The following is a 56,622-nucleotide window of genomic DNA, read 5'->3' as shown; positions in this document are numbered from 1 at the left end:
GCGAGAAGACGCCCCAGACCTTCGCCTTGCGGCAGGCGTCGGCGAAGATCGCGGTCTCCTCGCCGGGGATGGTCGAGGCGGTGTCGTACATCTCGGCGGCGTCGTACATGATGCCGTGGGTCGAGTATTCGGGGAACACCACGAGGTCCATGCCGGGCAGGCCGGCCTTCATGCCGACCACCATCTCGGCGATCTTGTGGCAATTGGCGATGACCTCGGCCTTGGTGTGCAGGCGCGGCATCTTGTAGTTGACCACCGCGACGCCGACGCTGTCGTGGCTGCTGGAAATGTCGCCGTGATGCATGGCGTGTCTCCCTGTCGATGGGTGGGGGCGTGTCGTCTCACCACGCGCGAAGGGGCGGTGAGAGGCATCGGTCCCGAGATGACCGCCCTTCTCCCGGGCGCATGCAGCGTCAGCGGAATGCGACCCGGGATCCAGCACAGGACGCTGCCGCGAAGCGGCTCAGTGCATCGGCACCGTCGTTGAAGACGGACGCTTCGCGACTTGTCGTGCTGGTTCCCGGATCTCCTTCCACTTCGTTGCAGTCGTCCGGGAAAGGGGGATCGATTTGGATCTGGTCAGAATTGGCCAACCTCCTCTCCCCGCGAGCGGGGAGAGGAGACACGCCCCGTCAGTGGCTGATCATCCAGGGCCGCGCCGCCGGAAAACCCTTGGCGGCGGCGGGGGCCGTGGCCGTCTTCTTCGGCGCGCAGCAGCCGCAGCCGGCGCCGTGGCTGCGCCTGGGCGCGTGGCGGCTGCGCTCGTTGGTGGCGTGGGCCGCCTTCAACCCCGCATCCATGCCCGACAGGCGCGGCGCGGTGAGGAAGGCGCGCTCGCTACGCCCGCCGCAATCCGGGCAATCGTGCGGGTCGCGGAACTGCGCCATCGGGCGCAGCACCGTGAACGGGCCGCAGGTCTCGCAGGAATAGTCGTAGACCGGCATGCTACTTGTCCGGCGAGATCGGCATCTGGACCGAGCCGTCGAGGTACTGCGTCGGTCCGGCGGCGCTCGGGTTGATGTCGAAGTCGAAGATGCCGGTCGGCAGCCACAGGGTCGCGCAGGCGTTCGGCACGTCGACGACGCCCGAGATGTGGCCCTGCACCGGCGCGGTGCCGAGGATCGAGTAGGCCTGGGCGCCCGAATAGCCGAACTTCTTCAGGTACTCGATCGCGTTGAGGCAGGCCTGCCGGTACGCCACCGTCACGTCGAGGTAGTGCTGCCCCCCGCTCTCGTCGACCGAGATGCCCTCGAAGATGAGGTGGTCGTCGAAGCGCGGGACGATCGGCGACGGCTTGAAGATCGGGTTCTTGATCCCGTACTTCGCCATGCCGTCCTTGATGACCTCGACCTTGAGGTGGACCCAGCCGGCCATCTCGATCGCGCCGCAGAAGGTGATCTCGCCGTCGCCCTGGCTGAAATGCAGGTCGCCCATCGAGAGGCCGGCGCCGGGCACGTAGACCGGGAAGAAGATCTTCGAGCCGCGCGACAGGTCCTTGATGTCGCAATTGCCGCCGTGCTCGCGCGGCGGGACGGTGCGGGCGCCTTCCGCCGCCGCCTTGTCCTTCGCGTCGCCGGACAGCCGGCCCATGTGGGCGGTCGGGCCGAAGGGCGGGTTGGCCAGCCCCGGCACCCGGGTCGGGTTGGTGGCGATCAGCGCGGTCTCGCGCTCGTTCCAGGTCGCCAGCAGCTTCGGGTCGGGCAGGCAGCCGATCAGGCCGGGATGGATCAGGCCGGGGAAACGCACGCCCGGGACGTGGCGCGACTTGGTGAACATCCCCTCGAAGTCCCAGATCGACTTCTGGGCCAGCGGGAAGTGGTCGGTGAGGAAGCCGCCGCCGTTCTGCTTCGAGAAGAAGCCGTTGAAGCCCCACTGCGACTCGGGCTTGGCGCCGATGTCGAGGAGGTCGACCACCAGCAGGTCGCCCGGCTCGGCGCCCTCGACGCCGATCGGGCCGGAGAGGAAGTGCACGATCGACAGGTCGATGTCGCGCACGTCGTCGGCCGAGTCGTTGTTCTTGATGAACCCGCCGGTCCAGTCGTAGGTCTCGACGATGAAGTCCTGCCCGGGCTTCACGTAGGCGACCATCGGGATGTCCGGGTGCCAGCGGTTGTGCACCATGTCGTTCTCGTAGGCCGACTGCGTCAGGTCGACCTTGATCAACGTCTCGGGCATGCGTTTCCCTTTCCCCATGGAGCGGGTGTTGAGCCGGCGGCCGGGGCCGCCGGAGCCGGCGGGCTTTGACCCGCCGGATGCGGAGCGGGCGGCGTCAGCGCGCCAGCAATTCCTTGAGCGCGGCGTCGAGGACCGCGATGTCGTCCGGGCTGGTGCCGGGACCGCCGGCGAAGTGGCCCCACCACGTGTCGACGACCCGCAGTTCCGCCTTCGGCATCGCGGCGGCCTCGATGGCGTTGTCCTCGGGCGGGAAGTACAGGTCGGTCGAGGCCGGCATCAGGATCGCGTCGGCCTTGATCGCCCCGAGCGCCGCCTTGAAGTCGCCGTTGAAGATCTCGTTGGCGCTGATGTCGCCGTTCTGCCACGTCCACAGCATCGCCAGTAGGTTGTTGGCGTCGCGGGTGTAGAACAGCCCCTCCCAGAACCCGACCAGGAAGTCCTCCAGCGAGGCGTAGCCCATATGGGTCAGGTCGGCCTCGATGCGGTAGAAGGTCTGCGACAGGCCCCAGCCGGCATAGACCCGCCCGAAGGCGCGCAGGCCCCGGGTCGGCGGGCTGGTGTACCAGCCGTCCGCGAAGGCGGCGTCGGCCTGGAGCGCCGCCTTGGCTCCCTCCAGGAACACGAAGTTGTGGCGCGAGCACTTGGCCGAGCCCTGGAACGGCAGGATGCGCGGAACCATGTCCGGGTACATCGCCGCCCAGTGATAGGTCTGGAGCGCGCCCATCGACCAGCCGGTGACGAGGACGAGCGTCTCGATGCCGAACAGCTCTGTGACGAGCCGGTGCTGCGCCCGCACGTTGTCGTAGGCGGTCACGTTCGGGAAGCGCGGCCCGTTCCACGGCGCCGGGGTGTTGCTCGGCGACGACGACAGCCCGTTGCCGAACATGTTCGGGATGATGATGAAGTACTTGTCGGGATCGAGCGCCTTGCCGGGCCCGATCAGCCACTCGTTCTCGTAATGCTGCCCCGAGTACCAGGTCGGGTAGACGATTGCGTTGCTCTTGTCGGCGTTGAGCGTGCCGAAGGTCTTGTAGGCCAGCCTGGCGTTGCGCAACGTCTTCCGGCACTGGAGCACGAAGTCGCCGAGCTCGAAGATCTCGTAATCGGCCATGGGCATCTCCGTCAGACCGAGAGGTAGCGGGCGACCTTCGCCTCATCGACGTCGGCGCGGGCGTCCTCGTGGACGATCGAACCGTTCTCGATCACCAGCACCCGGTCGGCGATGTCGAGGGCGAAGCTGAGCACCTGCTCGGAGACGACGATCGACAGCCCGCGCTCGTCGCGGATCTTCTTCAGCGTCCGGCCCATCTCGCGGATGATCGAGGGCTGGATGCCCTCGGTCGGCTCGTCGAGGAGCAGCACCTTCGGCCGGCTGGCGAGCGCCCGGGCGATGGCGAGCTGCTGCTGCTGGCCGCCCGACAGGTTGCCGCCGCGCCGGCCCTTCATCTCCAGCAGCACCGGGAACATCGTGTAGAGGTCGCCCGGCACCTTCGATTCGCCGGTGACCGTCAGCCCGGTCTCGATGTTCTCCTGCACCGTCATGGTGGAGAAGATCATCCGCCCCTGCGGCACGTAGGCGAGGCCCTTGGCGACCCGCTGGTGGCTCTTGAGCGCGGTCACGTCCTGGCCGTCGACCCGGATGGTGCCGCCGCGGGCCGGCAGGATGCCCATCAGGGTCCGCATCAGGGTCGACTTGCCCATGCCGTTGCGGCCCATCACGGCGACGATCTCGCCGGGCGCGACGGTGAGATCGATGCCGTGCAGCACCTCGCTCTGGCCGTAGGCCGCGTGGAGGTCGGTGACCGACAGGATCGGGGCGGCGCCGGGCGCCGCGACGGGGGCGGCGGAGGGAACGGTCTGGAGCATGGGTTCCTCCCTCAATGCCCGAGATAGACTTCGACCACCTTCGGGTCGGTCTTGACGCGCTCCATCGAGCCTTCGGACAGCACCTTGCCCTGGTGCAGCACCGTGACCCGGTGGGCGATGTCCTCGACGAACTTCATGTCGTGCTCGATCACCAGCACCGAGCGGCCCTTGATGATCTGGTGCAGCAGCTCGGCGGTCTTCTTGCGCTCGGCGACGCTCATCCCGGCCACCGGCTCGTCGAGCATCAAGAGTTCCGGGTCCTGGATCAGCAGCATGCCGATCTCCAGCCATTGCTTCTGGCCGTGGCTGAGGAACTCCGCCCGTTTGTCGAGGTGATCCTTCAGGAAGATCATCTCGGCGATCTCGTGGATGCGGTCGCGCACCTCGGCGTCGCGCTTGAACATCAGGGCGCCGAGCACCGTCCGCCCGCGCGGGAACGAGATCTCGAGGTTCTCGAACACCGTCAGGTCGTCGTAGATCGACGGCGTCTGGAACTTGCGCCCGACCCCGGCCTGGACGATGGCGCTCTCCGAGAGTTTGGTCAGTTCGGTGCCCTTGTACTTGATCGAGCCCGAGGTGGCGCGGGTGCGGCCGCAGATCAGGTCGAGCACCGTGGTCTTGCCGGCGCCGTTGGGGCCGATGATGACCCGGATCTCGTCGGGGTCGACGTAGAACGACACGTCGTTGACCGCCTTGAAGCCGTCGAACGACACGGTCAGGGCCTCGACCGCGAGGAGGAAGGTCTTGTCGCCGGCGGTGGCGCCGGGGAGGATGGCGGCGTTCATGGACACGTTCCTCACTCGGCGGGGGCGCCCTGGGGCAGGGCGGCGGGGGCGGCGGCCTTCGGGCGGCGGGTCAGCAGCGGCTCGACGTGCTGGCGCCAGATGCCGGCGAGACCGTTGGGGAAAGCGAGCACCACCGCGATGAACAGCGCGCCGAGGCCGAACAGCCACAGTTCGGGGAACGACTCGGAGAAGGTGGTCTTGGCCCAGTTGACCAGCAGCGTGCCGTAGATCGCCCCGAACAGCGACAGCCGCCCGCCGACCGCGGCGTAGATCACCATTTCGATCGACGGCACGATGCCGACGAAGGACGGCGACATGAAGCCGACCTGGAGGGTGAACATCGCCCCGCCGACCGCCGCGAACGCCGCCGCGAGGCAGAAGGCGAAGATCTTGAAGCTCGCCACGCCGTAGCCGGAGAAGCGGACCCGGTCCTCCTTGTCACGCATCGCCACCAGGATGCGGCCGAGCTTGGAGCGCTTGACGTATTGCGCCACCAGCACGCAGGCGACGAGCAGCCCGCCGTTGACGAAGTAGAGGATGTATTTGGCCGAGTCGGTGCGGATGTCCCAGCCGTGGAGCGTGCGCAGGTCCGTGATGCCGTTGATGCCGCCGGTATAGCCCTGCTGGCCGACGATCAGGATGGTCAGGATCGCGGCGATCGCCTGGGTGATGATCGCGAAGTAGGTGCCGCCGACCCGGCGCTTGAACATCGCCGCGCCGATGATGAACGCGAACAGCGTCGGCACCAGCACCACCGCGATCAGTGTCAGCGGCAGGCTCTTGAACGGCGTCCAGAACCACGGCAGCGCCGTGATCTGGTTCCAGTCCATGAAGTCCGGGATGCCCGGCGTCGACTGGATCTTGGTGTTCTCGACCGACGAAGCCTCGAGCTTGAGGTACATCGCCATGCAGTAGCCGCCGAGCCCGAAGAACACGCCCTGGCCGAGCGACAGGATCCCGCAATAGCCCCAGCAGATGACGAGGCCGAGCGCGACGAAGGCGTAGGTGAGGTACTTGCCCACCAGGTTGAGCCGGAACCCATCGAGGGCCAGCGGCAGGACGAGGAAGATCACGGCGCAGAGGAGGGCGAGGCTCGCCCACTCCATCGGCTTCATGAACGGGTTGTCGTTGATGGTCGGGAGCTTCATCGGCCTAACTCCTCAGCGCCGGACCTTGAGGGTGAACAATCCCTGCGGCCGCAGCATCAGGATGCCGACCACGCCGAGCAGCGTGAGCACCTTGGCGGTCGAGCCGGAGAGGAAGAATTCGAGGGTCGACTGGGTCTGCGAGATCGAGAAGGCCGACGCGATGGTGCCGAGGAGGCTCGCGGCGCCGCCGAAGACCACGATCAGGAAGGTGTCGACGATGTAGAGCTGGCCGGAGGTCGGCCCGGTCGAGCCGATCATCGTGAAGGCCGAGCCGGCGACGCCCGCGATGCCGCAGCCGAGGCCGAAGGTGAGGCGGTCGACCTTCTCGGTGTCGATGCCGACGGCGCCGGCCATCACCCGGTTCTGCATCACCGCCCGGACCTGCTTGCCGTAGCGCGAAGCGAACAGCAGGGCGGCGACCACGAGGGTGATGAGCACGGTGATGGCCATCACGAACAGGCCGTTGATCTGGATCTCGATCGTGTCGGTGGCCTGGACCGAGCCCATCATCCACGACGGCAGCTCGACGCCGACCTCGCGGGCGCCGAAGATCGAGCGGTAGGCCTGCTGGAGGATCAGCGACAGGCCCCAGGTGGCCAGCAGCGTGTCGAGGGGCCGCTTGTAGAGGTGGCGGATCAGCCCCCATTCGACCAGCATGCCGAGCGCGCCCGCGGCCACGAAGGCCAGCGCCATCGCGACGAAGAAGTAGACCGGAAAGAGGCTCGGCAGATGGGCCTGGAAGAACGTCGAGCACAGGTAGGTCATGTAGGCGCCGAGGATCATGAACTCCCCGTGCGCCATGTTGATGACGCCCATCTGGCCGAAGATGATCGCGAGGCCCAAAGCCATCAGCACGTAGACCGAGAACAGGATGAGGCCGGCGAAGCCCTGCATGGCGAAGATCGCGCCGAGGTCGCCGAGCGAGTAGTCACCGAACATGGGCGGGAGCTCCGATAGGAGGTTCGATCGAGTGCTGTGCGCCAGCGATGCAGAGAGCCGACGCGAACCCTCCCCCCTCTGCGGGGGAGGGTGGCGAGCGGAGCGAGCCGGGAGAGGGGAACCCGGCTGCCGGAAGTGGCTCGGCTGACGTGCAAGGCGCCCCATCCGGCAGCGTCGCGATCCCCTCTCCCGCCCCGCATCCGCGGGGCACCCTCCCCCGCAGAGGGGGGAGGGTTCGAGCGCGTAGCGCCCTACTGGTAGCCCTTCGGGAAGGGGTTCGGCTCGATGAGGTCGGCACTCTCGTAGACGACCTCGAACTGGCCGTTCGGCAGCGCCTTGCCGACCCGGGTCTTCGACCACAGGTGATGGTTGGGGTGAATCTTCACGTAGCCTTCGGGCGCACCCTTGAACTCGACCCCGGCGGAGGCCGCCGCGACCTTGTCGACGTCGAACGAGCCGGCCTTCTCGACGGTGAGCTTCCACAGGTAGGGCCCGAGATAGGCGGCCTGGGTCACGTCGCCGATCACCGTCTTCTCGCCCCACATCTTCTTGAAGGCGGCGACGAACTTTTCGTTGTTCGGGTTCTTGAGCGACTGGAAGTACTTCATGCAGGCATAGGCGCCGGCGATGTTCTCGCCGCCGATGCCGTCGATCTCGTCCTCGGTGACCGAGATCGTCATCAGCACCTGCTTCGACAGGTCGATGCCGGCCGCCTTGAGCTGCTTGTAGAACGCCACGTTCGAGCCGCCGACCACGTCGGTGAAGATCACGTTCGGCTTCGTCAGCTTGATCTTGTTGATGACCGAGTTGAACTGGGTGTGGCCGAGCGGGAAGTATTCTTCGCCGACGACCTTGCCCTTGAGCACGTTCTCGACGTGCTTGCGGGCGATCTTGTTCGAGGTGCGCGGCCAGATGTAGTCCGAGCCGATGAAGAAGAAGCTCTTGGCGTCCTTCTCCTTGGCGACCCAGTCGAGGCTGGCGAGGATCTGCTGCGTCGCCTCCTGGCCGGTATAGATGACGTTCTTCGACTCCTCGAGGCCCTCGTAGAAGGTCGGGTAGTACAGCATGCCGTTGTACTGCTCGAACACCGGCAGCACCGCCTTGCGCGAGGCCGAGGTCCAGCAGCCCATCACGGCGGCGCACTTGTCGTTGACCAGCAGCTTCTTGGCCTTCTCGGCGAAGGTCGGCCAGTCGGAGGCGCCGTCCTCCTGGATCACCTTGATCTTGCGGCCGAGCACGCCGCCGGCGGCGTTGATCTCCTCGATCGCGAGCTTTTCCGCCTGCTGCGCCCCGGTCTCGGAGATCGCCATCGTGCCGGTGACCGAGTGCAGGATGCCGACCGTCACCTCAGTGTCGGTAACGGCGAGGCCGGTGGTGTTGACCGCCGAGGTCGGCGGGGCGGCGGCGTGGGCGAAGCGCGGCAGCATCGCGGCGGCCGGCACCGCGGCGAGCCCCATGAGCAGCCTGCGCCGCAGCGCGGAATCCAGGCTCCGGTCGTTGCCCTCTGCCATCGCTCGTCCTCTCCTGATCTGGACCCCGTGCGGTCCGGCCTCGCTCTGCGGCGGGCCTCCCTCGTCACGCGGTTCGCAGGCTAGGTGGCGTGGTGCGGCGCAGCATATACGCTGTTTTGCGTATACCGCCGGGGTGGCGCCTCCCGCAGGATCGGGCTTCGATCGCAGGGTAGGCGGCGGGCGACCGGCCGCGGCGGCAGGGTTCGTGCATGAGGATTCGTGCATGGACCCGGCCGGCGCCTTGCTGCGCCGCACAACGAGGAGCGGTCCCGTCGCCGATGCACGCACGCCAGCGCATCATCCCGGTCCGCCGCGACTACAACCGCTGGGTCGCGAACGAGACGCTGGAGGACTTCGCGCTGCGCTTCACCGCCAAGCGGGCGCGGCGCTGGTCGGCCGCGCGGGTGGCGCTCACCGCGCTCGGCTCGGTGGCGTTCCTGGCGCTCGAGGCGATCGGCGGCACGCTGATCCTGTCGAGCGGGTTCACCAACACCCTCCTGGCGGTGCTCACCGTCGGGCTCGTCATCTTCGCCACCGGGGTGCCGATCGCGGTCTACGCCGCCCGCCACGGCCTCGACGTCGACCTGCTCACCCGCGGCGCCGGCTTCGGCTACATCGGCTCGACCATCACGTCGCTGATCTATGCCGGCTTCACCTTCCTGTTCTTCGCCATCGAGGCGGCGATCATGGCGCTGGCGCTGGAGCTGTGCTTCGGCCTGCCGCTGGCGCTCGGCTACCTCGTCAGCGCGCTGGCGGTGATCCCGCTCGTCACCTTCGGCTTCGCCCTCATCAGCCGGTTCCAGGTCGTCACCCAGCCGGTCTGGCTGGCGCTGAACCTGCTGCCGCTGGCCTTCATCGCCGCCAAGGCCGACGCCCCGCTCGCCGACTGGATCTCGCATCACGGGCTCGCGGGGGAGCGCGGCGCCGGCTTCGACCCGCTGCTGTTCGGGACCGCCTGCGGGGTGCTGTTCGCGCTGATCGCCCAGATCGGCGAGCAGGTCGACATCCTGCGCTTCGTGCCGCCGGAGCGGGAGACCGGACCCGCGCGCTGGTGGGCGGCGGTGCTCGGCGCCGGCGCCGGCTGGATCGTGCCGGGCCTTCTCAAGATCCTGCTCGGCTCGTTCCTGGCGGTGCTGGCGCTCGGCCACGGCGTGCCGCCGGAGCGGGCGAGCGAGCCGACCCAAATGTACGCGGTCGCGTTCGGCCACGTCACGGCCCATCCCGGCGCGGTGGTGGTGCTCACCGGCCTGTTCGTGGTGCTGTCGCAGCTCAAGATCAACGTCACCAACGCCTATGCCGGCTCGATCGCGTGGTCGAACTTCTTCTCGCGGCTGACCCACAGCCATCCCGGCCGGGTGGTGTGGCTCTTGTTCAACGTCACCATCGCGCTGATGCTGATGGAGCTCGGCATCTACCGCACCCTGGAGCGGACGCTCGGCCTCTACGCGCTCGTCGCGGCGGCCTGGGTCGGGGCGCTGGTGGCCGATCTCGCGGTCAACAAGCCGCTCGGCCTGTCGCCGCCGGGCATCGAGTTCAAGCGGGCGCATCTCTACGACATCAACCCGGTCGGCATCGGCGCGATGGCGCTGGCCTCGCTGCTCGGCTGCCTCGCCCATGCCGGCCTGTTCGGGCCGCTGCCGCAGGCGTTCTCGGCCTTCGTGGCGCTCGGCACCGCCTTCGCGGCGGCTCCCCTGATCGCCTGGGCGACGGGGGGCCGCTACTATCTCGCCCGCCGGCCGCGGCGGCACTGGCAGGGCGGCGGCGAGATCGCCTGCCGGGTGTGCGAGCACGGCTTCGAGGCCGAGGACATGGCCTATTGCCCGGCCTACGCGGCACCGATCTGCTCGCTGTGCTGCTCCCTCGACGCCCGCTGCGGCGACCTGTGCAAGCCGCACGCCCGCTTCGGCGCCCAGTTGCGGCAGGCGGGGGAGCGGGTGCTGCCCCGCCGCGCCGCCGCCGCGATCGACTCGCGGCTCGGCCGCTACGCCGGGGTGATGCTGACCCTGTGCGGCGCCGCCGGCCTGATCCTCGGCCTCGTCTACGCCGAGGGCGCGCACCGGGCGCCCGAGCACGCCGCCGCCCTCGCCCACGCCCTGTGGGCGGTGTTCCTCGTCATGGCGCTGATCTTCGGGGTCGTGGCGTGGCTCTACGTGCTGGCCCAGGAGAGCCGCCGCGTCGCCCAGGAGGAGACCGCCCGCCAGACCGCCCTGCACCGGGCCGAGATCGCCGCCCACCGGGTCACCGATGCCAAGCTCCAGCGCGCCAAGGAGGCGGCGGAGGCGGCCAACCTCGCCAAGAGCCGCTACGTCGTCGGCATCAGCCACGAGCTGCGCACGCCGCTCAACGCCGTGCTCGGCTACGCCCAGCTCCTCGAGGCCGATCCCCTGGTGCCGCCGGCCCGGCAGTCGGGCATCCGGGTGATCCGCCGCAGCGCCGAGCACCTGTCGGGCCTCATCGACGGCCTGCTCGACATCTCGCGGATGGAGGCCGGCCGGCTCCAGCTCCACCGCAACGAGGTGCGGCTGCCCGACTTCCTCGACCAGATCGTCGACATGTGCCGGCCCCAGGCCGAGGCGGCGGGGCTCGCCTTCCGCTTCACCCGCCCGGCCTCGCTGCCGGCCCTGGTGGCGACCGACGAGAAGCGCCTGCGCCAGATCCTGCTCAACCTGATCTCCAACGGCATCAAGTTCACGGCCCGCGGCGAGGTCGCGCTGGCGCTCGGCTACCGCAGCCAGATCGCCGAGTTCACCGTCACGGACACCGGCTCGGGCATCCCGCAGGCCGATCTCGGCCGGATCTTCGAGCCGTTCGTGCGCGGCACCCTGCCGGCGGCCTCGGCGGTGCCGGGCACCGGGCTCGGGCTCACCATCGCGCATCTGCTGGCCCAGGTGATGGGCGGCGAGATCACCGTGACGAGCGAGGTCGGCCGCGGCAGCACCTTCCGCCTGCGGATCATGCTGGCCTCGATCGAGCGGCCCGACCGGGCGGCGCCGGCGCTGGCGCCGATCCACGGCTATGCCGGGCGCCGGCGCACGATCTTCGTCGTGGACGACGACCCGGCCCATCGCGAGCTGATGCGCGAGATCCTGGCGCCGCTCGGCTTCACCCTGATGACCGCCGCCGACGGCCCGTCCTGCCTCGCCCTCGCCGGCGACTGCCGGCCCGACCTGTTCCTCCTCGACATCGCGATGCCGGGCATGACCGGCTGGGAGCTGGCCCGTGCGCTCAGGGCCACCGGCCACGGCCCGGCCCGCATCGCGATGATGTCGGCCAACGTGCACGAGATCAGCCCGCAGCGCGGCGAGGACGCGCCCCACGACGCGATGATCCCGAAGCCCTTCGACCTGCGCGACCTGCTGTCGTGCATCCAGGGCCTGCTCGGGCTCGACTGGACCGGCCCGGAGGCGCCGCCGGCCCGCCCCGGCCCGGCGCGGGCGCGCCCCGAGCAGGTCGCCGAGCTGATCCGGCTCGGGCGGATCGGCCACGTCCGCGGCATCGAGGCCAAGCTCGCCGAGATCGAGGAGGAGTCGCCCGAGCCGTTCGTCGCCGAGCTGCGCGGGCTGGTGCGGGCCTACGACCTGCCGCGCTACATGGCGATGCTGGAGGGGATGCGGGCCGATGGCTGAGGCGGGACCCGGCCGCGACGTGGTGCTGGTCGTCGACGACTCGCCCGAGGCGCTGAGCTTCCTCACCGCGGCGATCGAGGCCACCGGCGCGACCGTGCTGGTGGCGGTGGCCGGCGAGGCGGCGCTCGCCCTCGTCGGGGAGATCACCCCCGACATCATCCTGCTCGACGCGGTGATGCCGGGCCTCGACGGGTTCGAGACCTGCCGGCGCCTCAAGGCGATGCCGGCCCTGGCCCACGTCCCGGTGATCTTCATGACCGGGCTCACCGAGACCGAGCACATCGTGCGCGGGCTGGAGGCCGGCGGGGTCGACTACGTCACCAAGCCGATCGCTCCGGGCGAGATCCTGGCGCGCATCCGCGTCCACCTCGCCAACGCCCGGGCGGCGCAGAGCGCGCGCCTCGCCCTCGACAGCGCCGGGCGCTACCTGTTCGCCGTCGACGCCACAGGCGCGGTGCGCTGGTGCACGCCGCAGGCGGCCAAGCTCCTGCGCGACCTCCTGCGCGACCTCGCGCCCCCGACCCCCGGCGAGCCGGCCCTGCCGCCGGCGGCCCTCGCCTGGCTGCGGACCGGCACCGCCGCCGTCACCCTGCCGGGACCGGACGGCCGCGGCGTGCAGCTCAGCCGGATCGGGCAGGTCGGCCGCGACGAGATCCTGCTGCGCCTCGCCCTCGACGGCGGCGGCGAGATCGAGCGCCTGCGCCGGGCGCTCGGCCTGACCGGGCGCGAGGCCGAGGTGCTGCTGTGGGTGTCGCGCGGCAAGGCGAGCCGCGACATCGCCGAGATCCTCTCGCTCAGCCCGCGCACCGTGACCAAGCACCTCGAGCAGATCTACGCCAAGCTCGGGGTCGAGAACCGCACCTCGGCCTCGGCCCTGGTGGTGCGCGCGCTCCAGGACGGCGACCGGGCAGGCTGAGCCGGCCCCGCCTCCTCGCGCGGCCCGGCGCAACCCTGCGACAACTTTAAATTGCACTTCGATGTTGTGGCTATTCGAGCGCCATTAACTGCCCATTATGGCGCCAACCGCATGCTGTGACCTAGATGTCAGAGCGAGCGGGTGGCAGTTCATGAAAAGCGGAATTCGGTCACGACTCTACGGCGGCTTCGCGGCTCTCGTGGTTCTGGCGGGCTGCATGGGCGGATTCTCGTACCGGCAGCTCACCATCCTGAACGAGACGTATCGGGTCCAGACGCAGATCGAGCAGGCGTCGCGCGAGCTCTACACCGTCAACGGCCTGACCGACCGCTTCATCGCCCAGAGCGCCGAGTACCGCGCCAACCTGGCGCCGGAGAACGCCGCCGGCATGAAGGCCGCCCTGGCCTCGATCGACGATCTGGCGCAGGGGCTCGCCGCCCGCGCGCTGAGCGACGAGCGGCGCACGCTCTACGTCGCGCTGCGCAATCAGGCCGCCGCCCTCGCGGCGGAGATCCCGAAGCTGATCGCGCTCGGCGACCGGATCCGCGAGAACCGGGCCGGCGTCTACACCACCGGCGACGAGGTGACCAAGGCCAGCGCCGACCTCGTCGCCCAGTTGCGGGCCGGCGGCAACGCGGCCGAGGCGGCGGCCGCCGCCGAGGTCGAGCGGACCGTGCTCCTCGTGCGGGTCGTCAACTGGCGCTTCCTCGCGACGAAGGATCCGAAGGGGCGCGCGCTGTCGGCGGCGAACTTCGCGAACGCCGAGGCCGCCCTCGACAAGCTGAAGCCCTTCGATCTCACCCCCGGGCAGAAGGCCGCCCTGACCGCGGTCGAGGGCGCCCTGCAGCGCCTCAGCCTGCACTTCAAGGCCGCCTCGGCGGCGATCGTCGAGAGCGAGGAGTTCAACGAGACGGTCCTCAAGACCGGGGCGCAGGCGATCGAGGCCAACGGGCAGGCCGTCCGGGCGAAGCTCGCGGCGACGCTGCAGGCGGTCACGGCGCAGAGCGAGGCCACCATGGCGACCGCCCGGACCGTCCAGATCGGACTGCTCGGGCTGATCCTGGCGGTCGGCGCCGCGCTGGCCGTCCTGATCGCCCGCAGCATCATCCGGCCGATCTCCGGCATGACCGGGGCGATGACCCGGCTGGCCGCCGGCGAGACCGCCCTGACGATCCCGTCCCGGGACGCCGTCGACGAGATGGGCCGGATGGCCGAGGCGGTGGAGGTGTTCCGGCGCAACGCCGTCGCCCGGGCCGAGCTCGAGGCGGCCCAGGCCGCCCAGGCCGCCGCCCGGCAGGAGCGGACCGAGCGGATCGAACGGCTGGTGCGGGACTTCCAGGGGGCGGTCACCGGCTCGCTCGAGATCGTCACCTCGGCCGCCACCGAGCTCGACGCCACCGCGCGCGCGATGACCGACGTCGCCGGGACCACCAACGGTCAGGCGGCCGCGTCGAGCGTCGCCGCCGAGCAGGCCTCGGCCAACGTCCAGACAGTCGCCGCCGCGGCCGAGGAGATGGTGTCGTCGCTCCAGGAGATCGAGCGGCAGGTCGTCCATTCCCGCGAGGTCGCGAGCCACGCGTCGCGGGAGGCCGACGCCACCAACGCCGCGATGGCGGAGCTCGGCGCCGCCGCGGGCCAGATCGGCGCGGCGGTGACCACGATCTCGGCGATCGCGAGCCAGACCAACCTGCTGGCGCTCAACGCCACGATCGAGGCGGCGCGGGCCGGCGAGGCGGGCCGCGGTTTCGCGGTCGTCGCCGCCGAGGTCAAGGAACTGGCGAGCCAGACCGCGAAGGCGACCGACGAGATCGGCGGGCAGATCGCGGCGATCCAGACCGCCACCGAGACCGCGACGGCGGCGATCCGCCAGATCGGCGGCACCATCGCCACGATGAGCGAGATCAGCAGCATCATCGCGTCCACCGTCGTCGAGCAGACCGCCGCCACGACGGAGATCTCCCGCAACGCCGGCGAGGCGGCGCGGGGCACCCGCGAGGTCTCGCTCAACGTCGCCCGGGTGCAGTCCTCCGCCGACGAGACCGGCGGCGCCGCCTCCCAGGTGCTGGCGGCGGCGGCCGAGCTGTCGACGCAGTCGCAGCGGGTCAAGACCGAGGTCGACGCCTTCCTGGGCGACATCCGGGCGGCGTGAGCCCCCGGGGGCGGGAACCGGCCCGCCCCTACCCGGCCCCCGGCTCGGCGAGGGCGGCGTCCGGGGTGTCGAGATAGTAGTGCTTGAGCAGGTAGAGCGAGGCGCCGCCGACCGGGCCGTGGTCGCTCGTCACGCCGGCCAGATCGGTGCGGGAGCGCTCGGAGAAGGCGCAGATCGCCCAGCGCGTCGCCGGGCCGCGCCCGGCGCGCTCCTGGGCGAAGTCGACGCGGACGCTGCGCGGTGCCGGGCCGGGGCCGGTCCGCAGCACCCGGATCGCGGCGCCCGGCGGCACCAGGGTCGGCAGGACGCGCCGGCAGGTGCGGGCCTGCTCGGCATCGGGCGAGCCCGAGCAGGCGCCGAGCAGGACGAGGAGCGCCGGGACGGCGATCCTCACTCGCGGCGCAGCCGCTCGGCGACCCGCGGGGCGAAGTAGGTGAACACCCCGTCGGCGCCGGCGCGCTTGAACGCCATGAGGCTCTCGACCATCGCCCGCTCGCCGTCGAGCCAGCCGTTCTGCGCCGCCGCCGCGATCATCGCGTACTCGCCCGAGACCTGGTAGGCGAAGGTCGGCACCGCGAAGCTGTCCTTCACCCGGCGGATCACGTCGAGATAGGGCATGCCGGGCTTGACCATCACCGAGTCGGCGCCCTCGTCGAGGTCGAGGGCGACCTCGCGCAGGGCCTCGTCGGTGTTGCCCGGGTCCATCTGGTAGGTGCGCTTGTCGCCGACCAGCGTGACGCTGGTGCCGATCGCGTCGCGGAACGGGCCGTAGAAGGCGCTGGCGTACTTCGCCGCGTAGGTCATGATCTGCACGTCGGCGAAGCCGGCGCGGTCGAGCCCGGTGCGGATCGCCCCGACCCGCCCGTCCATCATGTCGGACGGGGCGATGACGTCGGTGCCGGCCTCGGCCTGGATCAGGCTCTGCTCGACGAGGAGCGCCACGGTCTCGTCGTTGACGATCACGCCGTCGTCGAGGAGGCCGTCATGGCCGTGGCTGGTATAGGGGTCGAGGGCGACGTCGGTGATGACGCCGATCTGCGGGAACGCCGCCTTCACCGCCCGCACCGCCCGGCACACGAGGTTGTTGCGGTTGAGCGCCTCCGAGCCGGTCGCATCGCGCAGCGACGGGTCGACGTAGGGGAAGAACGAGATCGCCGGGATGCGCAGGGCGGCGGCGCGCTCGGCCTCGCGCACCGCCTCGTCGACGCTGAGGCGCTCGACGCCGGGCATCGAGGCGACCGGCTCGCGCCGGTTCTCGCCCTCGATCAGGAACATCGGCCAGATCAGGTCGTCGACCGTGAGGGTCGTCTCGCGCACGAGGCGGCGCGACCACTCGGCCTTGCGGTTGCGCCGCGGGCGCTGGGTCAGGGCCAGCGCCGGGCCGGTCTCCTGACGGGCGGCCTCGCGGGCGAGCGGCCGCGGCACGGCGTGGATCTGCGACGTCGGGCTCATGGTCGACCTCGAACCTCCCGGGCCCGCCGACAGGCGGGTTCTTTCACTGTTCCGACTTCGATCTAGCACAGGCCGTCCCGGCCCAGAACCCGCCCGGGACGGGGCGGGCATGCGCCCGGACGGGCATCCGCGTTGACGCGCCCCGCCCCGGATGGTTAACCGCCGTTCGGCACGGGAGGGCAGGATGGACGCGGCCGACGACGAGGTTCTGTGCGAGCGGCGCGGCGAGGCCGGGCTCATCACCCTGAACCGTCCCAAGGCGCTCAACGCCCTGACTCTCGGGATGGTGCGGCGGATGCGCGCCGCGCTCGACGCCTGGGCCGGCGACCCGGCCGTGACCCGGGTGGCGGTGCGCGGCGCCGGCGGCCGGGCCTTCTGCGCCGGCGGCGACATCCGGCGCATCCACGACGACGGCCGCGCCGGCCGCTGGGAGGGCGTCGACGCGTTCTGGCGCGAGGAATACGCCCTCGACGCGCTGATCCACCGCTACCCGAAGCCCTACGTCGCGCTCATCGACGGCATCGTGATGGGCGGCGGCGTCGGCGTCTCGCTGCACGGGCCCTACCGGGTCGCCGGCGAGCGCTACGCCTTCGCGATGCCGGAGGTTGGGATCGGCTTCTTCCCCGACGTCGGCGCCACCTACGCGCTGCCGCGCCTGCCCGGCCATGTCGGCACCTACCTCGCGCTGACCGGCGAGCGGGTCGGGCAGGGCGACGGCCTCGCCTTCGGGCTCGCCACCCACGCCGCCCCGGCCGAGCGCTTCGACGCCATCGTGGCGGATCTTGCGGCGGGCGAGCCGGTCGCGGCGGTCCTCGCCCGCCACGCCCCGGCCGAGGCGCCGGCCCCGGGCCCGGTCTTCGCCGAGCGCGACCTCATCGCCGCCTGCTTCTCCGGCGCCTCGGTCGCCGAGATCCTCGACCGCCTCGACGCCGCCGGCTCCGACTTCGCCCGCGCGGCGGCGGCGACGATCCGCACCCGCTCGCCGACGAGCCTCGCGGTCTCCCTCGAACAGATGCGCCGGGGCGCCGCCCTGTCCTTCCCGGAGGCGATGCTGACCGAGTACCGCATCGTCACCCGGATCATGCAGGGCCACGACTTCTTCGAGGGCGTGCGCGCGGTGCTGATCGACAAGGACGGCCGGCCGCGCTGGCGGCCCGACCGCATCGGGGCGGTGACGCCGGACGCCGTGCAGGCGCATTTCGCCCCCCTGCCCGACCCTGAGCCGGACTTCGCCTGAGCATGGCCGGGCTGGCGAAGGTGAGGGGCGGGACGGGGCGCCGCCCGGTCGCGGACGAGCGCGAGGACCGGATCGTCACCGGCGGCCAGGGCGTGCCGCGGACCCGCTGGGACGTGATCCTGGTCTGGTTCATGCGCGCGGTCGCGATCGCCTGGATGATCAAGGGGCTGAGCGCCTGGGCCGAGATCCTCGGCGCCCGGCCCGACGCCGCCCCGTTCGACTCCGCCCCGATCGGCCGGCAGGCGGTCATCATCTACTTCGGCGTCATCGATCTGCTGGCCGCGGTCGGATTGTGGCTCGCCTCGGCCTGGGGCGGCGTGGTCTGGCTGCTCGCCGCCACCTCGGCCTTCGTGCTGGCGATGCTGGCGCCGCTTCTGCTTCCGATGAGCGTGCCGAACCTCGCCTTCGACCTCAGCGTCATCATGGTCTACTTCGTGCTGTCTTGGTTCGCCGGCCGCGAAATACGCTGAGGCGGCACCGTACAGGCTGGCATTTGAGGCAATTTATCTTCAATTTACCGACACAGGTAAATCGACAATTCATCCTATCGCTTAAACCGGCATTCACAGGCTGTCCGTAGCGTGGATCCATAGACGAAGCGGAGTGACATCCCCTTCACCAAATGACCACGAGGCGAAGCCATGAAGACCCAGGCGAAGAAAGTGGCCGACAAGGCTGCCGCTCCTGAGACCGACAGCGCCGTCCGCCCGCAATACCTCGAAGCTCTCCACCTCGTCGAGCGCCTGCACCGCCGGCTGCTCGACGTCATCAAGGACGAGTTCGAGCGCCGCGGCCGCGAGGACGTCAACTCGGTCCAGGCTCTGCTGCTCTACAACATCGGCGACAACGAACTGACGGCGAGCGAGCTGCGCACCCGCGGCTACTATCTCGGCTCCAACGTGTCCTACAACGTCAAGAAGCTGGTCGAGGCGGGCTACCTGCACCACGCCCGTTCGAAGACCGACCGCCGCTCGGTGCGGATCAGCCTGACCGAGAAGGGCCGCGAGGTCCACGAGATCGTCCGCACGCTCTACGACAAGCACTCGCGCACGATCCAGCCGATCGGCGGCATCTCGGAGGACGATTTCGGCCGGCTCAACCAGTCGCTGACCCGGCTGGAGCGGTTCTGGACCGACCAGATCCGCTACCGCCTGTGATCCGAAGGGCGCCGGGGCCGCAGGGCTCCGGCGCCCTCCATCGCGTTACTTGTCCGTCTTGACCTTGCCGTCGGGGCCGATCTTGACCTCGACCGAGCGGTCGGCGAGCGCCACGTCGATCTCGTACTCGACCGCGTTGCCCTCGCGCTCGACCTCGGCCTCGTAGGCCTTCGCCCCCATGCCCGCATGCTGCTCGGCGACCGCGATCGCGTCCTTCAGCGACAGCGTGGCGTTCTGGAAGTCGCTGACCTTGAGGCGGGTGAAGTAGCGCTCGATCGGCTGGTTCTCGGTCTTGAACAGCGCGCCCGTGTCGGCGTTGATGCCGTATTCCACCAGCTTGCCGTCCGGATAGACGACCTTGATCGCCCAGTGGGTCGGGGTGTCGCCCTTCTGCTTCTCGAAGTCGGCGTCGATGGCGCGGCCCTTCTCGCCCTGGCTCTCGGCGGTGGCGATCGCCTGGGCGAGGGTCGACTTCACGGTCTTGGCGGCCTCGTACTCGGCCTTGTCGCCGTCGCTGCGGGTCGCCATCGGGGCGCCGGAGGGGGCGGTCGGAGCCGTCGGGGCCGTCGTCTGGGCGAGGCCGAGGCCGGTGCCGAGGAGAAGGATCGCGGCGGCGGGAGCAAGACGGGTGAGCATCGGGTGTCTCCAGGCGAGTCCGGGGTTGCTTTCCGAGGGCGGCTCGCCGTTGCCCTGCGCAACGTCTCCGGGGCGCCTGCGGTTTCCCCTGCGCCAGGAATGTTTCCCTCGGCGAGCCGGGAAGCGGCGGCGGTTTTGCGCTTGACGGATGCGGGAGCGCGGCGCAGTGACGGCGCGCCCGCGGCCGATCCGCCGCGCCGCAAGCCCCATCGGACCCATCCGTTTCATGCCGAGCGACAGTCGCCGTCGATCTCCGGTGCCGCCTCCGGCCGCCCTCGCCTGAGCGCCTCCCCGCGGGCGCCGCGGCCGGCCGGGGGCGGCCGGTCGACAGGAGGGTTTTTCGCGATGACCGACGCCCCGATCCTCGACACCCGCCCCGACGCCCCCGTGGAGCCCGCCGCCCTCGCGGCGCGGCTGGCCGAGGACAGCGCCCCCGACATCGTCGAGGCCCTCAACGGCGAGGCGCCCGAGGTCGCGGCCGCGATCCTCACTAGCCTGCCGTTCGAGCGCAGCGTCGAAGTGCTGGACCAGCCCGAGCTGCACTGCGCCGCCGACATCATCGAGATGATGCCCCGCGACCGGGTCGCCGCCTACCTGTCGGCGATGTCGGCCGACCGGGTGACCGACGTCTTCCGCGAGATCGAGGAGCCCGGCCGCTCGGACCTGCGCGCGCGCCTCGACGCCGAGACCCGCGGCGCCGTCGACACCCTCAGCGCCTATCCGGAGGAGAGCGTCGGCTCGATCATGACCACCGAGTTCGTCTCGGTGCCGGCGACCTGGACCGTGGGGCAGACCCTCGACCACATCCGGCAGGTCGAGCGCACCCGCGAGACGGTGTACTCGATCTTCGTGCTCGACCCGCGGACCGGGGCCCTGATCAAGGCGGTGCCGCTTCGCCGGCTCATCACCGGCGAGCCGGGGGACACCATCCTCAGCGTCGCCCCGGACCGCCGCCCGGTGGTGGTCTCGGCCGATGCCGGCCGCACCGAGGCGGCGCGGCTGATCTCGAAATACGACCTCCTGGCGATCCCGGTGGTGAACGAGGCCAACCACGTCGTCGGCATCGTCACGGTCGACGACGTCATCGACGCGATGATCCAGAAGCAGACCGAGGACGTGCAGCGCTTCGGCGGCATGGAGGCCCTCGACGAGCCCTACATGGCGATCGGCTTCTGGACGATGATCCGCAAGCGCGCCGGCTGGCTGTGCGTGCTGTTCCTGTCCGAGATGCTGACCGCGAGCGCGATGCAGGGCTTCGAGGGCGAGCTGGAGAAGGCGCTCGTCCTGACCCTGTTCATCCCGCTCATCATGAGCTCGGGCGGCAATTCCGGCTCGCAGGCGACCTCGCTGCTGATCCGGGCGCTGGCGCTGCATCAGGTCCGCCTGCGCGACTGGTGGCGGGTCGCCCTGCGGGAGATTCCGGCCGGGCTGACGCTCGGGGCGATCCTCGGCACGATCGGCGTCGCCCGCATCGTGCTGTGGCAGACGCTCGGCCTGTACGATTACGGCGAGCACTGGTTCCTGGTCGCGGTCACGGTCGGCACGGCGCTCGTCGGCATCGTGCTGTTCGGCTCGCTCGCCGGCTCGATGCTGCCCTTCGTGCTCCAGCGGGTCGGCTTCGACCCCGCCACCGCCTCGGCGCCGTTCGTCGCCACCCTGGTCGACGTCTCCGGTCTGGTGATCTACTTCACGGTCGCGCTGGTGATCCTCAAGGGCACGCTGCTGTAGGAGCCGCCATGACCGGAACCACGATCCGGGCGATGCGCGACGACGACGCCGAGGCTGTGGTCGCGCTTTGGCACGCCGCCGGGGTGGCCCGGCCGTGGAACGACCCCGCCCGCGACCTCGCCTTCGCCCGGCGCGATCCGCACTCGACGGTGCTGGTGGCCGAGCGCGACGGCCGCGTCGCCGCGACCGCGATGGTCGGGGAGGACGGCCATCGCGGCTGGGCCTACTACGTCGCGGTCGATCCGGCACACCGGGGCAGCGGCCTCGGCGGCGCCATCATGGCGGGGGCCGAGGACTGGCTGCGGGCTCGCGGGGTGTGGAAACTCCAGCTCCTCGTGCGCGAGGACAACACTGCGGTAAAAGGTTTCTACGAGCATCTCGGCTACCGCGACACCCGCACGACCTGCTTCCAGAAGGTGATCGAGCCGTGATGAGACCCGTCCTGACCTGTGCCGCCGCCGGGATCGTCCTGGCCGTGTCCGCCCTCCCATCGCGGGCCCAATCCGTGCCGCGCATCGACATCAAGGCGACCTGCAACGCCGTGGAGGCGGCGAGTTCGGGCCTCGCCGACCCCGAGGCGGTCGCCGGCTGCGTGCGCGACGAGACCGCGGCCCGCGAGCAGGCGCGCCGCCGCTGGAGCCGCTACCCGGCCGCGTCGCGCCGCGAATGCGCCGCCGAGGTCCGGATCGGCGGGGCGCCCTCCTACGTCGACCTCGTGACCTGCCTCGAACTGGCCGCCAACGCCCTGTCCTCGACACCCGGGACGGAGTGATACGATTCTCGGACGATCAGTTCCGACACTCGGATCACCAGCCCGCGCGGTGGAGCCTTCGGCTCCACACACCTGAGCGAAGCCGATTGTCGCATCGCGAAAGCGACTGCAACGCAGTCGCCACGATCCCGCAGGGATCGCCGAGCGATCGATCGAAAATCGTATGACTGCAGGCCCCGCCTCCGACGACTGGACGGTTTTCCGCGCGGCGTCCCGCGTGGTAAGCCCGCGCCCGAGCGAAACGGTCAAGCCTTGCCGGCGGACGGGATCCGGCGGCCGAGGGAGCAGGGGCGACAGGCATGAAGGACATCCTCGAACGTCTGGACCAGCGGCGCGCCCAGGCCCGCGTCGGCGGCGGCGAGAAGCGCGTCGCCGCCCAGCACCAGCGCGGCAAGCTGACCGCGCGCGAGCGCATCGAGCTCCTCCTCGACACCGGGTCGTTCGAGGAATTCGACATGTTCGTGCAGCACCGCTCGATCGACTTCGGGATGGAGGCGCAGAAGATCCCCGGCGACGGCGTCATCACCGGCTGGGGCACCATCAACGGCCGCACCGTCTTCGTCTTCTCCAAGGACTTCACGGTCTTCGGCGGCTCACTCTCCGAGGCGCACGCCCAGAAGATCATCAAGGTCCAGGACATGGCGCTGAAGATGCGCGCCCCGATCATCGGCCTGTTCGATGCCGGCGGCGCCCGCATCCAGGAGGGCGTCGCCGCGCTCGGCGGCTACGGCGAGGTGTTCAAGCGCAACGTCACCGCGTCGGGCGTGATCCCGCAGATCTCGGTCATCATGGGGCCGTGCGCCGGCGGCGACGTCTACTCGCCGGCGATGACCGACTTCATCTTCATGGTCCGCGACACGAGCTACATGTTCGTGACCGGCCCGGACGTGGTCAAGACCGTCACCAACGAGGTGGTGACGGCGGAGGAGCTCGGCGGCGCCAAGGTCCACACCACCAAGTCGTCGATCGCCGACGGCTCCTACGAGAACGACGTCGAGGCGCTGCTGCAGATCCGGCGCCTGATGGACTTCCTGCCGGCCAACAACCTCGACGGCGTGCCGGAACTCGAGAGCCTCGACGACCCGCTCCGCCTCGACAAGAGCCTCGACACCCTGATCCCCGACAACCCGAACAAGCCCTACGACATGGGCGAGCTGATCCGGCGGGTCGTCGACGAGGGTGATTTTTTCGAGATCCAGGCGGCGTATGCCCGCAACATCATCACGGGCTTCGGCCGGGTCGAGGGCCGCACGGTCGGCTTCGTCGCCAACCAGCCGATGGTGCTGGCCGGCGTGCTCGACGCCGACGCCTCGCGCAAGGCCGCCCGCTTCGTGCGCTTCTGCGACGCCTTCGGGATTCCGATCGTCACCTTCGTCGACGTGCCGGGCTTCCTGCCGGGCACCGCGCAGGAATACGGCGGGCTCATCAAGCACGGCGCCAAGCTGCTGTTCGCCTACAGCCAGGCGACGGTGCCGCTCGTCACCGTCATCACCCGCAAGGCGTTCGGGGGCGCCTACGACGTGATGGCGTCCAAGCACGTCGGCGGCGACGTGAACTACGCCTGGCCGACCGCCCAGATCGCCGTGATGGGCGCCAAGGGCGCGGTCGAGATCATCTTCCGCCAGGATCTCGGCGACCCGGACAAGATCGCGGCGCGCACCGGCGAGTACGAGGAGCGGTTCATGTCGCCGTTCGTGGCCGCCGAGCGCGGCTACATCGACGAGGTGATCATGCCGCACTCGACCCGGCGCCGGATCGCCCGGGCGCTCGCGATGCTGCGCACCAAGGAGAGCGAGCAGCCCTGGAAGAAGCACGACAACATCCCGCTGTGAGGCGGATCGGCCGGCGCCTCAGCTGTGGGCGCCGGTCTGGGACTGGGCCGTGCCGCCGCCGAGTTCGACCAGCACGATCTCGGGCGGCACGCCGAGGCGGACCGGGACCCGGCTGAGGCCGAGGCCGCCGGAGACGATCAGGTGGCGCCCGGCCTCGACGACGTGGCCGTAGAGGTAGCGCTGGCCGTAGCGCGAGTTCGACACCGGCGAGTAGCCGAACAGCCGGACCTGCCCGCCATGGGTATGGCCCGACAGGGTGAGCGCCACCCGGGCCGGGATCTTGGGGAAGATGTCGGGCTCGTGCGCCATCAGGATCACCGGCGCGTCGTCGGTGATCGTCGCCAGCGTCCCCGGCACGTCGTGCAGGCCCTTCCAGACGCGCACCGGAAAGAACGGGATCTGGTCGGCGAGGCCGGCGAGCCAGAAGGCGTGCCCGTCCTTGGTCAGGCGCAGGGCGTCGTTCTCCATCACCGGGATGCCGGCGGCCTCGAGGGCGCGGCGGGACGCGGTCGGGCCGCGCAGGCGGCGCAGGGCCTCCTCGTCCTCCCACCAGTCGTGGTTGCCGAGCACCGCGTGAACGCCGAGCGGCGCCCGCAGGCCCGCGACCGCGCGGGCGAACGCGGCCAGCGGCACGTTGCGGGTGACGAAGGGGCTGCCGCTCGGATAGTCGCCGAGCAGCAGCACGAGATCGGGCCGCAGCGCGTTGGTGACCGCGACGATCTCCTCGACCCGGCCGACCGGCATGTAGGGCTCGCCGACGTGGACGTCGGCCAGCACGGCGATGCGCAGCCGCAGCGGCGCCGGCCAGTTCGGCAGGGCCGGGGCGTAGGACGTGACGACGAGCCGCCACGCCGGCTCGATGCCGAAGGCGTAGGCCGCCGTCGAGACGCCGAGGGCGGCGGTCGTGGCCGCGCCGGCGAGGAACTGGCGGCGGCTCGGCAGGATCAGCATCGTCACGGCCTCGGGTCGGCGGCGTCCGGCCATCGGGCAGGGCCGACGGATCTCAGGCGGGAGCGTCCCGGTCCGGGACGACGAGGGGCGGCCGGAACCGGCCGTCCCCGCCTCACTCCATGACGCAATCTTCGTGCAAGCGGAATGAACCGCGACCGGGCCGTCGCTCCGGCGCGCCCCGGCCCGCCCGCAGGGCGGCCGCGAGCGCCGGCAGGGCGATCCGGCGGGCGCTGCGCTCCTGCGGCGCGGCGCGCTCTTGCGGCGCAGCGCGCACCGGTACGGCAGTCTCGGCTCCGGCGGCGTATCGCGGGCGATGGGCGCTCATGGTCGGTTCCTCTCCTGCGCGGCCGGATCCGGCCGCGGATCGGCGGCCCGGTTCGGCCGCGACACCGGAGAGAAGCGCCCCATCGTGACCGGGCCTGGGCCCGGCGATGGCCGGCCGGAGGCGAAATCCCGGCCGGCCCGCCCGATTGATGAAGACCCGTTCAGGCGGCCTGCAGCCCCTGCTCGCGGATCCAGGCCTGGGTGCGGTCGAGGGCGGTGCCGAGGCGGTCGAACAGGGTGTCGATCTCGTCCTCGCGGATCACCAGCGGCGGGCAGACCGCGACCCGGTCGCCGGCGAGGAAGCGCACGATCAGTCCCTCCTCCTGCGCGAAGGCGACGCAGCGGGCGGCGACGCCGGCCTTCGGCTCGTACTGGCGCTTGCTCGCCTTGTCGGCGACGATCTCGAGGCCGCCGATCAGGCCGAGGCCGCGGGCCTCGCCGACGATCGGGTGGTCGGCGAGGGCCTCCAGCCGGCGCAGGAAGTGGGGCGCCTTGGCGGCCGCGCCCTCGATGATGCGGTCGCGCTTGTAGATCTCGATCGTCTTGAGGGCGACCGCGCTCGCCACCGGGTGCGCCGAGTAGGTGGTGCCGTGGCCGAAGGTGCCGATCTTGCGGCTCTGGTCGAGCATCGCCTGATACAGCGGCTCGTCCACGGTCACGCCGCCGAGCGGCATGTAGGCCGAGGTGAGCGCCTTGGCGAAGGACAGGCTGTTGGCCTGGATGCCGAGGGTCTCGGAGCCGAACCACGAGCCCAGCCGGCCGAAGCCGCAGATCACCTCGTCGGCGATCAGCCGCACGTCGTGGCGGGCGAGCACCGGCTGGATCGCCGCGAAGTAGCCCTTGGGCGGGACGATCGCGCCGCCCGCGCCCATCACCGGCTCGGCGATGAAGGCCGCGACCGTGTCGGGCCCCTCGCGCTCGATCATCGCGTCGAGCTCGTCGGCGAGCCGGCGGGAATACTCCTCCTCGCTCTCGCCCGGATGCGCGCCGCGGTAGTGGTGCGGGCAGGCGGCGTGCAGGAAGCCCGGCAGCGGCAGGTCCCAGTCGGCGTGGTTGGCGGCGAGCCCGGTCATCGAGGCCGACGCCACCGTGACGCCGTGATAGCCCTTCACCCGGCCGATGATCTTCTTCTTCTTCGGCCGGCCGAGGGCGTTGTTGTAGTACCACGCCAGCTTGACCTGGGTGTCGTTGGCCTCCGAGCCCGACGAGGTGAAGAACACCTTCGAGGCCGGGACCGGCACCAGCTCCTTGATCGTCTCGGCGAGCTCGATCGCCGGGTCGTGGCTGCGGCCCGAGAAGATGTGGCTGAACGGCAGCCGCGCCATCTGCTCGCGGGCGGCCTCGACCAGCTCGTCGTTGGAATAGCCGAGCGCGGTGCACCACAGCCCGGCCATGCCCTCGAGGTAGGGCCGCCCGTCGGTGTCGTAGACCCAGACGCCGTGGCCGCGCTCCAGCACCAGCGGGCCCGCCTCGCGGAACGCCGCGAGGTTGGTGTAGGGGTGGATCAGGGTCTCGACGTCGCGGGTGGCGAGGTTCGACAGCATGTCTCGGCCTTCCGGGAGGCGGGCCGGAGGCCGGGCTGCCCGGGAGTGTCGCCCGTGCCGGCGCTCCGCCCGCGGAACTGGGACGGTACGCGCCGCCACACTAGCGGCGCGAACCGCCCTTACAAGCGGCGTGCCCGAAACCGCCCCACCGCACAACCCTGCATCGATCCGAGCGCATGACCGACCCCGCCCTCTTCGCCACGACCCCGGCGCCCGGCCGCGCCTGCGGCCCCTGCACCCTGTGCTGCAAGGTCTACGACGTGCCGGCGGTGGAGAGCGTGGCCGGCCAGTGGTGCCGCCACACCAAGGCCGGCCGCGGCTGCGCCATCCACGCCACCCGGCCCGACCATTGCCGCGCCTTCCACTGCCTCTGGATGACCGAGGGCTGGCTCGGCCCGGAATGGAAGCCCGACCGGGCCAAGATGGTGCTGAGCCTCGATCCCGCGACCCGGTTCATGCACGTCCAGGTCGATCCCGGGCAGGCGCAGGCGTGGCGGCGCGAGCCGTATTACGGCCAGCTCAAGCGTTGGGCCGCCGCCTCGCTGGCGCAGAAGCGCCACGTCCTGGTCTTCGTCAACAGGAGCGCCACGGTGGTGCTGCCCGACCGCGACGTGCCCCTCGGCGTGTTCGAGCCCGGCGACCGGCTGGTGGCGCGCGAGCGCCCGACCGCGGCCGGGATCGCGATCGAGGTCGAGAAGGTGCGGCCGGCGGCGTGATTCGGATTTCGGACGATTCCGTCCGAAATCCGAATCACCGGCCTGCGCGGCGCCTGAGCGAAGCCGGTTTCCGCATTGCGAATGCGATCCGCCAGGATCGCCTGAAGCAATCGATCGGAAACCGTATGACCCGCGCCGTGCCGTAACCTTCCGTCAAGCGCGCACCTCCTAGAGTTGAATCCATCGTCGAGGCGCCGGCGGGACCACCGGCCCGGCGACGATTCACGGCTCGCGGGGGGACACCATGACGATCAAGCGCTGGCTGACAGCGGTCATCCTGACGTTCAGCGTCATCGTCGTGGCGATGTGCGGACGCAATCTCTCCCTCGCGTACATCTCGGCGGCGGCGGCGGAGCGGGTCTCGGCCCTCGCCTCGGCCGACCGCGCGATGCTGAAGACCCTCGCGGAGATGCGCTTCGAGCGCGGCGCGATGCTCTCGGCGCTTCCCCTCGACACCCAGGCGGCCGCGGCCAACCTGAAGGACATCGCCGCCCGCCGGGCCGCGATGCAGGCGACGTGGTCGGCGTTCCAGGCACGCCTCGCCGGGGAGGACCAGCCCGCGATCGTCGAGGCCCGGGCGGGCCTGGAGCGGGCCTATGACGGCTGGGTCCGGGCGCGGGAGCGGTTCGACGCCGCCATGGCCCAGCCCCCCGCCGCGCGCGACAAGGGACTGACCGAGGCGATCAACGCCCAGGGCGAGACCCTGATCGCGGCCTTCGACCGGGCGATGGCCGCGGTCGAGGCCGGGATCCTCGCCGTCGATCCGACCCTGAACGGCCTGATCCTCGCGCGCGCGATGAGCTGGGCGTCCCGCACCTTCGCGGGCAACGCGCACATCATCATCAACGGGGTGCTGGGACAGAACCGGGCGGTCGCGCCGGGCGAGCAGCAGGACTTCATCGCCTTCAGCCGCCAGTCCGAGTTCGCCTTCGGGGTGGTGCGCAACCTCTTCGCCGGGACGGCGCCGCCGGCCCTCCAGACCGCGATCGAGAACGCCGACGCGCGCTACTTCGCCGGCCCCTTCGCCGAGCGGACGCGGGGGCTGTTCGCCGGCCTCGCCGACCCGACCCGGCCGCGCCCCACCGTCGCCGAGTCGCGCCGGGAATCCAGCCCGGCCCTGGCGGCGATCGCCGAGGTGCCGCTCGCCGCCGTGGCCGAACTCGACGCCGCCGCGGTCGCCCGGGCCGAGCAGGCCCGGCGCAGCCTGGTCCTGTATGCCGGCCTGCTCGTGGCGGCACTCGCGCTCGCCGGCGCCACCCTGGTCCTGGTGGTCGTGCGCCTCGCCCGCCCCCTCGCGGCGATGACCGCCGCGATGGTCCGGCTGGCCGAGGGCGACACGGCGGTCGCCGTGCCCGGCCGGGGGCGGCGCGACGAGGTCGGCGCCATGGCCGCCGCGGTCGCGGTGTTCAAGGAGTCGCTCGCCCGCAACCGGACCCTGCAGGAGGACGCCGCCCTCGCCCGGGCCGGCGTCGAGGCGCAGCGCCGCACCGCCATGCGCGCCCTCGCCGACGACATCGAGACCCGCATCGGCGGTTTCGTCGGGACGCTCGCCCAGGCCGCCGCCTCCCTCGAAGGGCGGGCCGCCGCCATGGCGGAGGCCGCCCGCGACACCGACGGCAGGGCGGTCAGCGTCGCGGCGACCGCCCAGCACACCTCCGGCAACGTCGGCAGCGTCGCCGCCGCGGCCGAGCAGATGATCGCGACCGCCCGGGAGATCGGCGCCCAGACCACCACCTCGGCCGACCTCGTCGTCACGGCGGTCGCCGATGCGAGGGCGACCGACACCACCGTGCAGGCGCTGGAGACCGGGACGCAGCGGATCGGGCAGGTGGTGGCGATGATCTCGGCCATCGCCGGGCAGACCAACCTGCTGGCTCTCAACGCCACGATCGAGGCGGCCCGGGCCGGCGAGGCCGGACGCGGCTTCGCGGTCGTCGCCGCCGAGGTCAAGGCGCTGGCCGAGCAGACCGCCAGGGCGACCGAGGAGATCACGACCCAGATCGGCCAGATCCGGCAGGCGGCCCAGGATTCGGCGGCGGCGATCGGCGGCATCGGCGCGACCCTCGACCGGGTCAACGCGACGACGGTGGCGGTGAGCGCGGCGATCGAGCAGCAGCAGGCGACGATGCAGGAGGTGGTGCGCCACGTCTCCGAGGCGGCGGCGGGCACCGGCGAGGTCAGCCACAGCATCGCCCTGGTCCAGGCCCAGGCCGGCGAGACCGGTCACGTCGCCGGCGAGGTCGCGCACGCCGCCCGCGACCTCTCGGCGGGCGCCGCCGACCTGCGCCGCGAACTCGACGGGTTCCTGGCCGGGATCCGGGCGGCCTGACCCGCCCGCTGGCCGGGATCCGGGCGGCGTGAGCAGCCCGCTGGCCGGGATCCGGGCGGCGTGGACCGGCCCGGCCCTCAAGCCGCGGCGTCGTCGCGGCCGAGGCTGAGGATCAGGTCGGAGAAGCGGTCGCCCTGGACGAGGACGTGGGCGCGCGCCCGCGCGGCGGTCTCGGCCTCGTCGCCGGACAGGATCGCCTCGACGATGCCGGCATGCTCCGCGAAGGACTGCCCGACCCGGTTGCGCGCGCGCAGCTGGATGCGCCGGAACGGCGCGAGGCGCCGGCTCAATGCCAGGGCCTGCTCGCACAGGAAGCCGTTGCGCGACGCCCGGTAGATCACGGCGTGGAACACGGTGTTCTCGGCGTAGTACTCCGCGAGGTCGCCGGCCTCTGCCGCCGCCCGGCACGCCTCCAGGGCCGCCGCCAGCGCCGCCTGGTGCTCCGGCGTCAGGCGCCGGGCCGCGAGCCGGCCGCAGGACGCCTCCAGCTCCGCCATCGTCTCGAACATCTCCAGCAGCCGGGTCGGGTCCGGCATGCTCACCACCGCGCCGCGCCGCGGCTTGACCTCGATCAGCCCGGTCACCGCCAGTTGCAGCAGCGCCTCGCGGATCGGCGTGCGCGAGACGCCGAACCGCTCGGCGAGCTGCGCCTCGTCGAGCCGCGCCCCGGGTCGCAGCACCCCGTTCACGATCTCGTCCTCGATCGTCAGCCGCAGCCGCTGGGCACGGTTCATGGGGGCATGAGTCATGGCCGGCCTCGTCCTTACCGGCGGTAATATGCGGTGCGGTTGACAAAATATACAAGACTGGGCTTTCTTGCATCCAACGAGCGCGCATCCGCACAAATCAATGCTGCGCCTGCACACAGAGCCGCCTTCGGGTCCGGCCAGGAGGAAACCGCCATGCTGTTGTCGCGCCGCTCCCTCGTGGCCGCCGGCCTCGCCGCGCCGGCTCTGATCGGCCTTCGCGGGCAGGCCCGGGCCGCCACGACCCTCAAGCTGTCGCACCAGTTCCCCGGCGGCACGATCGACGAGGGCGACTTTCGCGACCGGATGTGCCGCAAGTTCGCGCTCGCGGTGAAGGAGCGCTCGAAGGGCGCCCTCGAGGTGCAGGTCTATCCCGGCTCGTCGCTGATGAAGACCAACGCCCAGTTCAGCGCCATGCGCAAAGGGGCCCTCGACATGAGCCTCTACCCGCTGCCCTATGCCGGCGGCGAGGTGCCCGAGACCAATATCGGCCTGATGCCGGCGCTGGTGACCTCCTATCAGCAGGCGATGGCCTGGAAGACCGCGCCGGTCGGCCGCAAGCTCACCGAGATCCTCCAGGCCAAGGGCATCGTGCTGGTGTCGTGGGTCTGGCAGGCCGGGGGCGTCGCCAGCCGCGAGCGGCCGCTGCTGCGGCCCGAGGACGCCAGGGGCCTGAAGGTGCGGGGCGGCTCGCGCGAGATGGACCTGATGATGAAGGCCGCCGGCGCCGCGACCCTGAGCCTGCCCTCGAACGAATCCTACGCCGCGATGCAGACCGGCGCCTGCGACGCCGTCATCACCTCGTCGACCAGCCTGATCTCGTTCCGCCTGGAGGAACTGGCGAAGTCGCTCACCTCGGGCCGCGGCCGCTCGTACTGGTTCATGCTCGAACCGATCATGATGTCGAAGAGCATCTTCGACGGCCTGCCGAAGGACCAGCAGGACCTCGTCATGGCGGTCGGGGCCGAGCTGGAGGGCTTCGGCCAGGAGGGCGCCCGGGCCGACGACGAGCGGGTCGAGCAGGTCTTCACCCGCGCCGGCGCCAAGGTCGAGACCCTCGACGAGGCGACGCTGGGCAAGTGGCGCGACATCGCCCGCGACTCGGCCTGGAAGGACTACGCCGCCAAGTCGGCGAGCTGCGCCGAGATGCTGAAGCTCGCGGAGGCGGTCGCGTGAGCCACGCCTTCGACGCGGCCTCGGCCGCCGCCGCCGGCCCGGAGACCCGGGCCGCGCCCCGGGCGCCGGGGCTGCTGGGCGCCGTCGAGGCGGCCATGGCCGGGCTCAACCGGCTGATCCTGCTCCTCGGCGGCCTCGCCCTCGTCGCCGCCTGCCTCGTCCTCTCCTACAGCGTCGCGATCCGCTACTTCTTCAAGGTCCCGACCGAGTGGCAGGACGAGACGGCGGTGTTCCTCATCGTCGGCGCCACCTTCCTGTCGGCCGCCGCGGTCCAGGCCCGGCGCGGCCACGTCGCCATCGAGGCGCTGACCGGCCTGCTGCCGGCCCGGGTCAACGCCGTGCGGCTGTTCCTCGCCGACCTCGTCAGCCTGTTCTTCGTCGCCTTCTTCGCCTGGAAGAGCTGGACGCTGCTGCACGAGGCCTGGGTCGACGGCCAGATCTCGCAATCGACCTGGGGTCCGCCCCTGTGGATCCCCTACAGCCTGATGGCGGTCGGCATGACCCTGCTGTCGCTCCAGTTCGTGCTGCAGCTCGCTGAGGCCGCCGCCCGCGGGCCGCTCGCCGCCGGCCGGGCCGCTCCCAAGGTCGGGCTCGGCGCCGACCTCGACCGAAGGACCGCCCGATGAGCGTCGCGTTGATCGGAACCCTCTACGCCGGCGCCACCCTCGGGGCGATGCTGTCGGGCATCCCGATCGCCTTCGCGCTCGGGGCGGTGGCGCTCGCCTTCATGCTGGCCTTCATGCCCGCCGCCTCCCTCGATACGGTGGCGCAGAACGTCTACGAGGAGATGGCCTCGATCACCCTGCTGTCGATCCCGCTGTTCATCCTCAAGGGCGCGGCGATCGGGCGGTCGAAGGCGGGCCAGGACCTCTACTCGGCGATGCACGCCTGGATGCACCGCATCCCCGGTGGGCTCGGCATTGCCAACGTCTTCGCCTGCGCGCTGTTCGCCGCCATGGCGGGATCGAGTCCGGCGACCTGCTCGGCGATCGGCTCGGCCGGCATCCCGGAGATGCGCAAGCGCGGCTATTCCGGGGGCTTCGCCGCCGGCATCATCGCGGCCGGCGGCACCCTCGGCATCCTGCTGCCGCCCTCGATCACCATGATCCTGTACGCGGTCGCGGCCGAGCAGTCGCTGGGGCGGCTCTTCCTCGCCGGCATCGGCCCGGGCCTGCTCCTCGTCGGGCTGTTCGCCGCCTGGGCGGTCTTTCGCTTCCGGCACGAATACGCGACCGCCAAGGCGGCCCTCGCCGCCGGCGGTGCGACCTCGCCGATCCTGGCCGAGGACCGCTACAGCATGAGCGAGCGGTTCTCGACCCTGCCGCGGGTGCTGCCCTTCGTGGTGCTGCTCACCGGCGTCATGGTGGCGCTCTACGGCGGCTACGCCACCCCGTCCGAGACGGCCGGCCTCGGCGGCATCCTGGCGCTCGCCCTGATCGCGCTGATCTACGGCGTGTGGCGGCCGCGCGACGTCGACCCGATCCTGGCGGCGACGTTGCGGGAATCGACGATGCTGATGCTCATCATCGGCATGTCGCTGCTCTACGCCTACGTGATGAGCTACCTCCACATCTCGCAGGCCGCCGCCGCCGCGATCGTGGCGCTCGACCTGTCGCCGTGGCTGCTGCTCGCTACCATCCTGGCCCTGGTGATCGCCCTCGGCTTCTTCCTGCCGCCGGTCTCGATCATCCTGATGACCGCGCCGATCATCCTGCCGCCGCTCAAGGCCGCCGGCTTCGACCTCGTGTGGTTCGGCGTCGTCATGACGATCACCATGGAGATGGGCCTGATCCACCCGCCGGTCGGGCTCAACATCTTCGTCATCAAGAACATCGCGCCGGACATCCCGCTCTCCGAGATCATCTGGGGCACGCTTCCCTTCGTGATCCTGATGGCGGTGGCGGTGGTGATCCTGTGCCTGGTGCCCGGCATCGCCCTGTGGCTGCCGGACCTGCTGCTGCCGACACTGAAGTAGGGGGGCGGCATGACGGCGCGATCCGGCGACGGCCGGCAAGCTGTGCTAGACTCGGGACCGCGGGCGGAGGGAGCCGAGTCCGACAGGACCGCCTCCCCGCCCTGGTGGCGCGGGCGGACCGGACCAGAGCAGGGCGACATGGTGGCGATCTCGTTCCTCGGGGACCTCCTTCAGAGCATCACGGAGCGCGGCCGCGGCCTCATCGGCCTCGGGCGCGGCGACGTCGCCCGGCTCGGCGTGCCCGACCTCGTGCGGCTGTGCGAGGACCTGATCTCCCGGCGCGGCGAGGCCTCCGGCGTCGCCCTGGCGCGGATGATCCTCGACCGCTACGCCACCTACTCGGCCGAGGAGCGCCAGGACTTCCTCTCCCGCGTCGCCCGCGACTTCGGCGCCGACCACGGAGCCGTCGACGCGGCGATCGCGGCCTACCGCAAGGCGCCGTCCCGGGCCGCCCTCGGCCAGCTCCACGAGGCGGCCGAGCCGCGCTCGCAGGAGCTGATCCGCCGCCTCAACCTCGCCCGCGACGGCACCGTGGCGCTGGTGCGGATGCGCGAGGACCTGTTCGCCCTGCGCTCGGCCCTGTCGCGCCGCGAGGAGCCCGACCCGGCGCTCCTCGACGCCGTCGAGAGCCTCGACCGCGACTTCGAGCACCTGTTCGCGTCGTGGTTCAACCGCGGCTTCCTGATCCTGCGCCGGATCGACTGGACCACCCCGGCCCACATCCTCGAGAAGATCATCCGCTACGAGGCGGTCCACGCCATCTCCGGCTGGGACGACCTGCGCCGGCGGATCGAGCCGCCGGACCGGCGCTGCTTCGCGTTCTTCCATCCGGCGCTGGTCGACGAGCCGCTGATCTTCGTCGAGGTGGCGCTGACCGGCGCCATCGCCTCGGCGATCGCCCCGATCCTCGCCGACGAGCGCCGGCCGCTGGCCTCCCGCGAGGCGACGACGGCGATCTTCTACTCGATCTCGAACTGCCAGCGCGGGCTCGCCGGGGTCACCTTCGGCAACTTCCTCATCAAGCAGGTGGTCGAGGACCTGTGCCGCGAGATGCCGGCGCTGAAGACCTTCGTGACGCTGTCGCCGGTGCCGGGCTTCCGCTCCTGGCTCGACCGCGAGCGCCGGGCCGACGCGCCGCAGGGGCTGACCCGCGAGGACGCCGAGACCCTGCGGCTCCTCGACGAGCCGGACTGGCACGCCGACAAGGCCAAGGCCGAGGCGGTGAGGAAGGCGCTGCTGCCGGCCGCCGCCTACTACTTCCTGCGCGCCAAGACCGCCCGCGGCAAGCCGGTCGACCCGGTCGCCCGCTTCCATCTCGGCAACGGCGCCCGGCTGGAGCGGCTGAACCATCTCGGCGACGTCTCGCCCAAGGGCCTCGCCCAGGCCCACGGCCTGATGGTGAACTACCTCTACGACCTCGGCGCGATCGAGAAGAACCACGAGACCTACGCCAATCTCGGCACGGTCTCGGCCTCGATGGCGGTCAACCGCGAACTGCGCCAGAACCTGCCGCCCGCCCGCTCGGTGGTGCTGGCGGAGGCGTGAGAGCCCGCCCCTCCCCCCACGGAACTCGGGCCCGCCCGAGTTCCGCACCCACTGCCCAAGTCGGGCCTGCCCGACTTGGGATGGGGGGAGGGTGCCCCACGGAGTGGGGCGGGAGAGGGGAACGCGACGGTGCCGGAGATGGCGTCTGTCAGCCGGGGCGCGACCTTTCCGGAAGCGGCGTCCCCTCTCCCGGCTCGCTCCGCTCGCCACCCTCCCCCGCAGAGGGGGGAGGGTCACAGAGCCCGTCCTTCAGGCTGAACCCGCATGTCCAACCATCTCTTTGACCTCATCCGCGACCGCCTTCCGGCCGACCCGGCCGGCCACCTCTTCCTCGAAGTGCCCGGTGGCCTGCGCTGGAGCTACGCCGACCTGCTGGCGGAATCCGCCCGCTACGCCGCGGCGCTGGTCGGGCTCGGGGTGAAGCCCGGCGACCGGGTCGCGGTGCAGGTCGAGAAGAGCCCGGCGGTGATCGCGCTCTATCTCGGCTGCGTGCGCGCCGGGGCGGCGTTCCTGCCGCTCAACACCGGCTACACGGCGGCCGAGATCGGCTACTTCCTCGGCGACGCCGAGCCGGCCCTGTTCGTGTGCGATCCGGCCCGGCGCGACGCCCTCGCCCCGGTGGCCGAGGGCGCCGGCGTGGCGCAGGTCGGCACCCTCGACGCCGACGGCGCCGGCACGATGGCGGCGGAGGCGGCGGGCCAGACCGGCGGCTTCGCCGACGTCGCCCGCGGGCCCGACGACCTCGCGGCGATCCTCTACACCTCGGGCACCACCGGGCGCTCGAAGGGCGCGATGCTGAGCCACGACAACCTCGCGTCGAACGCCCTGACGCTGGTCGAGCACTGGCGCTTCACCGCCGACGACGTGCTGATCCACGCCCTGCCGGTGTTCCACACCCACGGCCTGTTCGTCGCCACCAACACGGTGCTGATGGCCGGCGCCGCGATGCTGTTCCTGCCGAGGCTCGATCCGGCGGCGATCCTCGCCCTGATGCCGCGGGCGACCGCGATGATGGGCGTGCCGACCTTCTACACCCGCCTGCTCAGGGAGCCGGGCCTGACGCCCGAGGCGACCAAGGGCATGCGCCTGTTCGTCTCCGGCTCGGCGCCGCTGCTCGCCGAGACCCATCGCGACTGGCAGGCGCGGACCGGCCACGCGATCCTCGAACGCTACGGCATGACCGAGACCAACATGAACACCTCGAACCCCTACGAGGGCGACCGGGTGGCGGGCACGGTCGGGTTCCCGCTGCCGGGCGTCGACCTGCGGGTGGTCGATCCCGAGACCGGGCGGGCGCTCGGCCCCGACGAGGTCGGGATGATCGAGGTCCGCGGCCCCAACGTGTTCAAGGGCTACTGGCGCATGCCGGAGAAGACCGCGGCCGAGTTCAAGGCCGACGGCTTCTTCATCACCGGCGACCTCGGCAAGGTCGACGGGCGCGGCTACGTCCACATCGTCGGGCGCGGCAAGGACCTCATCATCACGGGCGGCTACAACGTCTATCCGAAGGAGGTCGAGACCGAGATCGACGCGCTGCCCGGCGTGCTCGAATCGGCGGTGATCGGCCTCGCGCACAAGGATTTCGGCGAGGGCGTCACCGCAATCGTGGTGGCGCGCCCCGGCGCCGAGGCGCCGACCGAGGCCGGGATCCTGGCCGCGCTGGAGAGCCGGCTGGCCAAGTTCAAGCAGCCCAAGCGGATCCTGTTCGTCGACGAGCTGCCCCGCAACACCATGGGCAAGGTGCAGAAGAACCTGCTGCGCGACGCCCACAAGGACCTGTACGGGGGCTGATCCGCCCGACCCCGCGAATCCACGACAAAGGGCGGGGCCGCCACGCGGCCCCGCCCTTGGTTTTTTGTGCGGTACCCGGTTCAGGCGCGGGCCAGCGCGCCCGATGTCGCCTGCTCGCGCAGCCGGTCGTAATCCGGCTTGGGCACCGGCACCGCGTCGGGACGGCCGAGGTCGTTCATCTGGACGCGGTAGGTCTCGCGGGCGCTGAAGGCCGCCGCCGCCGCCACCGCGGTGATGCCGAAGGCGATCGCCCCGACGGTGAGCGGGATGTTGGTCGAGCCGGGCGGCGCGACGGTGGCGAACAGGGCCGGCAGCATCGCGGTGATCGCCGTGCCGATGTTCTGCGAGATCGCCATCGCGGAGACGCGGTAGCGGGTGGCGAACAACTCCGGGTAGTAGCTCGGATAGACCGCGTTGTAGCCCTGGTAGACCACGCCCCACATCAGCAGCGACATCGCGATGGCGAGCGGCACGCTGTGGATGCTGATCGCGTAGAGGTACCCGAAGGCGAGCAGGCCCGAGCCGAGCGCCCCGATGATGATCGGCGGGCGCCGGCCGATCCTGTCCGATAGGTTGCCGACGAACGGGATCACCGCGACGGCCACGATGTTGCCGATCACCGGGATCCACAGGTAGACGTCCTTCTCGAAGCCGATGCCGTAGGCGGCCTGGACCGCGTAGGCGGCGCCGAAGATCGTGGCGACGACCGGGATCACGTTCATCAGCGCCATGCAGATGACGCGCAGCATGTCGGGCCAGCTCGTCTGGATCGCCTCGACCACCGGGGACCTGGCGCCCGTCGCCTTGGCGATCTCGCCCTGGGCTTCCTCGTGGACGAAGGCCGGGGTCTCGTCGACCTCGCGCCGGATGATGAAGCCGACGACGATCACCACGACGCTGAGCAGGAACGGGATGCGCCAGCCCCAGGAATTGAACGCCTCGGCCGGCATGTAGTGGGCGAGCGGCAGGAACACCGCGGCGGCGAGCACCTGCCCGGCCTGCACGCCCTGGAGGGTGAAGCTGGCGAAGAAGCCCCGGCGGCCGAACGGCGCGTGCTCCATGATCATCGACGAGGCGCCCGAGATCTCGCCCGCCACCGCGAAGCCCTGGATCAGCCGCAGGATCACGAGCAGGATCGGCGCCAGGATGCCGACCTGGCTGTAGGTCGGCAGCAGCCCGACCGCGATGGTCGAGAAGCCCATCAGGAACATGCACAGCACCAGGACGTGCTTGCGGCCGTGGGTGTCGCCCCAGTGGCCGAGCACGAAGGCGCCGATCGGCCGGCTGACGTAGCCGACGCCGTAGGTCGCCAGCGAGGCGACGATCGCCACCGTCGGGTTGCCGGCCGGGAAGAAGATCTGCGGGAAGATCAGCGACGCCGCCGTCGCGTAGATGAAGAAGTCGTAGTATTCGAGCGCCGAGCCGATCCAGCCGCTCGCCGCGGCCTTCCTCGACTGGTGGCGCCCTCCGGGCTCGTGCGCGAGTGTCGTCGTCATCGTTGGCGTCCTCCCTCGAGGGCCCTGTCGGGCCGGATTCTTCATGGCCGGAGCCGCGAGCCCCGGTTCAGTCCTGGTCGCCGGGGCCGGGGGCCCCGGTCTGGTTTTTTGCTGGCCGGGGCCGGGGGCCCCGGTCTGGTTTTTTGCCGGCCGGGGCTGGGGGCCCCGCGGTCAGTGCGGCGCCTGCGCGGCGAGCGCCGCGTCGAAGCCCGCCGCCATCGCGGCCTCCGGCGGCTCCCGGCCGGTGAACAGCCGGAAGGCGTCGAGCGCCTGATGGATCGCGAGCTCGCGCCCGGTCATGACCGGGGCGCCGAGGCGCCCGGCCGCCCGCAGCAGCGGGGTGTGGAGCGGCGAGTACACCGCGTCGGCGACCCACAGGTCGGGCCGCAGCAGCGCCTCCGGGACCGGGCTGCCGCGGTCGGGCAGCATGCCGATCGGGGTGCCGTTGACGAGGCCGCCGGCCCCGTCGAGGGCCTCGGCGAGGCCGGCGCAGGCCCGGACCTCGGCGGTGCCGTCGAGGCTCGCGGCGAGGTGCCTGGCCTTGGCGGCGTCGGTGTCGAACAGGCGGATCTCGATGCCGCCGAGCCGCGCCAGCGCCACCGCCGCCGCCTTGCCGACGCCGCCGGCCCCGACCAGCGCGACGGGCCCGCGGGGCGCCGGCCCGAAGGTGCGCAGGAGCGCCCGGGCGAAGCCGCTGGCGTCGGTGTTGTGGCCGACGAGCCGGCCCTCGGCGACCACGATCGTGTTGACCGCCCCCACCGCCCGCGCGTCGTCGGACAGCGCGTCGAGGAACGGCATCACCGCCTCCTTGTACGGGTAGGTGACGTTCACCCCGGCGAAGCCGAGGTGGCGCAGGCCCGCGAGCAGCGTGCGCAGCAGGTCCGGCCCGGCGCCCGCCACCTCGACGAGCTGATAATGTGCCCGCATCCCGAGCGCCTCGGCCGCCGCCTCGTGCATGCGCGGCGAGGCCGAATGGGCGATCGGCGCGCCGATCAGCCCGAGCAGCACCCTCTGCCGTCGTGTCTCGACCATCGATCCGCGCCCCGGCTGCGTCCTCTGCGTCAGACCGGTGAGAAACCGGATCCGCAGCCGGGAAACTACTCCCGGGCCACCGCGACGAGAAATACAAATTTGGCCCGGGATCGTAACATCATGTTACGGTCCGGGGCGCCCGTCGCGGGTCATCTCCTGGCGCAGGAAGCGCACGAAGCCGTCGGCGAACAGGCTGAGCGTGGTTCCGGCCTTGGTGGCGATCCAGGTCTCGAAGCGCGGCCGCTCGGCGATCGGCAGCACGCGGATCCCCGGGAAGGCGCCGTCCGCGACGGTGAACTGGTCGATCACCGCGATGCCGAGGCCGGCCTTGACCAGGGAGCACACCGTCGAGCCGAACCGGGCCCGGATGGTGATCTCGTAGTCGAGCCGGCGCTCGCGGAAGATGTCGGACATGATCCGGCCGTAGGGATCGTTCGGGTCGATGCCGATGAGGGGATGGCGGACGATCTCGTCGGCCGCGATGACGCTGCGGGCGGCGAGCGGATGCGCCTCGGGGACGATGCACAGGAGGTCGCCGGCGGCGAGCGGCGCGAAGGTCAGGCCGGGATGGTCGAGGCGGTAGCTCATCGCCACCACCTCGCCCTTGCCGAGCAGCAGGTAGTCGATCGCCTCCTCGATCTTCAGGATGTTGATGTCGATGAGGAGCTGCGGGTACTGCGCCCGCACCCGCTCGATCGCCCGCGGCACCATCACGTGCGAGATCGACGGCACCGAGCCGATGCGGAGTTCCTGCGCCGCGCCGCTCCGGGTGCGGGCGACGACGTAGCGGAGGTCCTCGATCTTCTCGAACACCGCGTTGACCTGCTCGAACACCGCGCGGGCCTGGACCGAGGGGACGAGGCGGCCGCCGCGGCGGTCGAACAGGCGCAGGCCGAGGGAGCCCTCGGTGTACTTCATCAGCCGGCTGATGCCCGGGGCCGACACGTTGAGGAGGCGCGCCGCCCCCGCCACCGTGCCGGTGATCATCACCGCCCGCACGACCTCGATCTGGCGCAGCGTCAGCATCCCGGCGGTCCGCTCCTGCTCCCGGCGCGGACGCGGCGTCCGCGCCGTCGACTGAACGGTGCGGAGACGAATCGCGCAAGAGCATCGCCGGAAGCGCGGGGGCTCAGGCCGCCCTCACCACCGCAAGGTCAGCCCGAGGCGGCCGCGCACGCCGTCGCCCTGCCGGCCGTCGACCCGGACGTCGTAATCGGCCGAGGCGAACAGGCCGACCCGCTCGGTGATCCGCGCCGAGGCGCCGAGCCCGAGCTGCGCCCAGGTTCCGCCGAGCGCCGTGGTCAGGGCCACCGGGAAGGCGCCCTCCGGGTTGGCGAAGGTCGCGCGCGCGTCGGCGCCGAACGTGTGCCAGAGGTTGCCGCGGGCCCAGGTGGTCAGGACGCCGCCGCCGGGCAGGCCCCAGTCCCGGATCAGGCGCGCGCCGAGCCGGCCATGGACCTCGTCAAGGCCGATGTCGCGGACCCGCCCGATGCGATCCCGGCCGTCGTCGAAGGACAGCGTCTGGTAGACGACCTGCGCCTGCGGCTCGACCCGCCAGCCGGCGCCGAGGGCGACCGGATAGCCGGCTTCGAGCGAGGCGGCGAGGCCGCGCCCCCCGGTCCTCAGGCGCTCGGCCCCGACCGAAGTCGTCTCGGTCCGGTCGTAGAACACGGCCTGCAGGGCGGCGTCGAGAGACCAGCCGGAGGGGCCGACATGCGTCAGGTAGGCGCCGAGGGAATGGGCGTCGGTCGTCGCCCGCCCCGCCCGGCCGCCGTAGATCGCCCCGACCTCGGCCTCGATCCGGCCGGCCCCGATCGCCAGCCCCGCGACGGTGCCCTCGCTGCGCATGAGGTCGAGCCCGGCCTGGAAGCCGGCGAGGCCGACATCGTAGGCGGGACCGCCGGCGCGGAAGCCGCCGAGGCGCGCGGCGTCGCCGCCGCCGGAGGCGCGGCGGTCGCCGGTCTCGCCGAAGATCCGCGCCCAGGCACTGCCAGTTCCCAGAGCACCGCCAGTTCCCAGAGCACCGCCGGCTCCTGGAGTGCCGCCAGCCGAGGCTGCGCCGCCCGCGTCGCTTCGCCCGCCGTCGCGCTCGTGGAGGGTGCCGATCATCGCGAGGCCGAACCGGCTCGCCATGGCCGGCAGGGCGAGGGTCAGCGCCACCTCGGGCCGCAGGTTCGGGGAGCCGTCCGGCCGGGTCGAGCGCAGGAACCAGTCCTGCGCGGACCCGCCGCCGCCGCGGGCGAGCGCGTAGTCGTAGGCGCCCGCCGCGACCCGGGCGCCCGCGAGGGTGAAGGCCGCCGGGTCGGTCGTGCCGCCGTTGCGGGTCTCGACGAGCGTGATCCCGTCGCCGGCCGTGGCCGCGCCGCCGCCCTCCTGCCGGACCACGATCCGGGTCGATCCGGTCGCGCGTCCGCCGTCGACGACGAGCCGGTCGGCACCGGCGCCGCCCCGCCCGAGGCCGGCATTCACCACGAGGGTGCCGCCCTCGCCGCGATAGTCCCCGACGACGAGGCTCCGGTAATCGGAGGCGGGCGCGAACGCGACGGTGCTGTCGCGGTTGACGAGGCTCGCGAGGCGCGAGGTCGGGGCGCCGGCATCCGGCAGCGTCCAGGTGCTGCCGCGGTCGAGCGCGAGGGCGATGCCCGCGCCGGGCCCGCCCACGATCGCGCCCGAGAGCTGCGACCCGGTGGCGCGGACGGTCAGGTCGAGCCCGGAGGCGGCGATCGCGGTCCCGCTCGCCGCCGACAGCGTCGTGCCGGCCAGCGAGACGGTGGCGGAGGCGACGGCCGGCGCGGCGAGCGCGAACGCGCCGATCGCGGCGGCCTGCGCGCCCTCGGTCCGGATGCCGCCGCCGACCAGGGTCGCCGCGGCGCCGTCGCCGACGACGAGGCCGTGGGCCCCGGCCCCGAAGGTCGCGATCCGCGTGGCGGAGAGCTGCAGCGCGGCGCCGGCGCCCTGCGCGAGCGCGCCATGGCTGCCGGGCGCGAGCGTGACGACGGAGACGCCGTCGGTGCGCACGAGGGCCGGACCGTCGCGGCCAGTGGCGAGCAGGCCGATCCCGTCGCCGCGCAGGACGATGCTGCTGTCGCGCAGGTCGATCGTGCCGTTGCGGCTCGCCCAGGCGCCGTGCCCCGCCCCCAGGTCGATCGCCAGCCGCGTGCCGTCGACGACCGTTGCCGTGGTGCCGCCGGCATGCAGCGCCGTCAGCGCGGTGCCGTCGATCCGGACGGCGGCGAGGTCGGCCCGGGCACCGTCGCGCGCGTCGATGCCGGTTCCGCTGACCGCGTCGCCGCGCAGGGCGATCGCGACGTCGCGCAGGGACAGGGCCGCCGTCCCGCCGCCGCCGTCGAGGAAGGCGCCGTCGCCGCCGGGCGAGGCCGTGATGGTGCCGCCGCGATCGAGCGCGACCCGGCCGTCGCGCCCGACGGCGATCGCCGGGACGAAGTCCTGCATCGGCGCGAGGGTGACCGGGCCGTCGGCGGTGGCGACGCCGCCGCCCGCCGCGTAGACCGCGGCGCGGGCGCCGAACGGACCGCCGACGAGGCCGGTCCACACCGTGCCGGAGCCGACGACCGCCCGCGTGCCGTCCGCCGCGACCTGCCGCTGGCCGGCTGGCTCGGTCCAGCCGAGGACGGTCAGGAGCTCGCGGAACAGGTGCGCCGGCGCGTCGGAATCGTCGCCGTTGCTGGCGTTGAGGAGGATCGTGATCGTGCGGTCGGTCGCGCGGTCGTACATGACCAGCGCCTCGAAGCCGAGGCCGTTGCCGGTATGGCCGACCCAGCCGGAGATCTCGCCCCAGCCGAAGCCGTAGCTGTCGTATTCCGGGCTCCTCGGGTCGCTGCGGGTCGAGCCGAACGACTTCAGCCGGGCGACGAAGTCGGCCTTGCTCACGGCGGCCCCGGTGCCGAGCACCCGGCCCCAGCGCTCCAGGTCGCCGACGACGCCGGCGAGCGCCCCCGAGGCCCCGAGCCCGGTCCCGTTGAAGGCGGACAGCGACACCGGCCCGGTGCCGTCGTCGACGTAGCCCACCGCCGAGGGCGCCGGCAGGGCGCCGGCCCCCTGGTCGACGACCGAGGGCATGCCGAACGGCAGGGTGAGGCGGCGCCGGACCTCGTCGGACCAGGACCGGCCGGTGGCGGCGGCGACGATCTCGCCCAGCAGCAGCGTGTTGCTGTTGGAATATTCGTAGGAGGTTCCGGGCGCGAAGCGCAGCGGCGCCGCGAAGGCGAAGGCCAGAAGCTCCCGGGCCGTCCAGACGCGGCCGGGATCGGCGGGGAACGTCGACAGGAAGCCCGGGGATGCGGTGTAGTTGAGCAGGCCGGAGCGCATCTCGGCGAGCTGGCGGATCGTCATGACGTCGCCGCCGGGCACGCCGGCGACGTACCGGCCGACCGCGTCGTCGAGGCCGATCCGGCCCTCGCGGGCCAGTTGCAGGACGACCGTCGTGACCAGCGACTTCGTGATGCTTCGGTAGCCGAAGGTGGTCCCGTCGGTCGGCGGCGCGCCGGCCTCGACGTCGGCGAGGCCGGCATTCGTCGCCCAGCGCAGGTCGCCCTGGCGGATCGAGACCGCCGCCCCCGGGATCCGCTTGTCGGCGAGCGTCCGGTCCACGAGTTCCTGGAGCGCGCCGGCGCGGACCGGATCCGTCCACGGGACCGGCGTCTGGGCGCCGGCGGTCTGGACCGCTCCCGACAGGCCGGCGGCGGCGAGCACGGCGAGAAGCCGGGCGGAGGAATGGGCGTTCAAGGAGCGTCCCTACGCTGCACGGCGGGCGGGCCCGGCCGTGAGACCGGGGGCCAGGATAGGGAAGCTCCGGGGACCGGCAATCGTGGCCGCGTCTCAACCCTGGTCGGCGCGTCTCGGCGCAAGCTCGGTCCGCCCCTGGCCGGCCCGGCCGTGCTCGCGCCAGTCGCGCGGGGACAGGCCGAAGCGGGACTTGAACTGCTTGCCGAACGCGGAGGGGTCGTGGAAGCCGCAGGCGAAGGCGACCGTCGCGACGTAGCGGTCGGACGCGGCGGCACGGCTCAACCGGTCCCTGGCGCGGTCGAGCCGGAGGTCGCGCAGGGCCTGGGCGACCGTGACGCCGTGGGCGTGGAAGGCGCGGTAGAGCGTGGCACGCGAGCAGCCGAGTTCGCGGGCGATCGTCCCGGGATCGAGGTCGATGCGGTGGAGGTTGTGGTCGAGATGCCGCAGCGCGGCGGCGTAGAGCCCGGCCGCGGCGGCCTCGGCCTCGATCGCGCGGGCATCGCCCAGCCCCTCCAGCAGCAGCGTCGCCAGGGCGAGCGTGCCGTCGAGCACGGCCGTCAGCTCCCTGCGCGAGAGACGGGCGCCGTCCCGGTCGAGCAGGGTCATCTGGCTGCGCAGGAACGGCGCCAGCGGCGAGGCGTCGAGCGGCCGCGCGAGATCCGGCAGGCGGCCGCCGAGATGGCGCAGCGCGGGAGCCCGCGGCAGCAGCAGGTAGACGTGGCGGCTGCGGCTCCAGTGGTAGCGCATCGGCTGCGCCGCATCGAGGAGCGCGAACGAGCCCTCCGGCGCCACCTGCCTGCGCCCGTCGTCGGCCTCCAGGGCGACCTCGCCGGCGGCCATGAGGTTGAGGACCACGCACTCGCCGCGCCCGGCCTTGCGGGTCCGCCGGGTGAACTCGGTGCGATGGGGGCTGCCCTCGTGGCATCCGAAGGCGCCGCCGGCGCCGCGCACGAAGCGGAGCCGGCCGTCCAGCGGCGCGTCGTCGGGCGGCGGAAGGAGGTCGAGGGCGTAGTTGGCGACGGTCTTCCAGGCGTCGAAGCGGACCGACGGCTCGAAGGCGCGCGACGACAGATCGATGAAATCGTAGGGTGCGGGACCGTCCGCGTGGACGAAGGTCGACATCACAACAGCCCGGGACGATCCGCAGACCACGAGACCTCTATGGGCCGGGATTTTCCGGCGCAAGCCGCGCCCGCGATGCCCGCATGGGACGGACCGATGGGGCCGAGAGCGCCGGTCGCGGCTTCGGGAGCCGCGTTGCCGCCGGACCATCCAGGCGGCCAAGCAGATTTCGCAAAAGTGGCAGCCGGTTTTGCGGCAAGAATCTGCGGCAGGACAAACATCTCAGCGGACGAAGCGTTGGCCTGCCAACGCAAGTCTGCTTAGACTCGACGCGGCCGGGCGGGCCGCTCCCGGCGACGCGCCCGTCCCCGTCCGGATCCCCGCATGACCGATTTCGACCCGAATCCCGCCGCCGACTTCCTGCTGGAGGCCCGCCGCACCGGCGCGCGGCCGGCGGACCTGCCGGAGGCGTGCCGCCCGCGGACCGAGGCGCAGGCCCGCGCGGTGCAGGACGCGGTCGCCCGGCGGCTCGGGCCGGTGGTGGCGTGGAAGGTCGGGGCGCCGGGCCCGGCGGCGACGCCGAACCGGGCGCCGCTGCATGCCGGTACGGTCAGCGAGGCCGACACCCTGCCGGCCTCGCGGTTCGCCGTCATCGGGGCCGAGGCCGAGATCGCCTACCGGCTCGGCCGCGACCTCCCGCCGGAGGGCGGACCCTACGACCGCGAGACAGTGCTGGCGGCGGTCGCGGCCCTGCACCCGGTGATCGAGATCGCCGACACCCGCTTCTCGGCCTTCGGCGCCGCCGACCCGCTGAGCCAGCGCGCCGACCAGCAGAACCACGGCGCCCTGGTGATCGGCCCGGCCCTGGCCGAGTGGCGCGGCCTCGACCCGCAGACCCAGCCGGTGCGGCTGCGGATCGACGGCCGGGTCGTCCACGACGGCGTCGGCGGCAACGTGGCGGGCGATCCGGTGCGGCTCCTGGTCTGGCTCGCCAACGAGGGCGCGGCCTCCCTCGGCGGGCTGAAGGCAGGTCAGGTCGTCACCACCGGGTCGTGCATCGGCACGATCTTCGTCGATCCCGGCGCGAGGATCGAGGCCGAGATGCCGGGTCTCGGTGAGGTCGCCGTGACGGTGACGGCGTGACGGCCTGCCGCGCCGTCAGCCGAGCAGTTCGGTCAGCCGGGCGCGGGCGCGGTTGATGCGGCTCTTCACGGTGCCGACCCGGCACGCCATCGCGACCGCGATGTCCTCGTAGGACAGGTCGTGCACCGCCGAGAGCAGCAGCGCCTCGCGCTGGTCGGGCCCGAGCCGGTCGAGGGCGTCCTGCATCGCCAGCAGGTCGAGATTGGCCTCCTGGGCCGGCAGGGCGATCAGCCGGGCGGCGTGCACGCCGTCGGAATCCGCCACCTCGCGGGTCCGCTTCTGATACTCGGAATAGAAGCTGTTGCGCAGGATCGTGTAGAGCCACGCGTCGAGGTTGGTGCCGGGCTCGAACCGGGCCCGGTTCTGCCACGCCTTCAGCAGGGTCTCCTGCACGAGGTCGTCGGCGCGGCTCGGATCGTGCGCGAGGGTCAGGGCGCGCCGGCGCAGGCGCGGCGCCGCGTCGAGCAGGTCGCGCCCGAAGGCGTCGGCGTCGCCCTCCGCGAGGCCGGCCAGCGCCGCCGTCAGCCGCTCCAGCACCGCCCCGAGGCCCGACGACAGCGGCACCGCCTCGATCGCCCCGTAGGCTGCCCGCAAATGGGCGGCGAGGTGCATCTGGATCCCGCCGGGCAGGCCAGGCCGCGGATCCGGCAGGGGATCCTGCGGATCGGCCGATGGGGAGGCGGGGAGAGGGCGTGCCATGGCGAAGTCCGGTGGGGGGCGGGCTTTCGCACTTCGCGCCGGGCCGGACAATCGGCCGAACGCACTAATTCGGCTGGTGCGGGCGCACCAGATCGAGCCTTGCCGTTACGGCATCCCGGCTGGTCCCGTCCGGGTCCCGCCGGAGCGAGAGGGCGAGCGGAATCGCCGGCACGCACAGGGCCGCCATGACCCAGAACGCGCCCGGGCCGAGGGCGGCGTAGAGGGCGCCCGCGGCCAGCGTCAGCCCGGCGGCGGCCAGCCCGAGGCCGACGCTGCCGTAGAGGGTCAGGGCCGTGGCGGCGAGGTGGGGCGGGACGGTGTCGGCGATCCGGCGCAGGCAGGCGAGGTGCAGGAGCGCGAAGGTGGCGCCGTGCAGGGCCTGGGCGGCCGCGACCGCCGGCAGCGCGGCGGTCAGGGCCATGACCGACCAGCGCAGGATCCCGGCCGCCGCCGCGAGCGCCAGCGCCCGGCCGGGGCCGAGCCGGTCGAGCAGGGGCGGCCCGAGGACGAGGAACACCGCGACCTCGGCGGCGACCGCCTCGGCCCAGAGCAGGCCGATCCAGGCCGGGCTCACCCCGGCCTCGCGCCAGCGGATCACCGCGAAGGCGTCGTGGACCGCGTGGCTGCCGATCACCAGGGCGGCGGCGAGCACGAGGCGCAGGAACCCGCCCGAGCGCAGCAGGCGCACGGCGGCGGTGCCGACCTGCCCGGCCACGAGGCCGGCGGCGAGGCTCGCGGCGATGAAGGCGGCAGAACCGGCCCCGCGCAGGTGGCCGTAGGCGAAGCGGCCCGCGGCCGCCGCCGGCAGCGCCAGGGCGTCGGCGAGGGGCGCCAGCGGCGCCGAGGCCGCCGCGTAGAGGATCCCGACCGCGAGCAGGGCGGGAAAGCCGTGCCCGGCCAGGAACGCGAGGGTCGCGCCGGCGGTGAGCACCCCGCAGGCGGCGAGGACGCCCCGCCCCGCCCCGCGCCGGTCGGCGAGGCGCCCGGCAAGGGGCCCGGCGAGCAGCCGCACTCCTGTACCGGCGGCGAGCACGAGGCCGATCGCCCGGGGGTCGAGCCCGCGCTCGGCCAGGAAGGCGGGCAGGAACGGCGACACCATCCCGTAGCCGCCGTAGAGCCCGGCGAAGGCGAGGAGGAAGCGCGGCGGCATCGGCGGCTCCGGCGGCCGCCGGAGGCGCGGCGTCCCGCCGGAGGGGCGACCCGCCGGCGGGAGGAAGCCTACAGCAGCCCGGCCCCGGGCGGGTGCTCCCGCCCGGTTTCGGACGAGACGGCGGCGCCGAGGCCGAGCACGAGGGCGACGGACCCGGCGAGGGCGAGGGAGAGCGCGGCGATGAACATGACGCCACTCTCGCCACGGCGTGCTTAACGCGAGCTTGACGCGGGAGCCGCGGGATGTGGTGAATGGGGGAAGAACCCCGGCATCCACAGGCTTCGGCGCGCCGCCGCCGGAGGCCACGCCGGCGCCATTTTCGGAGGAACCGCCATGGAGTACCGCACGCTCGGCCGATCGGGCCTGAAGGTGTCGCCGCTATGCCTCGGCACGATGATGTTCGGCGGCCAGACCCCCGACGACGAGGCGGCGCGGATCGTCGCCGACGCGCGCGACCAGGGCCTCAACTTCATCGACACCGCGGACGTCTACAACGACGGCCGCTCGGAGGAGGTGGTCGGCCGCGCCATCGCGGCGGAGCGCGACGCCTGGGTCGTCGCCACCAAGGTGGCGAACGCGATGGGGCCGGGGCCGAACGACCGCGGCCTGTCGCGCGGCCACGTCCTGCGCGCCTGCGAGGCGAGCCTGAAGCGCCTCGGCACCGATCGGATCGACCTGTACTACCTGCACAAGGAGGACCACGCGACGCCGCTCGACGAGACGGTGCGGGCGCTGGAGCACCTGGTCCGGGCCGGCAAGGTCCTGCATGTCGGGGTCTCCAACCACCGGGCGTGGCGGGTGGCGGAGATCTGCCGGCTGTGCGACGAGGCCGGCATCGACCGGCCGGTGGCGAGCCAGCCGTACTACAACGCCCTCAACCGGATGCCGGAGGTCGAGCACCTGCCGGCCTGCGCCCATTTCGGCCTCGGGGTGGTGCCCTACTCGCCCCTCGCCCGCGGCGTGCTGACCGCCAAGTACCGGCCGGGCGAGGCGCCGCCGGAGGGCACCCGGGCCGGGCGCGGCGACACCCGGATGATGCAGACCGAGTGGCGGCCCGAGAGCCTCGCCATCGCGCAGGAGATCCGCGCCCATGCCGAGGCCCGCGGCGCCAGCCCGGGCGACTTCGCGGTGGCCTGGGTGCTCAACAACCGCGCGGTGACCTCGGTCATCGCCGGTCCGCGCACCTTCGCGCAGTGGCAGGCCTATGCCGGGGCGCTGGCCTACCGCTTCACCGCCGAGGACGAGGCCCTGGTCGACCGCCTCGTCCCGGCCGGGCATCCCTCGACGCCGGGCTTCAACGATCCGGCCTATCCCCTCGAGGGGCGGTCGACCTGGACGGGGGCGTGACCGCGCCCCTGCGACTGGCATGTGGACGGCGGTGCCTCGGGCGCGATTTTTCCCTTTGGAACGCCCTGGGCACGGCTTAGTTGTTGGTGCTACGCGTTCTGATGTGGCGGTCGCCCGTTTTCCGGGGCCGCGGACCAAGTGTCGGAGGAACCCCGATGGCGACGAAGACGACCAAGAAAGAGGCGCCGAAGGCCGACGAGACCGAAGGCAAGGCGAAGGCCAAGAAGGTCGCGGCGCCGAAGTCCGGCGACAAGCCGAACGCCCTTCAGAAGCCGCTGCAGCCGACCCCCGAGCTCGCCGCCATCGTCGGCTCCAGCCCGCTGCCGCGGGGCGAGGTCGTCAGCAAGGTCTGGGACTACATCCGCAAGCACAACCTGCAGAACCCCGAGAACAAGCGCGAGATCCTCGCCGACGATCACCTCAAGAAGGTGTTCGGCAAGGACAAGGCGACGATGTTCGAGATGAACAAGTACCTCGCCCAGCACCTGAAGTAGGCGCCGGCGACGCCGGACGCCGCCGTCACGGCCGCGTCCGCCGCCCGACCCGCAGCGTGCTCGCCAGCGCCCCGACCCCCGACAGGGCGGCGGCGAGCCACAGGGCGGTGATCGTGCCGGCGGTGTGGGCGAGGCCGAAGATCACCGCCACCACCGCCGCCCCGAGCGACTGGCCGAGCAGGCGCGCGGTCGATTGCATGCCGCTGGCGCCGCCGCTGCGCTCGCGCGGGGCGCTGGTGATGATGACCTTGTTGTTGGGCGCCTGGAACAGCCCGAAGCCGAGGCCGCAGACGGTCAGGCGCCAGGCGATGGCGGCGGTCGAGGGATCGGGCGGCAGTGTCGCCATCAGGGCCAGCCCCACCGCCAGCACCGCGAGCCCGATGCCGCCGAGCAGGCCCGGCGGGTAGCGGTCGGCGAGGCGCCCGGAGATCGGCGCGACGACCGCGATGGCGATCGGCCACGGCGTCATCAGGAAGCCGGTCTCGATGCTGGAGCGGTGCAGCACGTCCTGGAAGTAGAACGGCAGCGCGACGTAGGCCATCATCTGGGCCGAGAAGGCGCAGACCGACGACACCATCGACAGGGCGAAGACCCGGATCCGCAAGAGGTCGACCGGCAGCAGCGGCGCCGGCAGCCGGAGCTGGGTCCACACGAAGGCGGTCCCGACCCCGAGGGCGCCGGCGAGCGCCGCGACGGCGAGCCGCTGCCCGGCCGGGTCGCCGAGCCCGTCGACCCCGGTGATGAGCAGGCAGAAGAACACCGCGTTGAGCACGGCGCTGAGGCCGTCGAAGCGCGCGCCGCTCAGCGGCGTCGCCGGCAGGGTGCGGGCCGCCACCAGCAGGGCCGCGACGCCGAGGGGCCCGTTGACGAGGAACAGCCACGGCCAGGACGCCACGGCGAGAATCGCCGAGGCGACGGTCGGCCCGGCCGCCGAGGCGATCGCCACCATGAGCGCGACGGTGCCGACGCCCTGCCCGATCATCCGCGCCGGATAGATGAAGCGCACGAGCGCGATGTTGACGCTCATGATGCCGGCCGCCCCGAGCCCCTGGGCGATGCGCGCGGCGACCAGCACCTCGAGGGAGCCGGTGAGCGCGCAGGCGAGCGAGGCCACGGTGAACAGGGCCAGCCCGCCGATATAGACCCGCTTGTAGCCGACGATATCGCCGAGGGAGGCGAGCGGCAGCAGCGCCGCGGTGACGGCGAGCTGGTAGCCGTTGGTGACGAAGATCGCGGCGCCGGGCGACACCCCGAGGTCGCGGGCGATGACCGGCAGGGCGACGTTGACGATCGCCCCGTCGAGCACCGCCATGGTCATGGCGATGCCGATCGCCAGCATCGCCCACAGCCGCTCCGCCACCGGCAGCCCGTCGGCCACCTCCGGCCGCACCCCGGCTCCGCTCGTCATCCCGGCCGTCCTCCCGCGTCACGCGGGTGCGTATCGCATCGGGTCGGCGCGTGCACCGTCCCGCGGGAGCGGGGGCGCTCTGCGCCCGGGGCACGGTTGCGCCCTGGCGCGAGGCAGGGCCCCGAGCGACCGGCAGGATCCGCCGGCCCGGGCGCAGGAGGAGCGGGTCCGGACCACCTCCTCGCTCGCGGGGCGCCGTCACCGCTCACGACGGACGACGGCTTGCCCCGGGATCAGGCCGGACGAGCCTGCCCCGACACGGGATCGTCACGGCCCACGGTGCAACCCGGCCCCGCCCGGCTTCCGCCCCGCCCCGAGCCACCGCAGATCCGCCCGCGTCAGCCCCACATCCCGCAGCAGGCGGGCGTCGAGACCCTCCAGATGGTCCCGGTCGCGCCGGCAGCGCAGCCAGCGGCGCCAGAACGGCTCGCCGGGCGGGCCGGGGAGGGGAAGTGCGGGGGGTGTCGGCGGCGCCATGCGGGGCTCCTCGTCGTCCGGTCGGGACGGGAGCCTCGCCGAAGGAGCCGCCGCGACGGTTCGGGCGTGGCCGAAGCATCGGCGGTCCGGCTCGGGTAGAAGGGTGCGGCCCGCCCCGGGAGCGCCGCCATGACCACCACCGCCGCCTTCGCGCAGATCGCCGCCCTGATGGGCGACCCGGCCCGCGCCGGGATGCTGGACGCCCTGCTCGACGGCCGGGCGCTGACCGCGGCGGAACTCGCCCGCGCCGCCGGGGTCACGCCGCAGACGGCGAGCAGCCACCTCGCCCGGCTGTCGGAGGCCGGGCTGCTCGCGGTCGAGCGGCAGGGGCGGCACCGCTACCACCGCCTCGCCTCGCCGTCGGTGGCGCGGATGATGGAGAGCGTGATGGCGGTGGCGGCCGACCGCCCGCCGCCGCGCCGCCCGGCGACCGGCCCGCGGGACCGGCGCCTGCGCCACGCCCGTACCTGCTACGACCACCTCGCGGGCCATGTCGCGGTGGCGATGGCGGACGCGATGGTGGCGCGCGGCCAGATCGACCTCGCGCCGGACGGCGGCGCCCTGACGCCGGAGGGCGCGGCCTTCCTGCGCGACCTCGGCATCGACCTCGACCGGTCGGCCGGCGGGCGGCGGGTGTTCTGCCGGCCCTGCCTCGACTGGAGCGAGCGCCGGCCGCACATCGCCGGGGTGCTCGGTGCCGCCCTGCTCGACGGCTTCCTCGCCCGCGGCTGGCTGCGCCGCCTGGAGCGCACCCGGGCGGTGGAGGTGACCCCGCCGGGGCGCCTCGCCCTCGCGCGCGCCTTCGGGATCCGCGACGGGGCGTGAGCCCCTATTCGACGACCAGCTTGTACGACTGGCCCGGCCGCACCCGGCTGCCGCGCTCCAGGCCGTTGAGCGCCTGGAACCGCTCCAGCGGGCGGTCGGGCACCACCATCCGGCGGGCGAAGTCCTCGGCGGTGTCGCCGGGCCCGGCGGTGACCACCTGGAGCCGCAGCGGCCTGAGGGCGCGCGCCTCCTCCGGGCCGACGGCGGCGAGGCTCGCCAGCCAGCGCCCAAAGGCCGGCTCCGGATCGACGCTGCCCTTGGCCGCCATGATCATCCGGAAGGTGTTGGTGCCGACCCGGATCGCCGCGAGGCGGAAGAACCACTCCTTGCCCCTCGACACCGCGGTCACGGCCGGGAAGCCGTTGACCATCCGGTTCTCGAAGCTGTCGGTCTCGATCGCGTCGTTCCAGGTCGCCTTCAGCACCTCCTCCAGCCCCTGGCCGGGATTGGTCTCGACGGCGTCGAACAGCAGGCGGCGGCTGCCCTCGGGGGTCGAGCCCAGGACCGCGCGGGCGGTGTTGTCGAGCGAAAAACCCTCCGGCGCCTCGAAGGCGATGCCGAGGCGGGGATGGATGAAGCGGTGGCCGCGGATCATGCCGTCGGCCGGATTGTCGCCGTAGGCGATGCCGTCGATCGCCGCGAGGTAGCGGGCGCGGTCGTCGGAGCCGAGGCCCGGCGCGCCGATGCGCCGGGCCGCCTGCGTCACCTGGACGATGCGCTCGGGGGTGCCCGGATGGGTCGCCAGCAGGTCGGGCTCGGCCCCGCCGGCGCCGCCGGCCCGCAGCGCCGTCGCCCGGTTGAGGGCGGTGAGGAAGCGCGAGGCGCCGAACGGGTCGTAGCCCGCCCGCGCCAGGGTGCGGACGCCGGCCTGATCGGCCTCGAATTCCTGGGCGCGGGAGAACCGCGCCAGCACGAAGCGCGACTGGTCCTGGAGCTGGGCCCCGGTCGAGGGGTCCTTCAGCACGTCGGCCACGACCTTGCTCACCAGTTCGGAGCGCAGGGCCATCTCGGTGCGGGCGCTGGCGTGGCGCAGGGTGACGTGGGCGATCTCGTGCGCCAGCACCGCGGCGAGTTCCGAGGTGTCGGAGGCGAGCGCCAGCAGGCCGCGGGTGGCGTAGAGGTGGCCGTTGGGCAGAGCGAAGGCGTTCGGCACCGGCGAATCGAGCAGCGTCACCGCGTAGGTCTCGTCCGGGCGCTCGGTGGCGCGCACGAGGCGGTCGGTGACCTCGGTGAGCAGCCGCAGGGCGGCCGGCGCCTTGTACTCGCCGCCGAACGAGGCGACGAGCTTGGCGTGGTCGGCATCGGCCGCCGGCCGCTCGCGCCCGGTGGTGCGCGGCGCCTCGGACGGCACCGCGACCGCCACCGGCGCCAGCGGGGCGCCCTGGTCGCCGGCGCAGGCGGCCAGAAGCACCGCCAGGACGGGCGGCACCAGCGAGGCTGGCGCCAGCCTCGCTGGTGCCGGCAGGATGCGCGGGAAGGGCCGGTCCATCGCGATACGTCAGCGCCGCTGCGCCTGCTCCTCGTCCAGCAACTCGATCATCTCGGCCGCCCCCAGGTCGAGGACCGGCCCGCGCCACAGTTCGACGGTGCCGCGTGCCCGCACCCGGCGCCCCCGGAGCGCGGCCGCAGTCAAACCACGTCCGGCCAGGATCCGCCAAGTGCGCTTTTGCATCGTGACGGAGAGACCGTCCTCGCCGAAGGGGGCGAAGTTGAGATAGGTGCGCCGCTCGCGCTCGCCGACGCTGCGCACCCGGCCCTCGACGACCACGAATCGCCCGGCCGCGGCGGCGATTCGCGCGGCGTCGTCCGCCGGCAGCACGGCGGTCGCCGCCCACAGCCCCCTCCCCTGCCGCCGCGCCGCGGCCTCGATCGCCAGCAGGCCCGGCCGGCACAGGGCGTCGGCCTCGCCGGCATCGACCACCGCCAGCCCCGCCGCCACGAGGCCGCCGGCGAGGTCGACCGGCTCGCCCGCGTCCGCCGTCGCGGCGTCGAGGGCGATCCGGCCCCAGCGGTCCGGCACGGTGGCCTCCCGGGTCGCCAGCGCCCGGCCGCGCAGGGCGAGCAGCCACGCGCGCGCCGCCGCCGCGAGAGCCGGGTCGTCGGGGAGGCGCAGGCCGTCGAGCCGCCCGCGCCGCCCCGATTCGAGGGCGAGGTCGCCGTGGCCGTCGACGGCGACGAGCCGGTCCTGCCGGGCGGCCCTCTGGGCGCAGGGCCCCGACGCGCGAGGGGTCTGGGCCTGCGCCGCCCCGGCGAGCAGGCAGGCCGCCGCGATGGATGCCACCCGTCCGGTCCCCGCCATCGGTCGCCTCCCGTCATGACCCAAGGTTAGCGCGAATCCGGCCGACGGTCGCGGGCCGGACGGCGCGGATCACGCGCCTTGATTTCCCGTCCGGCTTCGCGGCAAGACCGCGGGGCGCTTGCCATGAGCGGGAGACCCAGATGGAAGAGCTTGTTGCCCGGGTGACGCAGGCCACGGGACTGGACGCGACCACGGCCCAGAAGGCGATCGGGCTCATCCTGGCCTTCCTGCAGAAGGAGGGACCCCAGGCCGAGGTGCAGCAGCTCATCGCCGCGATGCCCGGCGCCGAGGCGGCGATCGCCCAGTCCGGCGACGGCGGCCCCGGCGAGGGCGGCGGCGGGCTGATGGGCATGCTCGGCGGCATGATGGGCGGCGGCGTGATGGCGCTCGGCCAGAAGCTGATGTCGGCCGGCGTGCCGATGGGCCAGATGCAGCCCCTCGGCCGCGAGCTGTTCGCCTACGGCCGCGAGAAGGCCGGCGAGGACGTGATGGGGCCGATCGTCGGCTCGATCCCGGGCCTGAGCCAGTTCGTGTGATCCTCCGGGGATCGCCGGAAGCGATCCACCGGACGCCGAACGACCCGCGCCGGTGCCCCGGCGCGGAGTGTCACAAAACCGTGCCCGCCCGCGTGGTTCTGTCGCCGTGATCGCGGCGGGCCTGTCCTCACGGCCGCACCCCTCGACGCCGCCCGGGATGCCAGACCATGGTTCCGTTCCTCACCCCCGGCGACGCGCACGCGCCGTTCTCGCGCCTGTTTCCGCGGCCGGGATCCGGCGAGGGCATCCTGCTGCGTCCGCCGGCCGCGCCGGCGCGGCTGTTTCCGCGGCTCAAGCGCCCGGACCTGCTCGGGCTCGACCCGGTGCTCGGCCGCATCGGCTCGCTCGAGGTGCGCCTCGCCACCCGGCCCCGGGAGGTCAAGCGGGCCCAGCGCCTGCGCTACCGGGTGTTCTACGAGGAGATGGCCGCGGTCCCGACCGGCCTCGCGATGCTCAAGCGCCGGGACGTCGACGAGTACGACGCGGTCTGCGACCACCTGCTGGTCATCGACCACGCGGCGACCGAGGCCAAGCCCTTCGCCCAACCCTTCGCCAAGCCGTTCCGCAAGCCGCGGCCGATGATCGTCGGCACCTACCGGCTCCTGCGCCAGGACCAGGCCGACCGGAATTTCGGCTTCTACAGCGCCGGCGAGTACGACATCGCCCCGGTGCTGGCGGCCAACCGCGGCAAGCGCGTGCTGGAACTCGGCCGCTCCTGCGTGCTCAAGCCCTACCGCACCAAGCGCACGGTCGAGCTCCTGTGGCACGGCATCTGGACCTACGTGCTGCACCATCGCATCGACGCGATGTTCGGCTGCGCCAGCCTGGAAGGAACGGACCCCGACCGGCTCGCCCTGCCGCTGAGCTTCCTGCATCACTACG

At 72.4% G+C, this 56,622-nt stretch carries 49 protein-coding genes (2 of these 49 only partly in view); 23 read left to right on the top strand and 26 right to left on the bottom strand.

Features of this window, described 5'->3' with window-relative positions; translation table 11 throughout:
- From EOE48_RS08355 to urtA, 9 genes are all read right to left on the bottom strand, one after another.
- On the bottom strand, nt 1–304 hold the 5' portion of the coding sequence (locus EOE48_RS08355) for an aliphatic amidase (protein ID WP_127728337.1). Its footprint begins 743 nt before the window's first position; the window shows 304 of its 1,047 coding nt (coding positions 1–304); its start codon is at nt 302–304; its stop codon lies off the left edge, out of view.
- Nucleotides 305–632: 328 nt separating this feature from the next.
- Complete coding sequence (locus tag EOE48_RS08350) at nt 633–944, bottom strand: FmdB family zinc ribbon protein (RefSeq protein ID WP_127728336.1); 312 nt, start codon at nt 942–944, stop codon at nt 633–635.
- A 1-nt stretch (nt 945) separates the two neighbouring features.
- Nucleotides 946–2,175 carry a formamidase gene (gene fmdA / locus EOE48_RS08345; protein WP_127728335.1) on the bottom strand — a complete coding sequence of 410 codons (1,230 nt, stop codon included), beginning with the start codon at nt 2,173–2,175 and terminating at the stop codon, nt 946–948.
- 94 nt (nt 2,176–2,269) lie between these two features.
- Complete coding sequence (locus tag EOE48_RS08340; RefSeq protein WP_127728334.1) at nt 2,270–3,286, bottom strand: alpha/beta fold hydrolase; 1,017 nt, start codon at nt 3,284–3,286, stop codon at nt 2,270–2,272.
- A gap of 11 nt (nt 3,287–3,297) precedes the next feature.
- On the bottom strand, nt 3,298–4,041 hold the full coding sequence (gene urtE / locus EOE48_RS08335; protein ID WP_127728333.1) for an urea ABC transporter ATP-binding subunit UrtE: 744 nt from the start codon (nt 4,039–4,041) through the stop codon (nt 3,298–3,300).
- An 11-nt stretch (nt 4,042–4,052) separates the two neighbouring features.
- Nucleotides 4,053–4,826: an urea ABC transporter ATP-binding protein UrtD gene (urtD, locus tag EOE48_RS08330; RefSeq protein ID WP_127728332.1), complete on the bottom strand. Its 774-nt coding sequence runs from the start codon at nt 4,824–4,826 to the stop codon at nt 4,053–4,055.
- An 11-nt stretch (nt 4,827–4,837) separates the two neighbouring features.
- Nucleotides 4,838–5,974, bottom strand: a complete 1,137-nt coding sequence (gene urtC, locus EOE48_RS08325) for an urea ABC transporter permease subunit UrtC (protein ID WP_127728331.1) — start codon at nt 5,972–5,974, stop codon at nt 4,838–4,840.
- Nucleotides 5,975–5,986: 12 nt separating this feature from the next.
- A complete protein-coding gene (gene urtB, locus EOE48_RS08320; RefSeq protein WP_127728330.1) occupies nt 5,987–6,913 on the bottom strand; it encodes an urea ABC transporter permease subunit UrtB in 927 nt (308 codons plus the stop codon).
- Nucleotides 6,914–7,164: 251 nt separating this feature from the next.
- Nucleotides 7,165–8,424 carry an urea ABC transporter substrate-binding protein gene (urtA, locus tag EOE48_RS08310; protein ID WP_127728328.1) on the bottom strand — a complete coding sequence of 420 codons (1,260 nt, stop codon included), beginning with the start codon at nt 8,422–8,424 and terminating at the stop codon, nt 7,165–7,167.
- Nucleotides 8,425–8,702: 278 nt separating this feature from the next.
- Between urtA and EOE48_RS08305 the strand changes: the two genes are divergently transcribed.
- The 3 genes from EOE48_RS08305 (at nt 8,703) to EOE48_RS08295 (ending at nt 15,115) form a co-directional block, all read left to right on the top strand.
- Nucleotides 8,703–12,050, top strand: a complete 3,348-nt coding sequence (locus EOE48_RS08305; protein ID WP_127728327.1) for a hybrid sensor histidine kinase/response regulator — start codon at nt 8,703–8,705, stop codon at nt 12,048–12,050.
- Nucleotides 12,043–12,966: a response regulator transcription factor gene (locus EOE48_RS08300; protein WP_127728326.1), complete on the top strand. Its 924-nt coding sequence runs from the start codon at nt 12,043–12,045 to the stop codon at nt 12,964–12,966. Before EOE48_RS08305 ends, EOE48_RS08300 begins: the two co-directional genes overlap by 8 nt.
- 151 nt (nt 12,967–13,117) lie before the next feature.
- Nucleotides 13,118–15,115 (top strand): methyl-accepting chemotaxis protein, encoded by a 1,998-nt coding sequence (locus EOE48_RS08295; RefSeq protein WP_127728325.1) that lies wholly within the window; start codon nt 13,118–13,120, stop codon nt 15,113–15,115.
- 28 nt (nt 15,116–15,143) lie between these two features.
- Here the strand turns inward: EOE48_RS08295 and EOE48_RS08290 are convergent, their stop codons facing one another.
- Nucleotides 15,144–15,509: a hypothetical protein gene (locus tag EOE48_RS08290; RefSeq protein ID WP_127728324.1), complete on the bottom strand. Its 366-nt coding sequence runs from the start codon at nt 15,507–15,509 to the stop codon at nt 15,144–15,146.
- Entirely contained in the window at nt 15,506–16,567 is a 1,062-nt protein-coding gene (gene hemB / locus EOE48_RS08285) for a porphobilinogen synthase (RefSeq protein ID WP_127728323.1), read from the bottom strand. Before hemB ends, EOE48_RS08290 begins: the two co-directional genes overlap by 4 nt.
- 184 nt (nt 16,568–16,751) lie before the next feature.
- Here hemB and EOE48_RS08280 point away from each other — a divergent pair, with 184 nt between their 5' ends.
- The 3 genes from EOE48_RS08280 to ldtR all read left to right on the top strand — a co-directional run bounded on the left by EOE48_RS08280 (nt 16,752) and on the right by ldtR (nt 18,961).
- On the top strand, nt 16,752–17,804 hold the full coding sequence (locus tag EOE48_RS08280) for an enoyl-CoA hydratase/isomerase family protein (protein WP_127728322.1): 1,053 nt from the start codon (nt 16,752–16,754) through the stop codon (nt 17,802–17,804).
- Between the two features lie 2 nt (nt 17,805–17,806).
- A complete protein-coding gene (locus EOE48_RS08275; protein WP_127728321.1) occupies nt 17,807–18,274 on the top strand; it encodes a DUF6163 family protein in 468 nt (155 codons plus the stop codon).
- A gap of 171 nt (nt 18,275–18,445) precedes the next feature.
- Nucleotides 18,446–18,961 carry a transcriptional regulator LdtR gene (gene ldtR, locus EOE48_RS08270; RefSeq protein WP_127728320.1) on the top strand — a complete coding sequence of 172 codons (516 nt, stop codon included), beginning with the start codon at nt 18,446–18,448 and terminating at the stop codon, nt 18,959–18,961.
- A 45-nt stretch (nt 18,962–19,006) separates the two neighbouring features.
- On the opposite strand, the gene EOE48_RS08265 is transcribed toward ldtR, so the two are convergent.
- Complete coding sequence (locus EOE48_RS08265; RefSeq protein WP_127728319.1) at nt 19,007–19,597, bottom strand: PepSY domain-containing protein; 591 nt, start codon at nt 19,595–19,597, stop codon at nt 19,007–19,009.
- Nucleotides 19,598–19,942: 345 nt separating this feature from the next.
- Between EOE48_RS08265 and mgtE the strand changes: the two genes are divergently transcribed.
- From mgtE to EOE48_RS08245, 4 genes are all read left to right on the top strand, one after another.
- On the top strand, nt 19,943–21,325 hold the full coding sequence (gene mgtE / locus EOE48_RS08260; RefSeq protein WP_127728318.1) for a magnesium transporter: 1,383 nt from the start codon (nt 19,943–19,945) through the stop codon (nt 21,323–21,325).
- Between the two features lie 8 nt (nt 21,326–21,333).
- Entirely contained in the window at nt 21,334–21,756 is a 423-nt protein-coding gene (locus EOE48_RS08255) for a GNAT family acetyltransferase (RefSeq protein ID WP_127728317.1), read from the top strand.
- A gap of 44 nt (nt 21,757–21,800) precedes the next feature.
- Nucleotides 21,801–22,097: a hypothetical protein gene (locus EOE48_RS08250; protein WP_127728316.1), complete on the top strand. Its 297-nt coding sequence runs from the start codon at nt 21,801–21,803 to the stop codon at nt 22,095–22,097.
- A gap of 299 nt (nt 22,098–22,396) precedes the next feature.
- Complete coding sequence (locus tag EOE48_RS08245; RefSeq protein ID WP_127728315.1) at nt 22,397–23,929, top strand: acyl-CoA carboxylase subunit beta; 1,533 nt, start codon at nt 22,397–22,399, stop codon at nt 23,927–23,929.
- Nucleotides 23,930–23,947: 18 nt separating this feature from the next.
- Here EOE48_RS08245 and EOE48_RS08240 read toward each other — a convergent pair whose 3' ends face one another.
- Together EOE48_RS08240 and EOE48_RS08235 are read right to left on the bottom strand one after the other, a co-directional pair.
- The gene (locus EOE48_RS08240; RefSeq protein WP_127728441.1) at nt 23,948–24,880 is read right to left on the bottom strand and encodes a metallophosphoesterase; all 933 of its coding nucleotides are present in this window, start codon (nt 24,878–24,880) and stop codon (nt 23,948–23,950) included.
- Nucleotides 24,881–25,365: 485 nt separating this feature from the next.
- The gene (locus tag EOE48_RS08235) at nt 25,366–26,748 is read right to left on the bottom strand and encodes an aminotransferase (RefSeq protein WP_127728314.1); all 1,383 of its coding nucleotides are present in this window, start codon (nt 26,746–26,748) and stop codon (nt 25,366–25,368) included.
- A gap of 176 nt (nt 26,749–26,924) precedes the next feature.
- Here EOE48_RS08235 and EOE48_RS08230 point away from each other — a divergent pair, with 176 nt between their 5' ends.
- Nucleotides 26,925–27,464 (top strand): hypothetical protein, encoded by a 540-nt coding sequence (locus tag EOE48_RS08230; RefSeq protein WP_127728313.1) that lies wholly within the window; start codon nt 26,925–26,927, stop codon nt 27,462–27,464.
- A 244-nt stretch (nt 27,465–27,708) separates the two neighbouring features.
- The gene (locus EOE48_RS08225) at nt 27,709–29,793 is read left to right on the top strand and encodes a methyl-accepting chemotaxis protein (RefSeq protein WP_127728312.1); all 2,085 of its coding nucleotides are present in this window, start codon (nt 27,709–27,711) and stop codon (nt 29,791–29,793) included.
- Nucleotides 29,794–29,870: 77 nt separating this feature from the next.
- Here the strand turns inward: EOE48_RS08225 and EOE48_RS08220 are convergent, their stop codons facing one another.
- On the bottom strand, nt 29,871–30,527 hold the full coding sequence (locus tag EOE48_RS08220) for a GntR family transcriptional regulator (RefSeq protein WP_127728440.1): 657 nt from the start codon (nt 30,525–30,527) through the stop codon (nt 29,871–29,873).
- 168 nt (nt 30,528–30,695) lie between these two features.
- Here EOE48_RS08220 and dctP point away from each other — a divergent pair, with 168 nt between their 5' ends.
- The 5 genes from dctP to EOE48_RS08195 all read left to right on the top strand — a co-directional run bounded on the left by dctP (nt 30,696) and on the right by EOE48_RS08195 (nt 37,026).
- Nucleotides 30,696–31,715 (top strand): TRAP transporter substrate-binding protein DctP, encoded by a 1,020-nt coding sequence (dctP, locus tag EOE48_RS08215; RefSeq protein WP_127728311.1) that lies wholly within the window; start codon nt 30,696–30,698, stop codon nt 31,713–31,715.
- Nucleotides 31,712–32,341, top strand: coding sequence for a TRAP transporter small permease (locus tag EOE48_RS08210; protein WP_127728310.1), 630 nt, complete (start codon nt 31,712–31,714; stop codon nt 32,339–32,341). Before dctP ends, EOE48_RS08210 begins: the two co-directional genes overlap by 4 nt.
- Nucleotides 32,338–33,690, top strand: a complete 1,353-nt coding sequence (locus tag EOE48_RS08205) for a TRAP transporter large permease (RefSeq protein WP_127728309.1) — start codon at nt 32,338–32,340, stop codon at nt 33,688–33,690. The genes EOE48_RS08210 and EOE48_RS08205 overlap by 4 nt, the downstream gene beginning before the upstream one ends.
- 138 nt (nt 33,691–33,828) lie before the next feature.
- On the top strand, nt 33,829–35,235 hold the full coding sequence (locus tag EOE48_RS08200) for a malonyl-CoA decarboxylase (protein WP_127728308.1): 1,407 nt from the start codon (nt 33,829–33,831) through the stop codon (nt 35,233–35,235).
- A 264-nt stretch (nt 35,236–35,499) separates the two neighbouring features.
- Complete coding sequence (locus EOE48_RS08195) at nt 35,500–37,026, top strand: malonate--CoA ligase (protein WP_127728307.1); 1,527 nt, start codon at nt 35,500–35,502, stop codon at nt 37,024–37,026.
- Between the two features lie 80 nt (nt 37,027–37,106).
- On the opposite strand, the gene EOE48_RS08190 is transcribed toward EOE48_RS08195, so the two are convergent.
- From EOE48_RS08190 to EOE48_RS08170, 5 genes are all read right to left on the bottom strand, one after another.
- Nucleotides 37,107–38,522, bottom strand: coding sequence for an MFS transporter (locus EOE48_RS08190; RefSeq protein ID WP_127728306.1), 1,416 nt, complete (start codon nt 38,520–38,522; stop codon nt 37,107–37,109).
- Between the two features lie 171 nt (nt 38,523–38,693).
- Entirely contained in the window at nt 38,694–39,554 is an 861-nt protein-coding gene (locus EOE48_RS08185) for a shikimate dehydrogenase (RefSeq protein WP_127728305.1), read from the bottom strand.
- 123 nt (nt 39,555–39,677) lie between these two features.
- Nucleotides 39,678–40,580: a LysR family transcriptional regulator gene (locus EOE48_RS08180; RefSeq protein WP_127728304.1), complete on the bottom strand. Its 903-nt coding sequence runs from the start codon at nt 40,578–40,580 to the stop codon at nt 39,678–39,680.
- Between the two features lie 114 nt (nt 40,581–40,694).
- Complete coding sequence (locus EOE48_RS08175) at nt 40,695–44,300, bottom strand: serine hydrolase (protein WP_127728303.1); 3,606 nt, start codon at nt 44,298–44,300, stop codon at nt 40,695–40,697.
- A gap of 93 nt (nt 44,301–44,393) precedes the next feature.
- Nucleotides 44,394–45,422: a helix-turn-helix domain-containing protein gene (locus EOE48_RS08170; protein ID WP_187371348.1), complete on the bottom strand. Its 1,029-nt coding sequence runs from the start codon at nt 45,420–45,422 to the stop codon at nt 44,394–44,396.
- 324 nt (nt 45,423–45,746) lie between these two features.
- Between EOE48_RS08170 and EOE48_RS08165 the strand changes: the two genes are divergently transcribed.
- Nucleotides 45,747–46,505, top strand: coding sequence for a 2-keto-4-pentenoate hydratase (locus EOE48_RS08165; protein ID WP_127728301.1), 759 nt, complete (start codon nt 45,747–45,749; stop codon nt 46,503–46,505).
- A gap of 15 nt (nt 46,506–46,520) precedes the next feature.
- Here the strand turns inward: EOE48_RS08165 and EOE48_RS08160 are convergent, their stop codons facing one another.
- Entirely contained in the window at nt 46,521–47,204 is a 684-nt protein-coding gene (locus tag EOE48_RS08160) for a sigma-70 family RNA polymerase sigma factor (protein ID WP_127728300.1), read from the bottom strand.
- 64 nt (nt 47,205–47,268) lie between these two features.
- Nucleotides 47,269–48,354, bottom strand: a complete 1,086-nt coding sequence (locus EOE48_RS08155) for an MFS transporter (RefSeq protein ID WP_127728299.1) — start codon at nt 48,352–48,354, stop codon at nt 47,269–47,271.
- 333 nt (nt 48,355–48,687) lie between these two features.
- On the opposite strand from EOE48_RS08155, the gene EOE48_RS08150 reads away from it, so the two are divergent.
- Together EOE48_RS08150 and EOE48_RS08145 are read left to right on the top strand one after the other, a co-directional pair.
- On the top strand, nt 48,688–49,701 hold the full coding sequence (locus EOE48_RS08150) for an aldo/keto reductase (protein WP_127728298.1): 1,014 nt from the start codon (nt 48,688–48,690) through the stop codon (nt 49,699–49,701).
- A gap of 155 nt (nt 49,702–49,856) precedes the next feature.
- Complete coding sequence (locus EOE48_RS08145) at nt 49,857–50,195, top strand: SWIB/MDM2 domain-containing protein (protein WP_127728297.1); 339 nt, start codon at nt 49,857–49,859, stop codon at nt 50,193–50,195.
- A gap of 25 nt (nt 50,196–50,220) precedes the next feature.
- Here the strand turns inward: EOE48_RS08145 and EOE48_RS08140 are convergent, their stop codons facing one another.
- Together EOE48_RS08140 and EOE48_RS30460 are read right to left on the bottom strand one after the other, a co-directional pair.
- Nucleotides 50,221–51,603 carry an MFS transporter gene (locus tag EOE48_RS08140; RefSeq protein WP_127728296.1) on the bottom strand — a complete coding sequence of 461 codons (1,383 nt, stop codon included), beginning with the start codon at nt 51,601–51,603 and terminating at the stop codon, nt 50,221–50,223.
- 267 nt (nt 51,604–51,870) lie between these two features.
- Nucleotides 51,871–52,080 carry a YjiS-like domain-containing protein gene (locus EOE48_RS30460; RefSeq protein ID WP_127728295.1) on the bottom strand — a complete coding sequence of 70 codons (210 nt, stop codon included), beginning with the start codon at nt 52,078–52,080 and terminating at the stop codon, nt 51,871–51,873.
- Between the two features lie 129 nt (nt 52,081–52,209).
- On the opposite strand from EOE48_RS30460, the gene EOE48_RS08130 reads away from it, so the two are divergent.
- A complete protein-coding gene (locus tag EOE48_RS08130) occupies nt 52,210–52,905 on the top strand; it encodes an ArsR/SmtB family transcription factor (protein WP_127728294.1) in 696 nt (231 codons plus the stop codon).
- Between the two features lie 4 nt (nt 52,906–52,909).
- Here the strand turns inward: EOE48_RS08130 and EOE48_RS08125 are convergent, their stop codons facing one another.
- Together EOE48_RS08125 and EOE48_RS08120 are read right to left on the bottom strand one after the other, a co-directional pair.
- Nucleotides 52,910–54,394: a M48 family metalloprotease gene (locus tag EOE48_RS08125; RefSeq protein ID WP_127728293.1), complete on the bottom strand. Its 1,485-nt coding sequence runs from the start codon at nt 54,392–54,394 to the stop codon at nt 52,910–52,912.
- A gap of 9 nt (nt 54,395–54,403) precedes the next feature.
- Nucleotides 54,404–55,204 carry a DNA-binding protein gene (locus EOE48_RS08120; RefSeq protein ID WP_127728292.1) on the bottom strand — a complete coding sequence of 267 codons (801 nt, stop codon included), beginning with the start codon at nt 55,202–55,204 and terminating at the stop codon, nt 54,404–54,406.
- A 140-nt stretch (nt 55,205–55,344) separates the two neighbouring features.
- Between EOE48_RS08120 and EOE48_RS08115 the strand changes: the two genes are divergently transcribed.
- Complete coding sequence (locus EOE48_RS08115) at nt 55,345–55,740, top strand: DUF2267 domain-containing protein (RefSeq protein WP_127728291.1); 396 nt, start codon at nt 55,345–55,347, stop codon at nt 55,738–55,740.
- A gap of 167 nt (nt 55,741–55,907) precedes the next feature.
- On the top strand, nt 55,908–56,622 hold the 5' portion of the coding sequence (gene olsB, locus EOE48_RS08110; protein WP_127728290.1) for a l-ornithine N(alpha)-acyltransferase. It continues 275 nt past the right edge of the window; 715 of the gene's 990 nt are visible here — the first part of the coding sequence; the start codon lies at nt 55,908–55,910; the stop codon falls past the right edge of the window.

Origin of the sequence: Methylobacterium oryzihabitans, from assembly GCF_004004555.2 — a bacterium.
GTDB classification, from domain to species: domain Bacteria; phylum Pseudomonadota; class Alphaproteobacteria; order Rhizobiales; family Beijerinckiaceae; genus Methylobacterium; species Methylobacterium oryzihabitans.
This window is presented reverse-complemented; position numbering and strand designations above follow the sequence as displayed.

Coding starts and splice junctions, on each gene's coding strand:
- EOE48_RS08115 (WP_127728291.1), top strand. CDS start 55,345: ATGGAAGAGCTTGTTGCCCGGGTGACGCAGGCCACGGGACTGGACGCG.
- hemB (WP_127728323.1), bottom strand. CDS start 16,567: ATGAGCCCGACGTCGCAGATCCACGCCGTGCCGCGGCCGCTCGCCCGC.
- EOE48_RS08195 (WP_127728307.1), top strand. CDS start 35,500: ATGTCCAACCATCTCTTTGACCTCATCCGCGACCGCCTTCCGGCCGAC.
- EOE48_RS08305 (WP_127728327.1), top strand. CDS start 8,703: ATGCACGCACGCCAGCGCATCATCCCGGTCCGCCGCGACTACAACCGC.
- EOE48_RS08120 (WP_127728292.1), bottom strand. CDS start 55,204: ATGGCGGGGACCGGACGGGTGGCATCCATCGCGGCGGCCTGCCTGCTC.
- EOE48_RS08170 (WP_187371348.1), bottom strand. CDS start 45,422: ATGTCGACCTTCGTCCACGCGGACGGTCCCGCACCCTACGATTTCATC.
- dctP (WP_127728311.1), top strand. CDS start 30,696: ATGCTGTTGTCGCGCCGCTCCCTCGTGGCCGCCGGCCTCGCCGCGCCG.
- EOE48_RS08340 (WP_127728334.1), bottom strand. CDS start 3,286: ATGGCCGATTACGAGATCTTCGAGCTCGGCGACTTCGTGCTCCAGTGC.
- EOE48_RS08255 (WP_127728317.1), top strand. CDS start 21,334: ATGACCGGAACCACGATCCGGGCGATGCGCGACGACGACGCCGAGGCT.
- urtE (WP_127728333.1), bottom strand. CDS start 4,041: ATGCTCCAGACCGTTCCCTCCGCCGCCCCCGTCGCGGCGCCCGGCGCC.
- mgtE (WP_127728318.1), top strand. CDS start 19,943: ATGACCGACGCCCCGATCCTCGACACCCGCCCCGACGCCCCCGTGGAG.
- EOE48_RS08300 (WP_127728326.1), top strand. CDS start 12,043: ATGGCTGAGGCGGGACCCGGCCGCGACGTGGTGCTGGTCGTCGACGAC.
- ldtR (WP_127728320.1), top strand. CDS start 18,446: ATGAAGACCCAGGCGAAGAAAGTGGCCGACAAGGCTGCCGCTCCTGAG.
- EOE48_RS08155 (WP_127728299.1), bottom strand. CDS start 48,354: ATGCCGCCGCGCTTCCTCCTCGCCTTCGCCGGGCTCTACGGCGGCTAC.
- urtB (WP_127728330.1), bottom strand. CDS start 6,913: ATGTTCGGTGACTACTCGCTCGGCGACCTCGGCGCGATCTTCGCCATG.
- EOE48_RS08220 (WP_127728440.1), bottom strand. CDS start 30,527: ATGAACCGTGCCCAGCGGCTGCGGCTGACGATCGAGGACGAGATCGTG.
- EOE48_RS08185 (WP_127728305.1), bottom strand. CDS start 39,554: ATGGTCGAGACACGACGGCAGAGGGTGCTGCTCGGGCTGATCGGCGCG.
- urtC (WP_127728331.1), bottom strand. CDS start 5,974: ATGAAGCTCCCGACCATCAACGACAACCCGTTCATGAAGCCGATGGAG.
- EOE48_RS08125 (WP_127728293.1), bottom strand. CDS start 54,394: ATGGACCGGCCCTTCCCGCGCATCCTGCCGGCACCAGCGAGGCTGGCG.
- EOE48_RS08230 (WP_127728313.1), top strand. CDS start 26,925: ATGACCGACCCCGCCCTCTTCGCCACGACCCCGGCGCCCGGCCGCGCC.
- EOE48_RS08225 (WP_127728312.1), top strand. CDS start 27,709: ATGACGATCAAGCGCTGGCTGACAGCGGTCATCCTGACGTTCAGCGTC.
- EOE48_RS08180 (WP_127728304.1), bottom strand. CDS start 40,580: ATGCTGACGCTGCGCCAGATCGAGGTCGTGCGGGCGGTGATGATCACC.
- EOE48_RS08145 (WP_127728297.1), top strand. CDS start 49,857: ATGGCGACGAAGACGACCAAGAAAGAGGCGCCGAAGGCCGACGAGACC.
- EOE48_RS08350 (WP_127728336.1), bottom strand. CDS start 944: ATGCCGGTCTACGACTATTCCTGCGAGACCTGCGGCCCGTTCACGGTG.
- urtA (WP_127728328.1), bottom strand. CDS start 8,424: ATGGCAGAGGGCAACGACCGGAGCCTGGATTCCGCGCTGCGGCGCAGG.
- fmdA (WP_127728335.1), bottom strand. CDS start 2,175: ATGCCCGAGACGTTGATCAAGGTCGACCTGACGCAGTCGGCCTACGAG.
- EOE48_RS08200 (WP_127728308.1), top strand. CDS start 33,829: ATGGTGGCGATCTCGTTCCTCGGGGACCTCCTTCAGAGCATCACGGAG.
- EOE48_RS08150 (WP_127728298.1), top strand. CDS start 48,688: ATGGAGTACCGCACGCTCGGCCGATCGGGCCTGAAGGTGTCGCCGCTA.
- EOE48_RS08165 (WP_127728301.1), top strand. CDS start 45,747: ATGACCGATTTCGACCCGAATCCCGCCGCCGACTTCCTGCTGGAGGCC.
- EOE48_RS08280 (WP_127728322.1), top strand. CDS start 16,752: ATGGACGCGGCCGACGACGAGGTTCTGTGCGAGCGGCGCGGCGAGGCC.
- EOE48_RS30460 (WP_127728295.1), bottom strand. CDS start 52,080: ATGGCGCCGCCGACACCCCCCGCACTTCCCCTCCCCGGCCCGCCCGGC.
- EOE48_RS08190 (WP_127728306.1), bottom strand. CDS start 38,522: ATGACGACGACACTCGCGCACGAGCCCGGAGGGCGCCACCAGTCGAGG.
- EOE48_RS08245 (WP_127728315.1), top strand. CDS start 22,397: ATGAAGGACATCCTCGAACGTCTGGACCAGCGGCGCGCCCAGGCCCGC.
- EOE48_RS08130 (WP_127728294.1), top strand. CDS start 52,210: ATGACCACCACCGCCGCCTTCGCGCAGATCGCCGCCCTGATGGGCGAC.
- EOE48_RS08275 (WP_127728321.1), top strand. CDS start 17,807: ATGGCCGGGCTGGCGAAGGTGAGGGGCGGGACGGGGCGCCGCCCGGTC.
- urtD (WP_127728332.1), bottom strand. CDS start 4,826: ATGAACGCCGCCATCCTCCCCGGCGCCACCGCCGGCGACAAGACCTTC.
- EOE48_RS08240 (WP_127728441.1), bottom strand. CDS start 24,880: ATGCTGATCCTGCCGAGCCGCCGCCAGTTCCTCGCCGGCGCGGCCACG.
- EOE48_RS08235 (WP_127728314.1), bottom strand. CDS start 26,748: ATGCTGTCGAACCTCGCCACCCGCGACGTCGAGACCCTGATCCACCCC.
- EOE48_RS08265 (WP_127728319.1), bottom strand. CDS start 19,597: ATGCTCACCCGTCTTGCTCCCGCCGCCGCGATCCTTCTCCTCGGCACC.
- EOE48_RS08140 (WP_127728296.1), bottom strand. CDS start 51,603: ATGACGAGCGGAGCCGGGGTGCGGCCGGAGGTGGCCGACGGGCTGCCG.
- EOE48_RS08205 (WP_127728309.1), top strand. CDS start 32,338: ATGAGCGTCGCGTTGATCGGAACCCTCTACGCCGGCGCCACCCTCGGG.
- EOE48_RS08160 (WP_127728300.1), bottom strand. CDS start 47,204: ATGGCACGCCCTCTCCCCGCCTCCCCATCGGCCGATCCGCAGGATCCC.
- EOE48_RS08295 (WP_127728325.1), top strand. CDS start 13,118: ATGAAAAGCGGAATTCGGTCACGACTCTACGGCGGCTTCGCGGCTCTC.